General features: G+C 56.7%; 42 protein-coding genes and 3 pseudogenes (2 of these 45 cut by a window edge). 32 read left to right on the forward strand and 13 right to left on the reverse strand.

The window, feature by feature from the left end:
* From CLU90_RS28395 to CLU90_RS28425, 7 genes are all read left to right on the forward strand, one after another.
* Window positions 1-3094, forward strand: partial view of a CusA/CzcA family heavy metal efflux RND transporter gene (locus CLU90_RS28395; protein WP_100429658.1) — the 3' portion only. 167 nt of this gene lie to the left of the window's left edge; only the last 3094 of its 3261 coding nucleotides appear in the window; its start codon lies off the left edge, out of view; it ends in the stop codon at window positions 3092-3094.
* A 288-nt stretch (window positions 3095-3382) separates the two neighbouring features.
* Window positions 3383-4714, forward strand: coding sequence for an MFS transporter (locus tag CLU90_RS28400; RefSeq protein ID WP_100429659.1), 1332 nt, complete (start codon window positions 3383-3385; stop codon window positions 4712-4714).
* A 147-nt stretch (window positions 4715-4861) separates the two neighbouring features.
* Window positions 4862-5827, forward strand: coding sequence for an SAM-dependent methyltransferase (locus CLU90_RS28405; protein WP_157808919.1), 966 nt, complete (start codon window positions 4862-4864; stop codon window positions 5825-5827).
* A gap of 330 nt (window positions 5828-6157) precedes the next feature.
* A protein-coding gene (locus tag CLU90_RS28410) for an IS3 family transposase (RefSeq protein WP_100429255.1) occupies window positions 6158-7326 on the forward strand; the annotation gives its coding sequence in 2 pieces (ribosomal slippage) (window positions 6158-6422 and window positions 6422-7326; 1170 coding nt in all).
* A 286-nt stretch (window positions 7327-7612) separates the two neighbouring features.
* The gene (locus CLU90_RS28415) at window positions 7613-8353 is read left to right on the forward strand and encodes a HupE/UreJ family protein (protein ID WP_100429661.1); all 741 of its coding nucleotides are present in this window, start codon (window positions 7613-7615) and stop codon (window positions 8351-8353) included.
* A 12-nt stretch (window positions 8354-8365) separates the two neighbouring features.
* A complete protein-coding gene (locus CLU90_RS28420; protein WP_100429662.1) occupies window positions 8366-9028 on the forward strand; it encodes a transmembrane anchor protein in 663 nt (220 codons plus the stop codon).
* 35 nt (window positions 9029-9063) lie between these two features.
* Window positions 9064-9561: a hypothetical protein gene (locus CLU90_RS28425; protein WP_157808920.1), complete on the forward strand. Its 498-nt coding sequence runs from the start codon at window positions 9064-9066 to the stop codon at window positions 9559-9561.
* A gap of 355 nt (window positions 9562-9916) precedes the next feature.
* On the opposite strand, the gene CLU90_RS29565 is transcribed toward CLU90_RS28425, so the two are convergent.
* A complete protein-coding gene (locus tag CLU90_RS29565) occupies window positions 9917-10072 on the reverse strand; it encodes a hypothetical protein (RefSeq protein ID WP_157808921.1) in 156 nt (51 codons plus the stop codon).
* Between the two features lie 341 nt (window positions 10073-10413).
* Here CLU90_RS29565 and CLU90_RS28430 point away from each other — a divergent pair, with 341 nt between their 5' ends.
* The 9 genes from CLU90_RS28430 to CLU90_RS28470 all read left to right on the forward strand — a co-directional run bounded on the left by CLU90_RS28430 (window position 10414) and on the right by CLU90_RS28470 (window position 18390).
* Entirely contained in the window at window positions 10414-11322 is a 909-nt protein-coding gene (locus tag CLU90_RS28430) for an NAD(P)/FAD-dependent oxidoreductase (RefSeq protein ID WP_070221977.1), read from the forward strand.
* A 400-nt stretch (window positions 11323-11722) separates the two neighbouring features.
* Window positions 11723-13372 carry an alkaline phosphatase D family protein gene (locus CLU90_RS28435; protein ID WP_227742197.1) on the forward strand — a complete coding sequence of 550 codons (1650 nt, stop codon included), beginning with the start codon at window positions 11723-11725 and terminating at the stop codon, window positions 13370-13372.
* Window positions 13373-14160: 788 nt separating this feature from the next.
* Window positions 14161-14565: a flagellar basal body rod protein FlgB gene (flgB, locus tag CLU90_RS28440; RefSeq protein WP_100429664.1), complete on the forward strand. Its 405-nt coding sequence runs from the start codon at window positions 14161-14163 to the stop codon at window positions 14563-14565.
* A gap of 191 nt (window positions 14566-14756) precedes the next feature.
* Entirely contained in the window at window positions 14757-14993 is a 237-nt protein-coding gene (locus tag CLU90_RS28445; RefSeq protein WP_070308611.1) for a hypothetical protein, read from the forward strand.
* Entirely contained in the window at window positions 14945-15076 is a 132-nt protein-coding gene (locus CLU90_RS30035; RefSeq protein ID WP_232731431.1) for a double zinc ribbon domain-containing protein, read from the forward strand. The genes CLU90_RS28445 and CLU90_RS30035 overlap by 49 nt, the downstream gene beginning before the upstream one ends.
* A gap of 332 nt (window positions 15077-15408) precedes the next feature.
* Window positions 15409-15861 (forward strand): hypothetical protein, encoded by a 453-nt coding sequence (locus CLU90_RS30040; protein WP_232731421.1) that lies wholly within the window; start codon window positions 15409-15411, stop codon window positions 15859-15861.
* 221 nt (window positions 15862-16082) lie between these two features.
* Window positions 16083-16808 (forward strand): ZIP family metal transporter, encoded by a 726-nt coding sequence (locus CLU90_RS28460; RefSeq protein ID WP_070221474.1) that lies wholly within the window; start codon window positions 16083-16085, stop codon window positions 16806-16808.
* Between the two features lie 348 nt (window positions 16809-17156).
* Window positions 17157-17717, forward strand: a complete 561-nt coding sequence (gene phaP, locus CLU90_RS28465) for a TIGR01841 family phasin (protein WP_071650202.1) — start codon at window positions 17157-17159, stop codon at window positions 17715-17717.
* 106 nt (window positions 17718-17823) lie between these two features.
* On the forward strand, window positions 17824-18390 hold the full coding sequence (locus CLU90_RS28470) for a carboxymuconolactone decarboxylase family protein (protein ID WP_070221486.1): 567 nt from the start codon (window positions 17824-17826) through the stop codon (window positions 18388-18390).
* Between the two features lie 130 nt (window positions 18391-18520).
* Here CLU90_RS28470 and CLU90_RS28475 read toward each other — a convergent pair whose 3' ends face one another.
* Together CLU90_RS28475 and CLU90_RS28480 are read right to left on the reverse strand one after the other, a co-directional pair.
* Entirely contained in the window at window positions 18521-19531 is a 1011-nt protein-coding gene (locus CLU90_RS28475; protein ID WP_100429665.1) for a DUF3734 domain-containing protein, read from the reverse strand.
* A 61-nt stretch (window positions 19532-19592) separates the two neighbouring features.
* A complete protein-coding gene (locus CLU90_RS28480; RefSeq protein ID WP_100429666.1) occupies window positions 19593-22565 on the reverse strand; it encodes a Tn3 family transposase in 2973 nt (990 codons plus the stop codon).
* A gap of 740 nt (window positions 22566-23305) precedes the next feature.
* Here CLU90_RS28480 and CLU90_RS28485 point away from each other — a divergent pair.
* From CLU90_RS28485 to CLU90_RS28530, 10 genes and pseudogenes are all read left to right on the forward strand, one after another.
* Complete coding sequence (locus CLU90_RS28485; protein ID WP_232731422.1) at window positions 23306-24655, forward strand: TolC family protein; 1350 nt, start codon at window positions 23306-23308, stop codon at window positions 24653-24655.
* Window positions 24652-26223, forward strand: coding sequence for an efflux RND transporter periplasmic adaptor subunit (locus CLU90_RS28490; protein WP_100429667.1), 1572 nt, complete (start codon window positions 24652-24654; stop codon window positions 26221-26223). The genes CLU90_RS28485 and CLU90_RS28490 overlap by 4 nt, the downstream gene beginning before the upstream one ends.
* Entirely contained in the window at window positions 26220-29375 is a 3156-nt protein-coding gene (locus CLU90_RS28495) for an efflux RND transporter permease subunit (RefSeq protein ID WP_100429668.1), read from the forward strand. Before CLU90_RS28490 ends, CLU90_RS28495 begins: the two co-directional genes overlap by 4 nt.
* Window positions 29376-29380: 5 nt before the next feature.
* On the forward strand, window positions 29381-29740 hold the full coding sequence (locus CLU90_RS29570; protein ID WP_157808922.1) for a hypothetical protein: 360 nt from the start codon (window positions 29381-29383) through the stop codon (window positions 29738-29740).
* A gap of 58 nt (window positions 29741-29798) precedes the next feature.
* On the forward strand, window positions 29799-30059 hold the full coding sequence (locus tag CLU90_RS28500) for a hypothetical protein (RefSeq protein WP_100429669.1): 261 nt from the start codon (window positions 29799-29801) through the stop codon (window positions 30057-30059).
* Window positions 30060-30187: 128 nt separating this feature from the next.
* Window positions 30188-30562 carry a copper-binding protein gene (locus tag CLU90_RS28505; protein ID WP_100429670.1) on the forward strand — a complete coding sequence of 125 codons (375 nt, stop codon included), beginning with the start codon at window positions 30188-30190 and terminating at the stop codon, window positions 30560-30562.
* 578 nt (window positions 30563-31140) lie between these two features.
* The gene (gene tnpA, locus CLU90_RS28515) at window positions 31141-31527 is read left to right on the forward strand and encodes an IS66-like element accessory protein TnpA (protein WP_100427870.1); all 387 of its coding nucleotides are present in this window, start codon (window positions 31141-31143) and stop codon (window positions 31525-31527) included.
* The gene (gene tnpB, locus CLU90_RS28520; protein ID WP_100427869.1) at window positions 31524-31871 is read left to right on the forward strand and encodes an IS66 family insertion sequence element accessory protein TnpB; all 348 of its coding nucleotides are present in this window, start codon (window positions 31524-31526) and stop codon (window positions 31869-31871) included. Before tnpA ends, tnpB begins: the two co-directional genes overlap by 4 nt.
* A 29-nt stretch (window positions 31872-31900) precedes the next feature.
* Window positions 31901-33487, forward strand: coding sequence for an IS66 family transposase (gene tnpC / locus CLU90_RS28525; RefSeq protein WP_100427868.1), 1587 nt, complete (start codon window positions 31901-31903; stop codon window positions 33485-33487).
* 83 nt (window positions 33488-33570) lie between these two features.
* Window positions 33571-34014 (forward strand): annotated as a pseudogene (locus tag CLU90_RS28530) (integrase core domain-containing protein); the annotation flags it as partial.
* 53 nt (window positions 34015-34067) lie between these two features.
* Here the strand turns inward: CLU90_RS28530 and CLU90_RS28535 are convergent.
* The 7 genes and pseudogenes from CLU90_RS28535 to CLU90_RS28560 all read right to left on the reverse strand — a co-directional run.
* Window positions 34068-36782, reverse strand: coding sequence for a heavy metal translocating P-type ATPase (locus CLU90_RS28535; RefSeq protein WP_100429717.1), 2715 nt, complete (start codon window positions 36780-36782; stop codon window positions 34068-34070).
* Window positions 36783-37256: 474 nt separating this feature from the next.
* A complete protein-coding gene (locus CLU90_RS28540; RefSeq protein WP_232731423.1) occupies window positions 37257-37988 on the reverse strand; it encodes a ZIP family metal transporter in 732 nt (243 codons plus the stop codon).
* Window positions 37981-38361 (reverse strand): hypothetical protein, encoded by a 381-nt coding sequence (locus CLU90_RS29575; RefSeq protein WP_157808923.1) that lies wholly within the window; start codon window positions 38359-38361, stop codon window positions 37981-37983. Before CLU90_RS29575 ends, CLU90_RS28540 begins: the two co-directional genes overlap by 8 nt.
* A 376-nt stretch (window positions 38362-38737) precedes the next feature.
* On the reverse strand, window positions 38738-41923 hold the full coding sequence (locus CLU90_RS28545; protein WP_071080225.1) for a CusA/CzcA family heavy metal efflux RND transporter: 3186 nt from the start codon (window positions 41921-41923) through the stop codon (window positions 38738-38740).
* A 14-nt stretch (window positions 41924-41937) separates the two neighbouring features.
* Window positions 41938-43458 carry an efflux RND transporter periplasmic adaptor subunit gene (locus CLU90_RS28550; protein WP_071080224.1) on the reverse strand — a complete coding sequence of 507 codons (1521 nt, stop codon included), beginning with the start codon at window positions 43456-43458 and terminating at the stop codon, window positions 41938-41940.
* Complete coding sequence (locus CLU90_RS28555; RefSeq protein WP_100429672.1) at window positions 43455-44780, reverse strand: TolC family protein; 1326 nt, start codon at window positions 44778-44780, stop codon at window positions 43455-43457. Before CLU90_RS28555 ends, CLU90_RS28550 begins: the two co-directional genes overlap by 4 nt.
* A gap of 748 nt (window positions 44781-45528) precedes the next feature.
* Window positions 45529-45756 (reverse strand): annotated as a pseudogene (locus tag CLU90_RS28560) (iron permease); the annotation flags it as partial.
* 175 nt (window positions 45757-45931) lie between these two features.
* On the opposite strand from CLU90_RS28560, the pseudogene CLU90_RS28565 reads away from it, so the two are divergent.
* Window positions 45932-47019 (forward strand): annotated as a pseudogene (locus tag CLU90_RS28565) (DMT family transporter).
* On the opposite strand, the gene CLU90_RS28570 reads toward CLU90_RS28565, so the two are convergent.
* Window positions 47010-47573, reverse strand: coding sequence for a hypothetical protein (locus CLU90_RS28570; protein ID WP_198511365.1), 564 nt, complete (start codon window positions 47571-47573; stop codon window positions 47010-47012). The pseudogene CLU90_RS28565 and the gene CLU90_RS28570 sit on opposite strands and share 10 nt — an antisense overlap.
* 338 nt (window positions 47574-47911) lie before the next feature.
* Window positions 47912-48349, reverse strand: a complete 438-nt coding sequence (cadR, locus tag CLU90_RS28575) for a Cd(II)/Pb(II)-responsive transcriptional regulator (protein ID WP_100429673.1) — start codon at window positions 48347-48349, stop codon at window positions 47912-47914.
* 94 nt (window positions 48350-48443) lie between these two features.
* On the opposite strand from cadR, the gene CLU90_RS28580 reads away from it, so the two are divergent.
* The 5 genes from CLU90_RS28580 (at window position 48444) to CLU90_RS28600 (ending at window position 57603) form a co-directional block, all read left to right on the forward strand.
* Complete coding sequence (locus CLU90_RS28580; RefSeq protein WP_100429674.1) at window positions 48444-50849, forward strand: heavy metal translocating P-type ATPase; 2406 nt, start codon at window positions 48444-48446, stop codon at window positions 50847-50849.
* Window positions 50846-51937, forward strand: coding sequence for a signal peptidase II (gene lspA / locus CLU90_RS28585; RefSeq protein ID WP_100429675.1), 1092 nt, complete (start codon window positions 50846-50848; stop codon window positions 51935-51937). The genes CLU90_RS28580 and lspA overlap by 4 nt, the downstream gene beginning before the upstream one ends.
* 19 nt (window positions 51938-51956) lie before the next feature.
* Window positions 51957-53903, forward strand: coding sequence for an FTR1 family protein (locus tag CLU90_RS28590; protein WP_442906757.1), 1947 nt, complete (start codon window positions 51957-51959; stop codon window positions 53901-53903).
* Window positions 53904-54070: 167 nt separating this feature from the next.
* Complete coding sequence (locus CLU90_RS28595) at window positions 54071-54631, forward strand: recombinase family protein (protein ID WP_100429676.1); 561 nt, start codon at window positions 54071-54073, stop codon at window positions 54629-54631.
* 2 nt (window positions 54632-54633) lie between these two features.
* Complete coding sequence (locus CLU90_RS28600; RefSeq protein WP_100429677.1) at window positions 54634-57603, forward strand: Tn3 family transposase; 2970 nt, start codon at window positions 54634-54636, stop codon at window positions 57601-57603.
* 32 nt (window positions 57604-57635) lie between these two features.
* On the opposite strand, the gene CLU90_RS28605 is transcribed toward CLU90_RS28600, so the two are convergent.
* A protein-coding gene (locus CLU90_RS28605) for a cupredoxin domain-containing protein (protein WP_232731424.1) crosses the window boundary here: on the reverse strand, window positions 57636-57671 show its 3' portion. Its footprint extends 477 nt past the window's final position; only the last 36 of its 513 coding nucleotides appear in the window; the start codon falls outside the window, past its right edge; its stop codon occupies window positions 57636-57638.

Below are 57671 nucleotides of genomic sequence, written 5' to 3' on the forward strand. Positions count from 1 at the left end.
AAGTCCGGTCGAAATCGAAAAGCGCGTGACCTATCCGATCGAGACTGCGCTTTCCGGCTTGGCCGGCGTCGAGACTGTGCGCTCGTTCTCGCGTAACGGTTTTAGCCAGGTCACCGCCATCTTCAAGGAAAATACCGATCTCTATTTCATGCGTCAGCAAGTTTCTGAACGCTTGGCGCGGGCACGGGCAGATCTGCCTGAGGAGGCCCAACCGCAGATGGGTCCGGTGTCTACCGGGCTTGGTGAAGTGTTTCACTATAGTGTGGAGTTCACCCATCCTGAAGGCAAGGGAGCACCGCGTAACGATGGCAAGGCCGGCTGGCAAAGTGATGGCAGCTTTTTGACCGATCAGGGCGAGAGCCTGTCCGACGAAGTGTCAAAACTGGCGTACCTGCGTACAGTCCAGGACTGGATCGTGCGTCCGCAATTGCGTACGACACCGGGTGTGGCCGATGTCGATTCCTTGGGTGGTTACGTCAAGGAATACGTGGTCGAACCTGATTCCGCCAAATTGGTTGCGCTAGGCATTTCGTACGCCGAACTCGCCACCGCACTCGAAGCATCCAACGTGTCGGTGGGTGCCAATTACATTCGTCGCTCCGGCGAAGCTTATCTGGTGCGCGCGGACGGCCGCGCCCGCAGTGCCGACGAGATAGCGCGCGCAGTAATTGCTACCCGTAACGGTGTACCGATTATGGTCAGTCAGGTTGCCAAGGTTACCATCGGTGGCGAGTTGCGCCGTGGCGCGGCAAGTCGCGATGGCTACGAAACGGTGATCGGTAGCGCGCTGATGCTGGTTGGTGCAAACAGCCGCACAGTCGCCAGCGCCGTCGGCGAAAAGCTGAAGGTGGTGACTAAAACGCTTCCTGCCGGCATCACTATCGTGCCAACGCTGGATCGCTCACAACTGGTGGTTGCCACCATTACCACTGTCGCGAAAAATCTGGCTGAGGGCGCGCTGCTGGTGATCGTCATTCTGTTTGCATTGTTGGGCAACTGGCGCGCAGCGATCATCGCCGCATTGGTCATCCCACTATCGCTGCTGATGAGCGCCATCGGCATGAATTCGATGGGGATCTCCGGCAACCTGATGAGCCTTGGTGCGCTCGACTTTGGTCTGATCATCGATGGCGCCGTGATCATCGTTGAAAATACCTTGCGCCGCTTGGCCCAACGCCAGCATCAAGAAGGGCGACTCCTGTTGCTGAAGGAACGTCTGGAAGAAGTGGTGGCGTCATCACGCGAAATGCTTCGTCCCACCATTTACGGCCAATTGGTGATCTTCCTGGTGTTTCTGCCTTGTCTGAGCTTCCAAGGCGTGGAAGGAAAGATGTTCTCGCCGATGGTGATCACTCTGATGCTCGCCCTGGGCTCAGCTTTCGTCCTGTCGCTGACGTTCGTGCCGGCGCTGATCGCGGTAATGATGAACGGGAAAGTGGCCGAGCATGAGGTCAAAGCTATCGTCATGACGAAAAACCGCTATGAGCCGCTGCTGCGCCGTGCTGTAGCGCGACCGCTGCCGTTTATCGGCGCCGGTGTCGCCGTACTGATACTTGCAGGTGTGGCCTTCAGCTTTGTTGGTCGCGAGTTCATGCCTACCCTCGATGAGCATAATCTGAATCTGTCTTCGGTACGTATCCCGTCGACGCCGATCGAAGCATCGGCAGCACTTGACCTGCCGATCGAGCGCGCCATTCTGTCACTTCCGGAAGTCAAAACCGTGTATTCGAAAGCTGGTACCGCCAGCTTGGCGGCCGACCCGATGCCACCGAACGCGTCGGATAACTACGTGATTCTGAAACCGAAGGAGGAATGGCCTGCAGGCATCACCACCAAAGAACAGGTCATCGAACGTATCCGCGCCAAGACTGCGCCTATCATCGGTAACAACTATGACGTCACTCAGCCGATTGAAATGCGCTTCAATGAGCTGATCGGCGGCGTGCGCAGTGATGTCGCCGTCAAGGTCTTTGGTGATGATCTGGACAAGCTCGCCCAAAATGCCAAGGAAATTGCAGCAGTGCTGCGCAAGGTGCCAGGTGCGGCCGACGTGCGAGTGGCGCAAACGGAAGGGTTTCCGACATTCGACATTTCGTTTGACCGTGCCGCTATCGCTCGATATGGCCTGACAGTCAAAGAAGTTGCCGACACTGTGGCCACTGCGCTGGCGGGCCGTTCGGCCGGTCAGATCTTTGAAGGCGACCGGCGTTTCGATATTGTCGTGCGCTTGCCGCCGGCACTGCGCGACAACCTTGATGAGCTGGGTGCTTTGCCCATCATGCTGCCAGCCACCGGTGAACAAGTGCGCCAGTCAGTGCCACTGCGTCAGCTTGTGGAATTCCGCTTTACCCAAGGCTTGAACGAAGTCAGCCGCGACAATGGCAAGCGCCGTATCTATGTCGAGGCCAATGTCGTCGGCCGCGATATGGGCAGCTATGTCGACGAAGCGCAGCAGCGCCTGCAGAAAGAGGTCAAATTGGCGCCAGGTTCATGGATTGAATGGGGTGGCCAATTCCAAAACCTGCGTGCGGCGACCGAACGTCTGATGATCATTGTGCCTATCTGCTTCGTGCTGATCTCTGTCGCGTTGTACATGGCAATCGGAAATGCGATGTTGACGGCAACCGTGCTGACGGCTGTGCCGCTGGCGTTGGCAGGAGGCGTGTTTGCATTGGTACTGCGCGGCATTCCGTTCTCGATTTCAGCAGCAGTGGGCTTCATTGCCGTATCTGGCGTGGCCGTGCTCAACGGCCTGGTGCTCATCTCTGCTGTCAATAAACGGATAGCTGATGGCATGGAAGCTTCCAAGGCGGTAATCGACGGTGCAATGGAGCGTCTGCGGCCTGTCCTGATGACCGCATTGGTGGCCTCCCTGGGCTTCGTGCCGATGGCAATTGCCACCGGCACAGGCGCCGAAGTGCAAAAACCACTTGCGACTGTGGTCATCGGGGGCCTTGTGACGGCCACCATCCTGACGCTGTTCGTACTCCCGGCTATAGCAGGTATCGTTTTGCGTCGTCGCCGTACCGTCAAGGACGATGGGGATACCAGCGGCACCGTGCCTGTACTTGTGGCTGAGCCTAAGCCGGTGTAATGCAATCGCCTGCGACGCCCGCCAATACAAGCGGACGTCGCACTCGAACAGCGAGGAATATGCATGTCGTTTTTTTGATCGTAGCACTGCGTTGGCCGCGTGGTTTACGGCCTTGCTTGCCGGAACAACTGCCGTTGAGGTCGTGACGGTCGGAGTATCGGTGACGCTGGTTGACAGCGCCGTCGCGTTGGCATAACTCATCACCAAGCGACTTCACTCGGAGCATAAGCTGGCGGCCATGTCGCCAGCTTGAATCCCTTGTTCGTGCTTAAAAGGAGCTGAATTAACATGTTAAATATATTGGCCAATCGTACATACAGGCACCTGTTCTTGGCACAAATTATTGCCTTGGTGGGCACCGGTTTGCTGACCGTAGCGTTGGGTTTGCTTGCATATAAGCTTGCTGGCACCAATGCCGGCAGCGTGTTGGGAACCGCTCTGGCGATCAAGATGCTCGCTTACGTGCTGATCGCCCCCGTGGTCGGTGCCTTTGCCAACATGCTCCCGCGCCGCGCCTTCTTGGTCGCAATGGATCTGGTACGCGCCGGCGTCGCGTTATCACTTCCGTTCGTGACACAGATATGGCAGATTTATCTGCTGATCTTTTTTCTCCAATCGGCCTCAGCCGCCTTTACCCCTACCTTCCAGGCAACGATTCCCGATGTTTTGCCAGAGGAAAGCGATTACACGCGAGCATTGTCCCTCTCGCGTATGGCCTACGATATGGAAACCCTGGTGAGCCCGATATTAGCGGCCGCTTTGCTATCGATAATCAGTTACCACTGGCTTTTTGGTGGCACGGTGATCGGTTTCATCTGCTCGGCGGCGCTGGTCGTTTCAGTGTCGCTGCCGCAATCACCAGCGGTGCCAGCGACCGGCAGCATCTATGCCAAGACCTTTCGCGGCATCGCCATTTACCTGCGCACGCCACGCCTACGTGGACTGTTGGGCCTGAACCTGGCCGCAGCGGCGGGCAGTTCCATGGTCATCGTCAATACGGTGGTGTATGTGCAAAGTAAGCTTCTCCGCCCCAGCTCCGATGTGCCATTCGCGCTGGCTGCATTTGGCTGTGGCTCGATGCTGATCGCGTTGTTCTTGCCCAAGTTACTCGATCAGCGGCCGGATCGTCCGGCCATGCTGGCAGGTGCTGCACTGATGGGCGGCGGCCTGATTGCGGGCGCTTTTGTAGCCACCATGGGCGGGGCCTACGAATGGCCCGCCCTCCTTATGACCTGGTTTGTAATCGGCGTCGGTTACTCCACCACTCTCACGCCCAGTGGCCGACTTTTACGCCGATCGGCTAGCTCCGATAGCCGGCCAGCGGTATTCGCCGCGCAATTTTCGCTCTCGCACGTATGCTGGTTGATCACGTATCCAATCGCCGGCTTCATGGGCGCCAAGTTTGGCATGCCAGCCACTTTCGTGGTGCTGGCAGCGATTACGATAGTGGGCGTGGCGGTTGCCGCGATCGCCTGGCCAGCCAACGATCCGGATGTCATTGAGCATCGCCATACCGGCCTGGCTGACCAGGAACACCTGCACCAGGGCGGGCAAAACGATACTGATACGCATGAACATGTATTTGTCATCGATGAGCATCACCGGCGCTGGCCGGACTGAGACCATGACGATGCGCCTTTTTCAAACTCCGATTGTGTTGCCACATTGCGGACCCGTCTTGCTGGAGAACGAGCATGTGGACGTCAAGGACTGCGGAGCAATGCCGTCGTATGTGAAGCCGGGTGCTACGCGTGCCGAGGGTATGCCATGACCATCAACGCTGCCGTGCCAACATTGGACAAGCCACGCGAGGTCGCCGCTTGGCTGCAGCAACGCCCGACTGCTCAGGCGTTGCGCACAGCATTTCCAGATGAATGGATAACGATGGAACAGGAACTGCAAGCGGCATTGTCACAACGTGATTCAGCCCGCCTTCACCATTTGCTCCATCCTGCCATGCCGCCTGGTGGGAACCCCAGGCATGCACGACGTGAGCTCGTGCGCGTAGCGGTACGCCAGCGTATGGCCGCGCTGACAATTGAGCACTATGGAATGGCGGCGGTCACAGGGAAAGCATCGGGCACGATGCGTTTCAACCTGTTCAACGGCTGGCTGGCACAGCGCCTGCTGTTCCGACGTGACCTCGAACGCAAAGCTGTGCCATTGCTATGGTTTCGTTTGTTGTGGCCTCTGGTCTGGCAAAAGCGCCTGCTGATGCCACTGGTAACGCGCAAGGGCATCTACTGTTTTTATTCAGATGCCTTCGTTAGGCGGGTAGCAGAAATCATCGGCGAGCGGTCTTGCCTGGAAATTGCCGCAGGCGACGGGACGTTGAGCCGTTTCTTGCGTCAGGAAGGAATCCAGGTACGGGCAACTGATAACTATAGCTGGCATGACCGGATCAGCTTTCCGGCTGACGTGGAGCGGCTTGAGGCCATTGCGGCAATACGAAAATATGCCCCCGAGGTTGTGTTGTGCTCCTGGCCGCCATCGCAAAACAATTTCGAGCGCGAAGTCTTCCAAACAGCAAGCGTACGGATCTACTTGGTGGTGGTGAGCATTCACCATTTTGCTAGTGGGAACTGGAGTGATTATGCATCCCAACAGTCATTTGCAATGGAACACAGACCGGATCTGGCGCGTCTGCTGCTGCCGCCTGAACTGGGTTGTGATGTTCTCCTGTTCCGGCGCAATGGATCAAGGGCGGAAAGTAGCCGTGGCGAGCATGATTAACCGTACTGAATCAGGCCGCTGGACATTCCTTTCGGACGAGCTGTCTTTTTCAACCGCCGGCCTTCGGTGCGAATACATAAGACATTTAAGTGGACTGAATTTATCTCTTTTGGAATTGCCATGAACCTGTGTCGTGCTACCGTCCGCCTTATTCTGGCGCTAATGATGATTTCGATGCTTGGCCTCAGTTTATGGGGAGCCAAGTCGGGTTCGCACGTCCTATTGCCGCACACGCATCAGCTGGATGCCAGCACGGATGACGCTGACGCTTGAGGTACCCTGACTTTTTCGGACACTCTAGTTTGGTAAACTTCACCAACTGGAGAACTTATGACACGCTCAACAACATACACACCGGAGCTTCGGGAAGAAGCGGTAAAACTGGTCCTGACACAAGGCCTGACGCTGGAAGACGCCGCGTTGCGTCTCACCATTCCCAAGGGCACGCTAGCGAACTGGGTCAGTGCGGCAAGGCGCGGCACGTCGCCCAAAGTAGCCCCTGGTAGCCGCTCCGTGCCGGAGCTTGAGGCTGAGGTAACCAAGCTGCGCAAAGAGCTTGCCGAGGCACGCATGGAGCGCGATATCGTAAAAAAAGCGGCAGCGTACTTTGCGCGGGAGTCGCTGCCAAGTACGCGGTCATGAAGACCTTGCGACTCGAATTTCCTGTCACCATCATGTGCCGCGTCTTTAGCGTCTCGCGCAGCGGTTTCTACGCTTGGGCGAACGGCAAACCGTCGCAGCGGGCGCAGGACGACGCACGCCTGAAGGTCGCCATCGAGGCCGTGCACGCGCAGAGCCGGCAGACTTATGGCCCGTTGCGCATGCAGCCGGAACTGACGGCGCAAGGCTTTCCGGCCGGCCGTGATCGTATCGTCCGTCTGCGTCGCGAGCTCGCCCTGCGCTGCAAGCAAAAGCGCAAGTTCAAGGCCACCACGAACTCGAATCATGACCTGCCGGTGGCCGACAACCTGCTCAATCAGACTTTCGCGCCGACCCGGCCGAACGAAGCCTGGGTGACCGACATCACCTATGTGGCGACCGGCGAGGGCTGGCTTTACCTGGCCGGTATCAAGGACGTGTTCACCTGCGAGCTGGTGGGCTACGCGATGGACGAGCGCATGACGCAAACGCTGACGGCAACAGCACTGTGGAAGGCCGTGCGCAACAAACGCCCCGCGCCGGGCTTGATTCACCACTCCGACCGTGGCAGTCAGTATTGCGCCCACGACTATCAGAAACTGGTGACGCAGTTCGGCATGAAGCCGTCCATGTCGCGCCGAGGAAACTGCTATGACAACGCGCCCATGGAAAGCTTCTGGGGCAGCCTGAAAAACGAGCTGGTGCACCATCAACGTTACGCGACCCGGGCCGACGCGAAAGCCGCAATACAGGAATATATCGAAAGCTTTTACAACCGCCAGCGACGCCATTCGCGCCTTGGCAATGTTCCGCCCGCGTTGTTCGCTGAAAAATTCAGCAAACAGCCGCGGGTGGCTTGAAACAAGAGTGTCCGCTATTGACAGTACACCTCAGCTATTGAATCGTCCGAGCTGTCGGCAACACACTTACACAAACATAATCCAGGCGACCATACCCACGATATCCCACTATTGCCCGTTCCTTTCGGCGTCCCAAGTGTGACAGCCGACGACGGGTACCAACGGCAGACGGTGCGCTTTCCATCCGTCATTTTGCCGCTGCCCGATAAGCCGCCAAAAGCCTCCACGTCCGTCTAACCTTTTCTGGTGGCCTCAACATCCGCCATTCTTAGTAACTGGAGAATATATGTTTTTTCTGTCTCAAATCGACGGTGGGAGAACGCTTTTACGTCAGCGTCCCCTCCGTCACCTGCGGTGGGTCATCGGCACGCTGCTCTTGTACTTTCTCACGCTCTCCCTGGCCCATGCTCATGGCATCGCCCAGGGTGACAAGGGCTATATTTCCGAGATCACTGGCGTGCACTTTTTGTCCTTTATGTATCTGGGCGCCAAGCACATGTTCACTGGCTACGATCACATCCTCTTCCTGTTCGGCGTGATCTTTTTTCTGTACAAGCTCAAAGATATCGGACTGTATGTCAGCTTGTTCGCCATCGGCCATTCCAGCACGATGTTGCTCGGCGTGTTCATGGGTACGACGATCAATGGCTACCTGATTGACGCGATTATCGGTTTATCTGTGGTCTACAAGGCCCTGGACAACGTCGGCGCATTCCAGCGCTGGTTTGGGGTGCAGCCCAACACCAAGGTCGCAACACTCATCTTTGGCTTGTTCCACGGATTTGGCTTGGCCACCAAGATTCAGGAATATGAAATTTCTCCTGATGGGCTACTGGCGAACATGATCGGATTTAACGTCGGTGTAGAGATAGGTCAACTGCTCGCACTATCAGCCATTCTGATTGGTATGGGCTACTGGCGTCGTACCAGTAGTTTCCTCAAGCATGCCTATACCGCCAACACCGTGATGATGACCGCAGGCTTCATGCTGATTGGCTATCAGCTCACCGGTTATTTCACATCTTAATAAGGAATTCAAATGTACAACACAGATTTGCCAACACGGGCGGAATTGCCTAGCTCGGCCAAATTATTACGCTCCACGGCAATCGCATTGATAACCGCCGCAGCGCTGCTGGTCACGGTGGTGCTGCCATCGGAATACGGCATTGATCCAACCGGCATTGGGAAGGCACTCGGCTTGAAAGCGATGGGCGAGATCAAAACACAACTCGCCACCGAAGCTGCCGCTGATGCGCAAGCTGACGCCTTGGCAGCCGCGCGCCAAGCGCTTACGCCGGCGCCAGTCACTGCTGCAATTAATGCACCAGCCGTTGCACAGCCTGCACCTGTCCAAGATGATGCGGCCAAAGCCGGTATTACACAGGAGATCACGATAGTACTTCCTCCAGGTGCGGGCAAAGAAGTCAAGATGGACATGCTCAAAGGCCAGGAAGTAAGTTATGCCTGGCAAACCGATGGCGGTGTAGTGAACCACGACACGCACGGCGAGCCGGTCAGTGGGCCAGCCAATGCATTTCACAGTTATTTGAAGGAAGCGAATGTCGCTGGCAATCGCGGCCAGTTGACGGCCGAATTCGATGGCTCCCACGGCTGGTATTGGCGTAATCGCGGCGAAAGCAGCATTCGCATTTCATTGACCGTCAGCGGTCAATTCAAAAATCTGAAGCAAAAATCCTGATTCCCACCCCGCTTGATCACTTGAAGGAAATTGTAATGAAAAAATTTATGCAAAAACTCGCTGTCGCCGCTCTGTCCCTGTCAGTACTCAGCGCCTGCCAAGGTGAGGAAAAACATGGCCATGATCATGATGCGCCAACGTCTGCAAAAACCGCAGTGGCAGCACCAACATCAATGGCGATAGCCGCGCCGAACGTCAACACAGGCATCCGTAGCGATGAAGTGAAGGTGACGCTCGCTTCAAATCAGGGCACCGAAGTTAAAATGCTCATGGCCAAGGGTGCCAGGGTCGAGTACTCATGGACCACAGATGGCGGACTGGTCAATCATGATACGCATGGTGAATCGACCATCGTCGGGACAAAAGGCTCGCATCGCTACTCAAAGGGTGTGCAGGTTGGCTCCGACAAAGGTGAATTGATCGCTGCCTTTGATGGAGAGCATGGCTGGTTCTGGCGAAATCGCGGCGATAAGGCCGTGACCATCACAGTCAAAGTGAGCGGTCAGTACCAAGATATCAAACAGAAGAAGTAGTAGTATTTTCATGTTTTAGTAACCTCCGTCGGTGGCGTTTCATGTAGAAGCGCCACCGACTAAGGCCATTGACTGGCACATTTTCAACTTTGTCATTTCCCCATTGGCGGTCTCGCCGTTTTCAAAGATATGCCTGTGACTTTCCGAAATAGATGCGACGTTTTGGAAATTGCTGCGACTACCGGGGGTGAAGTAGCAAGGCCCCCCGCTCCTTGCCGAGTTAAACTAGCCGCGATGAACTTCCGCTTTCGGCCCAGGCTGTGTAAAAATGCAATTCTGTTTCCACAATGGCGGACTCGGGCCGCCAAGCTATGTTGAGGAGGGTCTAAAACGCGTTGCACTGTGCCATATCGTTTTATGGGAATTCTCCTTCGAAATGCCACGACATCGCTGGAAGCGCCGCTTTTAAGCCGCGGAAATGGATAAAAGCCTCGATGGCCTTCATCATATCCGTAATGCCGAGGATAGCGATCAGCAGCTTCAGGTTATAGGCGAGGACATGAAGGCTCATCTCGGTCCTTACGCGCTCCAACCCCTTGCTCAGGAAAGGCGTCGCCCCTACCTGTAATAACCTGCATTCGAAACGGGCCCGACCAGCATTCCAGCAGCTTCTCTGCCAGGAATAACTGCAACTGACGGTCCCCTCAAACCAGCATTAGCTGCAAATGAACCGGTATTTATCTGCGCCGACCTGCATTCCATCGCCACGAACCAGCACTATCTGCAACTAACCAGAATGTTCAGCACGGCCTTGGTGTAGGCCAAGATTTCGTCCAGCATGTCCAGCCAATGGGCGATCACGCGGTTGAGCAGGTGGCCGATTGTGCTGTGCATTGCTGTTACAATCAAGGGATGACTCCCCCCATCCTGGACACGCTAATCATTGGCGGCGGACCCGCTGGCCTAACAGCGGCGGTATACCTGCGCCGTTTCCGACGCGACATTGCTGTCATCGATAAAGGGCACAGCAGGCTTGACTTAATTCCGGTAACCCATAATTTTCCTGGTTTCCCGCACGGCATACGCGGTTCGCAGTTACTGGAGAATTTGCGACGCCAGTTGGGTAATTACGGCTGCGAAGTGACTCAAGGTGAAATTACTGGCTTGCGCCGGGAAGGCGATGTGTTTGTTGCCCACCACGATGGCGGCCAGATATATGCCCGAACTGTATTGCTGGCGACGGGCATTGCGGATGCCGGCTTGCCAATCGAGAACTGGCACGAAGCGGTCGCCAGCGGTGCGCTCAGGCTTTGTCCCGTCTGCGACGGCTTCGACGTGCTCGACAAGCGTATCGCGGTCGTGTCGTCCAACGTCAACCCGGTCGGTCATGCCCTCTTTATGCGCACGTTCAGTGCCAGCGTGACACTATTCGAACGTGATGAGGTACGGCTGAGTGCCGCTCAACGCGCCGAGCTTGATGCAGCCATGGTGACCTACGTGCTCTCGCCACTTCAAGGCATAACTATGAGTGAGAAAATGATGCCCATTCTGCACACAGCCGATGATGATAGTCACGAGTTTGATGTGGTCTACCCAATGCTGGGGGAAGTGGCCCGCTCCGATCTTGCCCAGTCGCTGGGCGCGAAAACTGGCAATTGCGGTGAGCTGACTGTGGATCAGCAACAGGCCACGACAGTGCCAGGCTTATACGCCGTGGGCGATGTCGTGGCTGGCCTGAACCAAATTAGCGTGGCAGCGGGTCAGGCCGCCGTGGCGGCAACCCATATCCATAACGAGCTGCCGCGCCTATTTCGCGGCTAGCAGTGGCGCCGTCAATGGATAAGCTTTACATGATCGGTTGGTATACTCGAACTGAAGTGCTATCGCTTGCCGGTGTAGTCGCATTCACTGTAGCGAGCTGCATTTGAAACGGATTCAACCTGCATTCCATCTCCCCAAACCGAAATTCTCTGCTACCGAAGGCGAGCGCATGAGAATTAGCTGTAACAAGGTGCTGCGATATCCAGTCGCCGGCCGAGGTCCGTCATGTACGGCGACGATGGCCAGTATGGAGTTAATGGCATTAACTCGTTGAACGCTAGCGTCTCGACCCGAAACCTTCGCCGATTGCATCAAAGCGGAAAAGGTATAATCAAGTTCGATTTCGCCAAGCCAAGTATGAGACATTGGGAGTTGAAAGCATAGATAGAGCACCACCCCGATGAAATTCGTTGACATTCGACGCAAGGCCTTTGCGCGCTTAACGGCAGGCGATACGGGAATCCCTTTGGTTACCTACGGCACTGAGACAAACGCCCTTCCAGCGGTAATACCCCAACCTGGAACATGGCAGCAGTTGGATGTGAGGGCCAGGGCGGCGCACCCCACCGCGGACCGCCTCTGCGGGCATCCGGAAATGACCAGGCAGCTAGAAACCATTGGCCCTGTACTGTTGGTGCGCGGCGCCAACGAGCGTCAGTGTCGACTTTCCGCCATCGTTATCACCTTAGACCACCTCAGCCCACCAGTCCTGGTCCCGGAGGAGGGGCAAATCATCACGCCGGTGCAGCTACATTCGCAATTTGGCCGGACGGTATGGCGATATGACTTCGATCTGCCGGCGCGCGAGAACGCTACCTACCGTTTGGGCGATGCCGTCTTTCCCGTGCATGCAGATTTTTCAGGCGATGTGCGGATCGCCTATGTGTCTTGCAACGGGCAGGAGCACGCCGACACGGATCGGCCAGCAGTAGAGCGCAACGCGATGTGGCGCCGCTTGGCAGAAGAGCACGCGCGTACGCCGTTTGGCCTTCTATTGCAGGGCGGCGATCAACTTTATGCCGACGAAGTCTTTCAGTCTCATCCGGCCCTCGCAAGGTGGGCAGCGAAGGCGAGGGTGGAGATGACAGAGCAGTCGTTCAGCGCCGACATGAGCACGGCGGCGGAAAGTCACTATTTCAACCGATACCTTACGCTTCTGGCTCAGCCGGATATCGCCCATCTGAATGCCCGCGTACCTTCGCTCATGATGTGGGATGACCATGATATTTTTGATGGCTGGGGTAGCATTCCGGAGAAGCTTCTCGATGACCAAGTCGGTCGCGGCCTCTTTAATGTGGCGCGGCGCATGTTCATGCTGTTCCAAGTCGGCGCTACCCTCGAAAAGCCCGCAATCAGCGAGGAGACGAGCGAACTCCGAAGTCTTACCCAGGTCGTCCGTTTCCCTCGGTTCTCAGTGGTTGCGCCTGACCTTCGCTCGGAGCGCCGGCCGACTCAGGTGATGGGGCCATTCGGCTGGGCCGCATTTGAGCGGGCACTCTTAGCGACCAACCGGGACGACCGGATTCTGCTCATGTCCAGCGTGCCGCTCCTGGGCCCGCGGTTAAGCTGGATTGAGAAATTTCTGCACGTGCTCCCTGGCGTCCAAAAATATGAGGATGACATGCTGGATCAATGGCAGAGCCGATCGCACCGTGCCGAGTGGCGGCGCATGCTGGAGGCTCTGCAACTACGTGCGATCGAAGGCCGCATCGCCGTCACGGTGCTCTCGGGCGAGATACATCTGGCCACGCGCGGCGAAATGGCGTTTACGGACGGAACGATAATGCATCAGCTTGTCGCGTCTGGAATCGCGCATCCGCCGCCGCCGAGGTTGTACGCCCGCGCGCTCGGATATCTTGCGATGATGGGTGAAAGCGTCTTACCGGGCCAGCCGGTCCGCCTGAAGCCCTTGCCTGGCCACAAGCACATCTACACAGCCGAGCGTAACTACGTGGTCTTGATGCGGCGTAGCGAAAAGTGGTCTGCCGAGTGGGATCTAGAAGTTTGCGGCCGTACACCTGCGATGCTTCTGGAGGGGCGCCATGACTGAGCGAGTCATCGGTTGCGCCACGTGCAATCATCAGAAAGGCAACCAACTCGCCGCATGCATCGCAACGTACGTCCTGACCCAAAACCTGTTCTGGTGAGTGAGGTTGCCGAACTTGGAGCAGCGCAGGGCTTCCCCCGCCCGCCCCCTGATTCAAAGTTAAGCATGGTTACGCATCAATTCCTTGCATGCGAGAAACAACCAATGCTGCGCGCAATTTGGGCCATACGGACTATTATCAATGCTGCCATATCAACTTGGCTTAACAGAAACTCTATGGGAGACCTCTATGCAAAGTCAAAGTACGAGCACGCACGACAAAAATCTTCAAGCCTGCATTGAAGCCTGCGAAGAAGCAATCCATGCATCCCAAGCTTGCGCGGCTGCGGATATCCGGGAAGGTGGTGGTGCGAATTGTGCACTGATCAATCTCGATTGCGCGGATATTTGCACTGCTACCATGAATGCGTTGGCAAGAGGATCAGAGCATCATGGCGATTTTTGCGCGCTCTGCGCCCACATTTGCACGATGTGTGCACAGGCATGCGCCGCTCACGCAGACAAACATGCGCACTGTGCGGCGTGTAAGACGGCGTGCGAGAACTGCGCTGCAGCCTGCGCAAAACATGCGCGCGAGCGGCACGTCTAATTTTTTGAGTACTCTGCAGGGGCGGTATCTGATACCGAATTGCTTTGAAATGAAAAAGTGAAAGGTAAACGCCCCTCTTTTCTTTCCTCTATGACAGTTGATATTACCGTAGCATTGGATCCTGGTAAATTGCGGATACACCATGGAAATCGTCAGGGCAAAAGAAGCGGACAGCGACGTGTTCTGGGAGAAGTCCCTGAGCATTTACGCGAAAAAGCTCGAGCTGATTGCGTCGAACATCGCCAATGCGGACACGCCACATTACAAGGCGCGTGATGTTGATTTCAAGGCTGCGTTGAGCCAAGCGATGAGACAACCGGAAGCTCAGTCAAAAGGGGATCAAAATTTTCGGTCAGTCCTTCCAAATGACCCTTTTCCCATCCTGTACCGCGTGCCATCTCAAGCGAGCGCAGACAATAACACCGTTGACATGGACGTGGAACGCGCCGCATTCGCAGAAACCGCCATTCGTTACGAGCTTGCAGTCCAAAAAGTTGCACACGAATACAAAGAGATGAGTGAACTTTTCAAGTCGCTACCATATTAAATTAATTTCATTGCCCGTCGATTCCTGCCTGCCATCCTTGCCGCATCAAATCGCGGGTGGCAATAGGTTTTCTTGGAGCATGTGGACCGCAAGATGACCGCCGGCGCTTAATTTCGATGACGATAAGCGAGGATTCATGGAGCAGGTTCAATCGCTACAAAGTAGAGTTGTTCAACGATTGTTAAGGAGTCATGAAATGGGCATTTTGGATCGAATATTGGGAGGGCATGGCGGTGGTCATGGTGGTGGGCATAGGGATAGCGGACATCATGGAGGTGGCCATCACGGTGGTGGTGGTCACGGCGTTCCGCCCGGTGGAGGTTATAGCAATACCCCTCCTCCGGTTAGCAATGGAGTTTCGTGCGCCACATGTCGGGCTATTAATGCACCAGGAGCGAAATTTTGTCACCAATGCGGCACCTCACTGACTCCTGTAGCATGCCTCCAGTGCGGCACTAGTTTGCAAGTAGGCACAAAATTCTGCGGTCAATGCGGTAAAGCTGTCGCATAGTTGCGGCGATGTCCATGTCATCCTTATGAACTGAACTACCTGTTCTCGGCTCCGCGGACCAAAATTTGTTGTTAGTGCAAACATAGTAACGTCGGCCAGTTTCCTGGCCGCCTTGAGCGCTCACACGGCTGGGTTTTCAAACAGGGGCTTAGCGCATGGGTCGGACAGGAGGGGGAGCGCAGCTGTCTGGCCCGCGAGGCGATGGCCGACGTCGATGCCCGCCGCGCCATCGATCACCAGGCGGTGCAGGCTTTGGCCGATAGCCTCGGTACGGACGACCCGCTGCCCGCGCCGGTGGTGCGCTGATGCGGTCGCAGTGGACCAGCAAGGTATTGTCCAACGTGGTGCGCCTGCATGAATTCAATGCCAGCGCAAACGGACCCGCTGCGGCGCGCCTTAAAGTCCTCGGCCAGCGGCTGGAGAAATTCGACCCGCGCGAGGTCGCATGCTACTTGTCGGCCGTTATGAGATCGCCGATTCCGTGGTTTATGTCATGCGGACTTGGCACATACGTGAGGACCAGTTATATGAGTTTTTCGTTACCTGCCGACGTCGTCGTGCAGCGAAAGCCGCTGTCCGCAACCTCGTTCGAATATATTTTCAGGCACCATAATCTCGGCGAATTGGGCCGGCTGATCTTGGTTTCTGCGCCTTGCGGCCTAGTCGTAACGCCGGTAATGTTCGCGCCCATAGGCGATGTAAGGAATGCGCAGCGCAAGTTGGTTTTCGAGCCACTGGCGCAGACTTTAACGGATGATTTGAAAAAAAGACGTCGCAAGGGGTAGCGCACCATGAAGGTTCGTTGGAGGGCAGTGCGACTCGGTGCGTCCCCGAAGTTTGATACCAAATTGGATATAAGCACCGTAGCCCTCGATTGGAGCGCCTTGAACCTGTAGTTTATATAATCTCATGGCATACTGATCGGGAGCGCTTAAGTGAATGTGCTCCAAATCAATGGATGCAAAAGGACATTTTCTTAGGAATTTATATCTGAGTGGAAATATTAATGACATCCTCCGTGGGCGGCATACTCAATTACGCACTTTATCCCGTACTCGCCCTTGCCGCTGGTGGGGGCGCGGCGCTTCTCCGCCCTCCCGGCGCGCCGCTTCGTAGTGCTATCCAGCACTTTACGGCCGGGGTAGTGTTTGCTGCACTTGCCACTGAGTTACTACCTGACTTAATGCATCGGCGTTTGCCTTGGGCAACACTAACGGGTTTCGCCCTCGGTGTTTTGGTTATGCTCGCGATAAAACATTTTACTGAGAAGGCCGGGCAAGATGCAGCTCCGAAGGGAAAAAATGTCGACAGCCTGTTATGGATCCTTGGCGTCGATTTCGTGCTCGACGGTGTGCTGATCGGGCTTGGTTTCGCAGCGGGTAAAAAACAAGGATTGATACTTACCGTAGCGCTCTCGCTCGAAGTACTTTTTCTCGGACTGTCCTCCGTTACTGCACTGGTTAGCGTCGGCGCCACACGTACTCGAATTGCTAGCTTTATCGGCTTTTATATGGCATGCCTACTTTTTGGCGCATTGGGCGGTGCGCTTGTGCTTGCCAACGCGTCAGCGATCGTGCTCGACGCAACTTTGGCATTCGGGGTCGCAGCGCTGCTATATCTTGTGACCGAAGAGTTGTTGGTCGAGGCGCACGAAGTAGCCGAAACGCCCTTGCAGACGGCTACATTTTTTATAGGTTTCATTGCGCTGCTGGTTGTCGAGATGATCATCTAATGTGGACTTGGCATGCGCGCGCTGCTAACAAATTCTGTGCGACCCATGATATACGTAAAGATCCCGATTTCGCAGTTCGACTTTATCTACACTACGCACTGGCATGAGGCATTCCGAGCATTCCCATAGCCAGCCACTCAAAGTGATGGCCCGCACGATTGAACAATCGCTTCAATAAAAGTGGCTTTTAAGCTAGCCTATTGATGTGCTACATTTGTTTTCCGCACGAAAACTTTGAGGCAATTTCGCTGAGTCATTAGTTCTTCTGGCTCAAAATCTGCATGGCGCTTGGTATTCACGGTCCTTTCGATACCATGCCCATTCCACAAAACATTTTAAGGTATTCCTATGTTCCCATATTCAAAAGCTGTCGCCCCGGCTCTTCAAAGCCACTTGGAATCACAAACTGCGTATTTTAATGATATCTCAAAATCTTTGTTTGAAACGATTCAAAATTTGAGTCAGGTGAACATGCAGCTTGTTCAAACGATGATTGAAGAGTGCAATCACTGTGCTCAGCATGTTCTGTCGACCGACCACCCGGCTCCGTTGATCGATGCCGTAGCATCTCGCGCATTGCCAGCATCGGAGAAGTTGCGTGCATATCATCAGCAGCTGTCGCGCCTTGCTGCAGACTCGCAGGTCGCTATAGCGCGTATTAGCGAAGAACACGCTCCAAAAACTTCGAGCACCGCACAGAAGCTCGCTGAGGATGTGACCCGCACTGCTGCCGAGGAGACACAACGCAGTATGGAAAAACAGCAAGAAACAATGCGGAGTTTCACTAACTCGTTTGCTCAACACAGCAACGACAAAGACAATGGGCGAGCAGGTGCGAGCTTGCAAGGTGCTCGTGAAGGCAATATACAAGGTGGCATCCCTGAAAATCCTCCCGCCAAACCCAAATAAACGATTATATGTATATTTCGGGTGCCTCTAGGCAGCACGGGGAAAATAACGCCACATACACACATTGTGCGATGAGGCTTTTAGACATGATTTCAAGGAGTTACTCGTGCGCCTTCCCCTAATCGCCCCGGCGGACCTTACGGTCGAACAGAAGGCCCTCTACGACCATATGCGCCAAGGAATTGCGAGCAACTTTAACGCCTTCAAAGTTGAGCGAGAAGACGGGGCACTAATGGGGCCATGGAATCCATGGTTGCACGAGCCGGCAATCGGCAAGGCGATCTGGGACCTGACCCTAGCGATGACAGCCAACGCCGTGCTGCCGGACAATATTCGACAGATTGCTATTCTCATCGTCGGTGCCCATTTTAACGCCACCTACGAAATTTATGCTCATGTCGCTGTCGCTGAGCGGGAAGGAATGTCCGCTGAGCGACTTGCCGCGTTGGTGGCAGATCTCAAGCCTACCGACCTGTCCAAAGACGAAAATGTCGCATTTGATTTCTCGTATGCGCTGTGTCGCGGCGGCGCACTTCCAGAGCCGCTATACCGGCTCGCTCTTGCAACCTTTGGGCAACGTGGGACCAATGAATTAATTTATCTCGTTGGTCTATATGCACTGGTATCAACAACACTGAACGGTTTTAATGTCCCCGTTCCCGAGCGGGAATAGGAGATAGGAGGCGCGCCCGTGTTGCATCAACCAAAAAGAAGGCGCCCGTCGAGGTAGCCAAGCTGTGTGTTGGTCCCTTCGAAAGCAGGTATCACAAAAATATTTGGGCGCGGGCGTTTAGCAGTATCGCTTACGCACTTCTTTCTGAATTGCGGACAATGTCGTGCACTATCACACTGTTATGTTCGGTGGTCTCTACAAGCCAACCCGCCTGATCAACTGCTTGCAGTGCGTCGCGATAGCCTTGCTCCCATCTCCATGATATCGAGCTGCTGGCGAAATTGATATCCTTCGCGGCCATCTGCCAGTCGCGCCCGGGATAGACCAGACGAACTATATGCAAGGTTGTCTCAGGAATCAGTTGGTCTAGCACTTCGTTGCCAACGTCAGCGCGTAGCTCGACCGGTAGCTTCGCATAGAGCCTTTGAAGCATGCATTGTAGATTGTGCGTACGCCGATATGCCTCGATATGACGATTCGACCTGGAAGCAAAAACAATGTCCTTTTGACGCGTCTGTACCTCGTTCAAGGTCGTTGGCTCCGGTCCCTCGGCGCGCCATAGATCAACCATGAAGCAAAGCGTGTCCACCGGAGGCGTGTCATCAAAAATGGTTTCTATCGGCGTATTCGAATACAACCCCCCATCCCAATACAAGTCCCCGTCAATTCGAACGGGTGGAAAGCCAGGCGGCAAGGCACCGCTTGCCATGATGTGTTCAATCCCGATAGCCTGTTTTTGACTGTCGAAGCTGACCAATTCGCCACTGCTGACTTTAAGCGCATTCACAGTCAAGCGCATGTTGCCTGACGTATTCAAGTAAGAAATATCGACGACGTCACGTAGCGTATCGGCTAGCTCGGCGGTATCGTAGAAGCTTGCTTCTTCCGGAGGTACTGATAGCCCCATACTGAACGGGCTCCAAAATCTCGGTTTGAAGAATCCAGAGATGCCTCCTACCGCCGCGACAAAGGTCGCCCACTGGGTAGATTTTTGCCGCATCGGATCTGTCATCAAATCGAGCCCGACAGATTCCTCCTGGGATACCGTTTGCCAAAAAGCCTTCAACTTGGCAAGTCTGGCGGCTGGCGGGTTACCAGCGATAATCGCCGCATTGATGCCACCAATGGACGTACCAAGCACCCAGTCCGAGGGCCGGCCGGGATTGCAGTTTTTTTCGCAAAAAACGACCTAACCAATTGATTTATTTGGTAAATTCGACTTTATAATTCATCGGGGCTACCTCGCGTTCAAGGTCCAGCATATATTCGCCGAATCGGTTGATGTGCCCTTTCCGATATGGCGCTAAGCCGCGAAGCACCTCCTCCGTTAGCACATATCCCTTTGCCTGTATTGTCTTGAGGAGCCGCGTCATCTCATGGACATTGTGCAGGATGACCATGTTCGCAACGAGCTGGTTGTACTTGATAACCTTGCGCTGTTCGTGCCGAACGTTTTCGGCAATGATGCCTTCGCCCCCAAAAAACAACCATTTGATGAAGCCGTTGAATTCCTCGCTCTTGTTGGTTGCTGCATGGATGGTACGACGCAATTCTGCGTCGTTGATGTACTTGAGCAGGAACATTGTCCGATGTACCCTACCGAGCTCGCGGAACGCGTAGTAGAGCTTGTTCTTGCGGCTAGCGGTCCCTAGGCGGCGCAGGATTGTCGATGGCGCAATCTTGCCCGCTTTGATGGAAATAACGACGCGCAGCATGTCCTTCATATGGCGCGCGATCAGTTCCCAGTCGATCGATCCACGGAACAGGCTGCCAATATTGTCATACTGGTCGGCCTTGTCCGCCTTGAAGAACACCAGATCTTTGATATTGCGGATGCGCGGCATCAGGTCGATACCCAGCAGCGAAGCCAGGCCAAAGACAGGCGTGCTTTGGGCCTGGGTATCGCCGTGCAGCGTATCTGGCTGGATGTCCGACTGGTTGCTGATTAGCCCATCGAGGATGTAAACCGCCTCATAGACGCCGCATGGAATAAAGTGACTGAACAACGCGATGTACTTGTCGGACACATGGTAGTAGCCAATGCCGCCGTATCCACCGTAGCGGATATGGTATTCGGAAAGCAGGTTAGCCTCGTAAATGTTCCATTTGGTACCGTCGGCCGACGCGCTCTTTCCCGATCCCCAATAACGTGGCAATGCGAAGCGGTTGTATGCATTGATCACCTTGACGATCGCCTTGTCCAGGCGCTGCTCGGTGACATGCTTGAGATTGAGCCAGGCCACCTGCTTGCGGCTCAGGCCCTTGATCGAGCGTGCGGTCTGCGTGGCGCCCAAGTTACAACCATAGCAAAACAACGTAGTGATAAAGCGCTTGCGCGGATCGTCTACTTTGGCCTCGAAGCCGGACAACGGACCGAAGAGTTTATGCAAGTCCAACCATTTTTCAGTCTCGGTCAACACATCAAGGATGCTCACCGGATCCATTTCATTGGTGACCATCTGCTCGATGGCGTCAAGTTCGGGCGGCGGCTTCGGACGCTCCATGCGACGGATCACAATGCCGCTCTCGTCGATATCGGCAAGGCTATTTTGCGGGAATCGGCTGTCAACGTCGCGCGCTAGACTGCCGAGTTTGTCGCGCAATTGCGCGACAAACGCCGGAGCTTCCACCGACAGCCCTACCAGTTCACCATAGGCTTTCACTTCACGCTCGTATTGCTCCCAGTCCACCAGGTGGTTGCGATAATCATCGTAGTCGCCGCTATGCTCGACGTACAGATCGCCCGACTTGAGTTCATCCATGACTTGCGTCATCACGGCAAGTTCGAAATACTTGCGATGCACGCTCGCTGGAGCATCGGCTGCGACTCGGCCAAAAACCAGCTTGCGCCACTTATCGGACATCCAGTCCAGTGCCAATTCAGGTAGCGCACCTTCTGCCGCTGGCAGTTGTTCCTTGTGGCTGGAGCGATGCTTTTGGATGATGGCGATCGCCGCCAGCAGGCTCTGATCCTGGGAGCTGGATTTCAGGCTGAGCGCTTCGAGGCACTTGAAGAGCAGGCTGCGCTTGCCAACATACCCGACCAGCATGAACGGATAATAGTTATTGCCAGCATACGCCATGTGCTCGTCGCATTCAGTGATCCATGCCCCCAGATCCCCGTCGAGGGATTGCTCGACCCTAGCGACGCGCTCCTCGTCGCTGCCCTCGTCGCTCAGGACGGTCAGCACTTCGCGGAACTGTCCGATCAAACGCTCAATCTGTTCGGCGTGCTGCAGGTGATATTGCCGCAACCGTTCCTCGGCACCGTTATGCAAGCTGCGGATGGTCTTGATGAAGATTTCGGCGATATCGTCCATTGCCTTTTGCAACTGGCTTTGAATCAGCAGCACGATGAGGGTGTGGCGCTTGAGTGGCTTGATCCGCCGCATTTCCGCCACATCCAGGGCACGCGCCTCCAAAACGAGTTGTTCACGCTTGGTTGCGGCGATGGCCTCGGTATTGGGCAGATCCTGCGCCAGCGCGATCATGGTGTCAATGTGCGCCAGGAAATCCGTCACCGCACGCACATTGGGCTGCTTCGGCTCGCGTTTGAGGCTATCCCATATGCGCAGGTTCTCACCCGCAGTGAGCATGTGTTCAAAACGCTCGACCACGCAAGTTGGCAATCGGCCAGCCACCGCCTTATAGATGCCGTCATTGACGCTGGTACGGGACTGGCGAGCCAGCCTGAACAAGTAGGTGAATCCAGGCAGTTCCAGGCGACGCTGGACCAACTCTTCAATCAGGACATTGATAATGTCGGGTAGCTCCTGCTTGGTATGGGCAGCCTGCAGGGCCTGATCTTCCAGCCAGTATTCATCGGACGAGTCCATCACCCGGATCCCCACGTACCCGCGCAGACGGCGCTGGTGTGTTGTCTTGCTACCGGACTGATCATATTGCGCCAGCGCCCGTTTTGCCGGAACGCGCAGACCGCTATGTTCGCAGATATGCCGCACCACGATAGACGGGACGCTCGACAAGGGGACGAAATAACCAAGCCTTTGCAACAGCATAAGTTGGATCAGCAAAAAAGTACGATGCGATGCTTGGCGATACAGAGTGAAGATATGGTCAATTTGTGCGCGCGAAGGCGTGTAGATCGCCCCGAGCTCCTGCTCAGTGAACTCTTGTTTCAGGCGTGGATAAGCCGTTTCATGGATATTCGTCATTGAAATCAGTCGACACCGGTCCAGCGAAGGAATTGCTGGAAATGGTGCATCGATTGCAAGTTTTTTGTCAAGCAATTAAACGTAAAGCATATGTCTTTGATTGACCTTCCCATTATGGTAATGCGTATAGTGATAATATCTGCCATTCGGATCCGTACTTGCTCACGGTCAAGTGACAGCATAGCAATAGCTTGACAGTTGGTTTGATACAACCTAGGCTACGAATATCATCCGTATAGATAGTTTATGAAGACCTCCCGCACAGTGCGATTGTTCACGGCTCTTGTCGCGATACTTAGCATGCTGTTCATGCAGCATGCGGTCGCTTCATACCTATGCCCTGGCGTACCGATGGGAGTCGGTAGTTCCGTTATATCCGCAGGCGTTGGGGTGTCTGCGATGCCCGCGATGACAGACTGCGCCGGCATGGACACTGACCAGTCGACGTTGTGTCAAATTTATGCTGTGGGGGATGCGTCCAGGCAGTCGCTGGACAAGACGCCTGTCGCCGACCACCCATCTTTCGTACCTGTTGTCCTGCTTCTGACGTTAGCTATTTATGACACTCCCGTAGTGTATACAGCCAAACCTCCTTTGCTCATTACCTTGGCGAGGCCAACGGCACCGCCTATCGCTATCCGCCATTGCTGTTTCCGTATTTAACACTCCAGACTGCCTAGATCGCCATCGCCTTGTCGGGTTCGACAAGGCGATGCTTCCCATCGCATTCTGGAGCTGCCATGTCAATCCCGTACACCGTGCATACGCATGCACGCGTCGTCCGCCTTCACCCATTCATGAAGACGGCGTTAACTCTCGCCCTTACTGTTCCGCTGCTGGCCTTCGTTCATGATGCGCGCGCGGCCCCCCAGCCAGTCACCTTCACCGAGGCGCTGCAGCAGGCTGTCGCCCGCTCGCGCCAACTTCATGCGCAGGACCAGGCAACTGTCGCCGCACACGAAATGGCGGTAGCTGTGGCGCAGCGCCCCGATCCCACTCTCAAGGTCGGCATCGATAATGTGCCCTTAAGTGGCACCGATCGCTTTAGTTTGAGCGGGGATTTTATGACGATGCGGCGCATCGGCATTTCGCAGGAATTGACACGCGCCGATAAATTGCGCTGGCGTTCAGCTCGCGTTGAGCGCGAAGCCGACAAGGCGCAGGCGCAAAAAAATGCCGTGCTCGCCACGATTCAACGTGATACGGCGATCTCCTGGCTCAACGTCTACTACACACGAAAAATGTCAGTTGTACTAACAGAGCAAGTGGCCTTTGCTCGCCAGGAAATAGACGCTGCTGCTGCCGCCTACCGGGGTGGGCGTGGTAGCCAGGCCGAGGTGCTGGCAGCGCGTTCCGCCTTGCTAACCATCGAGGACCGAGTCAGCCAGGTGGAACGTGACCTCAATACGGCAAAAAACATGCTGGCGCGTTGGACCGGCAGCAGCGGCGAGCTTGCCGAGGCTGGCATGCCCGACCTGGGCACCATCCCTCTGGACCCGGTTGTTCTCGACACAGAACTGGTGCACCGCCCGCAGGTCATGGTGTTGAATCGGCAGGAAGAAGTCGCCCAGGCGGACGTCAATCTGGCGCAAGCGAACCGACGCCCGGACTGGAGTATCGAGTTCGCCTTCCAGCAGCGCGGTGCGGCCTATTCAAACATGGTCTCCATCGGCCTGTCCCTGCCATTGCAGTGGGATCGCAAGAACCGGCAGGATCGCGAGCTAAGCTCCAAACTCGCCTTGGTCGAACAGGCCAGGAGCGAACGCGACGAACTGCTGCGAGAAGATGCCGCAAACATCCGAGCCTTGCTCATCGAATGGAGGAGTGGCCAAGAACGTAGCGAGCGCTACGCGCTCCAGCTATTGCCACTTGCCGACGAGCGAAGTCTGGCGGTCCTGGCCTCCTATCGTGGCGGTAAAGCCTCATTGGCCGAGGTGCTCGCTGCCAGGCGTAACAGTACTGACATGCACGTTCAGTTACTGCAGCTGCAGATGAATACAGCACAGTTTTGGGCACAGCTTCGCTTCCTCTTTCCCGACACCGCAATCGCGCAGATTTCCGCAGTACATAGCCAGCAGGAATTCAAATGAACAATAAGAAATTACTCGTCCTGGTACTTGTGGGATCCCTTGCAGCGGTCGGTTATGCCGGTTACCAGTTTGGTGTACGACAAGCACATGAGGCAGTATCTACAGGTGACGTCAAGGCGTCATCCGGCAACGCAGCAGTCGCCGGGAGTGCTGTCAACAAGAAACCATTATATTGGCATGACCCCATGGTACCGGGCCAGAAGTTTGACAAGCCTGGCAAGTCACCGTTCATGGATATGCCGCTGGTACCCGTCTATGCTGGGGGAGATGGTGAGGACAGTAATGTCACGATCAGCCCGCGGGTCCAGCAAAACCTGGGAGTGCGCACAGCGCTCGTCACCTCCGGAAGAATGTCGGCCGGCTTGGTTGCCGTCGGTAACGTCACCTATGACGAGCGCGACGTGGCACTGGTACAGGCGCGCAGCGGTGGATTTGTAGAGCGACTGTATGCGCGTGCCCTGCTCGATCCGGTGAAAAAGGGGCAACCCCTGGCTGACTTGTATGTGCCTGATTGGATCGCGGCACAAGAAGACTATCTGGCGAGTCGTCGTATGCAAGGCCATGAGACAGCATCTCTGGTCGACGCTGCCCGGCAGCGCATGCGACTAGTTGGCATGAGTGACGGGCAAATCCGACTCATCGAATCGAGTGGAAAGGTTCATCCACGCCTGACGGTTTCAGCGCCCATCAGCGGTGTGATCGCGGAGCTCGGCGCCCGCGAAGGAATGACCGTCTCCGCTGGTGCGCCCCTGTTTCGCATCAATGGACTTGCGACAGTATGGGTCAACGCGGAGGTTCCCGAAAGCGTGGCGGCCAAGGTTCGCCCTGGTGACGCCGTCGAAGCGCGGGTACAGGCGCTACCCGGAACTATTTTCAAGGGCAAGGTGGGTGCCATTTTGCCGGAAGTTAATGCCGCGACGCGAACCCTGAAAGCCCGTGTGGAGCTCTCTAACCCCAGCGCTCAGTTGTTGCCCGGTATGTTTGCTACGCTGACCTTCGCGTCAAACAGTGACACCGATGTTTTGCAGGTGCCATCGGAGGCAGTCATCCAGACGGGTACGCGCAACGTTGTCATGCTTGCCCAGGAGGGCGGCAAGTTTATGCCCGTCGATGTGGAGGTCGGCAGCGAAGGCAGTGGTCTCACCGAAATTCGCAAGGGCCTATCCGCTGGTCAGAAAGTGGTCGTCTCGGCGCAGTTCTTGATCGATTCCGAGGCCAGCCTGAAGGGAACCACGACACGCATGAGCGATACGCAGTCCCCTGACGCAGACAAGGCACCTCCGCGCCACCATGGGGTAGGCAAGGTCGAACAGATCGGCAAGGATGAAATCACCATCTCGCATGGCCCTATCACGTCACTGCAGTGGGGCGCGATGACGATGGGTTTCAAAGTGCCTTCCACGGGCTTGCCGCGCAATGTCGGCATAGGTGACCGAGTCGCCTTCGACGTCAGACAAGACGAAGATGGCAGCTTCGAGATCGTGGCTATTGCGCCAACCTCCGGTGTACCTAAAACCGAGAACAAACCCATGGCTGACATGAAGGCACACGCGGGAGCGGCGAAATGATAGCAAAACTGATCCGCTGGTCTATCAGCAACCGCTTTTTGGTCTTGTTGGCGACTGTTTTCATTACGGCCTGGGGCATATGGTCACTGGCGCGCACGCCGCTCGACGCCATTCCCGACCTGTCCGACGTGCAGGTTATTATCCGCACCAGCTATCCGGGGCAGGCGCCACAAATCGTTGAGAACCAGGTCACGTATTTACTGACCACCACTATGCTGTCGGTGCCGGGCGCCAAGACGGTGCGTGGATATTCGTTTTTCGGTGACTCCTTCGTCTACATTCTGTTTGAAGATGGTACCGATCCATACTGGGCGCGATCACGGGTGCTGGAATATCTGAACCAGGTGCAGTCACGCCTGCCACCGCAGGCAAAAACCGCGCTGGGACCAGATGCGACTGGCGTCGGCTGGGTCTATGAATATGCGCTGGTTGACCGTAGCGGCAAGACCGATTTGTCGCAATTACGCGCCTTGCAGGACTGGTTTCTCAAGTATGAGTTAAAGGCAGTGCCTAACGTCTCGGAAGTGGCCAGCATTGGCGGCATGGTGCGTCAGTACCAGATCGTGCTCGATCCAGACAAGATGCGCGCCTATAACATTCCGCATGGCAAAATCATTGATGCCGTGCAGAAGGCCAATCAGGAAACGGGGGGCTCCGTGCTGGAATTGGGCGAGGCCGAATACATGGTACGGGCCTCTGGTTATCTAAAGTCGCTTGATGACTTCCGGAAGATTCCGTTGATGACGTCTGATGCCGGCGTATCTGTGCGGCTGGGCGACGTCGCACGCATCCAGATCGGGCCGGAAATGCGGCGCGGGATTGCTGAATTGAATGGCGAGGGCGAAGTTGCTGGTGGCGTGATCATCATGCGTTCCGGGAAAAATGCGCTGGAAACCATCGATGCCGTCAAAGTCAAACTGGAAAAGCTAAAAGCGAGCTTGCCGCCCGGCGTCGAGATTGTCCCAACCTACGATAGGTCGAGCCTGATCAAGCGCGCCGTGAGCAACCTGAAAGAAAAGCTGATCGAGGAATTCATTGTCGTCGCTGTGGTCTGTGCGCTGTTCCTGTTTCACTTGCGCTCGGCGCTGGTGGCCATCATCACGCTGCCGATCGGCATCCTGATCGCTTTTATCATCATGTATTACCAGGGAGTCAACGCCAATATCATGTCGCTGGGCGGTATCGCCATTGCCGTCGGCGCGATGGTCGATGCCGCCGTGGTGATGATCGAGAATGCCCATAAGCATATTGAAGCCTGGAATCATGCCCATCCGGGTAAACAGCTGAAGGGCAATGCGCACTGGCGTGTCATTGGCGACGCTGCGGCTGAGGTCGGGCCTGCACTGTTCTTTTCGCTATTGATCATCGTTCTCTCGTTCATTCCCGTGTTCACCTTGGAAGCACAAGAGGGCCGTCTGTTTTCACCGCTGGCCTTTACCAAGACGTATGCGATGGCGGCGGCGGCTGGCCTGGCGGTGACGCTGATTCCCATTTTGATGGGCTATCTGATCCGCGGCCGCATTCCTGATGAGCAAAAGAATCCCCTCAATCGCTTCCTGATCGCGCTATATCGCCCCTTGCTTGATATCGTGCTGCGTTTCCCGAAGCTGACTTTGTTGGCGGCCGCACTGGTTGCGGCCATCACGATCTGGCCCATGAGTCGACTCGGCGGCGAATTTATGCCGCCACTCGATGAAGGCGATGTGCTGTACATGCCGTCGGCGTTGCCCGGTTTGTCAGCCGGCAAGGTCGCACAGTTGTTGCAGCAGACTGACCGGCTGATCAAGACGGTACCCGAGGTACAAAGCGTCTTCGGCAAAGCCGGTCGTGCCGAGAGTGCCACTGATCCGGCTCCGCTGGAAATGTTTGAAACCATGATCCAGTTCAAGCCGCGCGATCAGTGGCGTGCTGGCATGACGCCGGACAAGCTGGTGCAGGAGCTGGACCGCATCGTCAAGGTGCCGGGGCTGTCCAACATCTGGGTGCCGCCGATCCGCAACCGGATCGACATGCTGGCCACCGGTATAAAAAGCCCGGTCGGGGTAAAGGTCGCAGGCGTTAGCTTGCAGGAAATCGACCGCATTACAGGTGAAATAGAACGCGCAGTGAAGAAGGTGCCTGGTGTCTCCTCGGCGCTGGCCGAGCGCCTGAATGGCGGACGGTACATCGACGTCAACATCGATCGCGACGCGGCCGCCCGCTATGGCTTGAATATTGCGGACGTGCAAAGCGTGGTGTCGGCGGCGATCGGCGGTGACAATATCGGTGAAACTGTCGAAGGATTGCAGCGTTTCCCGATCAATGTACGTTATCCACGCGAGGTGCGCGACTCAGTCGAGAAGCTGCGTCAGTTGCCGGTGCTGACAGAGCGCGGTGCGCAAATCCGGCTGGGTGATGTCGCTGCGATCCGCATTGACGACGGACCACCGATGCTCAAGAGTGAAAATGCCCGACTGTCAGGCTGGGTGTATGTCGACATTCGCGATCGTGACTTGAGTTCGACTGTGTATGACATGAAGCAAGTCGTCGCCCGAGAAGTCAAATTGCCAGCGGGTTACTCCATTACATGGTCGGGGCAGTTCGAATATTTAGAGCGTGCCACCGAAAAACTCAAAATCGTCGTGCCAGCGACTTTGCTCATTATTTTCGTGCTGCTTTATCTGACCTTCAAGCGCTTCGATGAAGCGGCCTTGATCATGGCAACGCTGCCGTTTGCACTAGCCGGTGGTATCTGGTTGTTGTGGCTGCTTGACTATCACCTGTCGGTCGCCGGCGGCGTTGGCTTCATTGCGTTGGCGGGCGTCTCGGCCGAATTCGGCGTCATCATGCTGCTCTATTTGAAACATGCCTGGGACGAACGTTTGGCGAACGGTAACGCTAGTGAATCCGATCTGCTCGATGCAATTCGTGAAGGGGCGGTCTTGCGCGTACGCCCCAAGGCGATGACGGTAGCGGTCATTATCGCCGGCCTGGTGCCGATCATGCTGGGCACCGGTACCGGGTCGGAGGTCATGCAGCGCATCGCCGCGCCGATGGTGGGCGGCATGATCACCGCGCCGCTGTTGTCCATGTTTGTGGTCCCTGCGGTCTATCTGCTGCTACGTCGGTGTCAGATTCGCGCAGCTGGCCCCGCAATGGCAGAGGAGGCTTAGGCGTCATGAGACTGTTTGGCACATACCGTTCGACTAAGCATTTCGTGTATTTCGTGAGGTGTGCGGCTGTGTTGCTCGGTTTAATCTGGCTCAGCCATGTGCAGGCGCTTCCACTAAAAATTGACCTGCGCGCATCTGCGGCGATTGCGCAGCCGATGGCCATGACGAATTGCCAACCATGTGCCCTCTGCTTTATCGGACCACCTTTTGCCGTACATAAAGCAGGCAGCGATTATCCAGATATCGCCTCTACCGCAGCGATGGTGCGTTTTGGTTTACAAACGGATAGCGGTGAATTTATTTCTGATATTTCAGAAATTCCCTTAGTTGCGCTGCGGCTTTTGTATTGTCGATGGTTGAAATAGCCCCGTGGCAATGGAGACGAAGACGCATACATCAAATTAGTTTATCGAGGAGCATATCATGAAAAAATTACTACTTACGCTGCTCTGTATCAGCACCCTTATCGCTGCATTTCCCGCCTTCGCCGGTCCCGACTGGCAACTGATTGAACAAGGGCGCAAGGCCAAACAGGCGCAAATGATGCGAGAGGCCAATAAAGCCCCGCAAGCTGGAATGGATCACCAGATGGCCCCAAAAACGGATCATCAAATGGATCCGAAAATGCACGAAAAAATGGATCAAATGATGAAGGATTGTCAGGAAATGATGAAGAAGAAGTAAAGCGATTTTGAAGGCTGGATGCGATCGCTCCTGATGGTTTATATCGTCAGGAGTGGTCGCCACCATCCAGGTTGTGATCAATCGTTTTTTGTTGTACCAACGCACCCTAACCAATGAAGGAAATTGCTATGAAACTTACCGCAACCGCATTTCTTATTCTTACTTTGTCCGCATACAGTCTGGCCATGGCTCAGTCTGATGGCGTAAGCAATATGGATGTGAAAGACATGAATGTGAAGAACATGCCGATGGAAAAAATGAGTTCTGATTCCTCTGCCAAAACCATCACTCACAAGGCGACAGGTACGGTGAAGGCAGTCGATGCGATGAAGGGCACGGTGACGCTGGCACATGGCCCAGTCAAAACCTTGAATTGGCCGGCAATGACGATGACTTTTTTTGTGAAGGACAAGATGCTCTTCGATAAACTCGCCGTTGACAAGAAAGTGTCCATCGATTTTACCAAGCAGGATAAGGATTATGTCGTTACCTCCGTGAAGTAACTGGCGCAATGGGCGGGTTGCCGAGCTAGCACACGCCAAACAGGCGCTTTACGAGCAACATGCGCTCGGCCGTCGGCAAGATCAAAAGATCGAGCAGCTTCATGCGGGGCAGCTGCATGCCGGAGACCTGGAACGACAACTTGCCGCCAAAGTGACTGAAAATGAGGTATTGCTGGGGCAGGTGGCAGAATTGGAAAAGGAGGTGGGGGGACAGAAAACCTGATTCCGTGAACTTGAATTGTCCTTGGTCGAAGCTAACGCTAGAGCAGAAGCGAGCCAATGCATCAGTGAGGAGTTGCGGGGTTATCTACAGTCACTGGACCGACCACCTGCCTAAGAGAAGAGCTAGGGACTGGTCTGGACAGCCGGCCGCCAGTCAAAATGAAGAGACATCGCCACAAAAATCAGAATTTAAATTCCTTAAAAACAGAGACTTAGATCAAGTTTTGCGGATTTTTAGTGGAATCCGGGCCGACCCTCAACTGTAAGCGTAAAGCCAGCGCCGTCTTTACCTTGACTACTCCTGCCAGCATGATTTGAGGTTGAGACACAAATCGATTGTGTCCACAAACTCGATTATGGACACAATAATTCAACCAGTCGCAAGACCCTCAAAACGTGGCAGCTACCGGCGCCACTCCGATGAATTCAAGCGGGCCGTCGTCGCCCAGTCGCTGCTGCCTGACGCATCCGTTTCGCGCATCGCCCGCCAGCACAACCTCAACGCCAATCAGGTATTCGCTTGGCGTAAACTGTTCGGAGAAGGCCAGCAGGAATCTGGCAATAATGTCTGCACACTGCTGCCGGTGACGGTGGTGGCGTCGGTCATGGCACAGCCCGTGGCCGAGCAGGCACCAGCGTGCGGCGGCATCATCGAACTGACCGTTGGCAAAGCGCGGCTGCGGCTGGAAGGCGCCGTTGACACTGCCGTGCTGCACCTGGTGTTGCAGCGGCTGCTGCCATGATCGGCCTGCCGGCCCACACCCGGATCTGGATCGTCGCTGGCATCACCGACATGCGCTGCGGCTTCAACGGCCTGGCGGCCAAGATAGAGACGACGCTGCAGGCCGATCCATTCAACGGCCATGTGTTTGTATTTCGTGGCCGGCGCGGCGACATCATCAAACTGCTGTGGTGGACTGGCGACGGCCTGTGCCTGCTGGCCAAGCGGCTTGAGCGGGGCCGTTTCATCTGGCCGCAGGCCAGCAGCGGCACGGTCACGCTGACGCAGGCCCAACTGTCGATGCTGCTCGAAGGCATCGACTGGCGCCAGCCAGTACGCACCTGGCAACCATCGTCGGGCTTGTAAACGTCGGCGCCCTCGCGTAAACTTGGCCCATGCTCAATTCAGCCGATCTGCCCAACGACATCGATGCCCTCAAGGCATTGCTGCTGGCGGCCGAGCAGACGCTGCGTGAGCGCGACACCGTCATCGCCGCGCACGACGAGCTGGTGTCAGGACTGCGCGCGCAACTGACGACGACCGAGGTCGAGATCGAGCATCTGAAGCTGATGATTGCCAAGCTGCGTCGCATGCAGTTCGGTCGCAAATCCGAGAAGCTGGACCACCAGATCGAACAGCTGGAACTACAACTGGAAGACCTGCAAGCGACCGAGGGTGAGGCCGAGCGTGAGCGGCCGCCGGCAGACAAGGCACCGCGCACCAAGTCGGCGCGCAAACCGCTGCCGGAGCACCTGGCGCGCGACGAGCGCGTGTATCAACCGCAGGCCGAGGCTTGCCCGGCCTGCGGTGGCGGGCTGCGCAAGTTGGGTGAGGACGTCGCCGAGCAACTGGAGTTCGTGCCGGCCAGCTTCCGCGTGATCCGTCATGTACGTCCGAAGCTGGCGTGCAAGTGCTGCGACACCATCGTGCAGGCACCGGCGCCAAGCCGGCCGATCGCGCGCGGCATTGCCGGACCGGGGCTGCTGGCCCATATCCTGGTGGCCAAGTTCGCTGACCATCTGCCGCTATACCGGCAGTCGGTGATCTATGCCCGCGAAGGCGTCGAACTGGAACGTGCGCTGCTGGCGAACTGGGTCGGGGCGGCCAGCGCGCTGCTGCGCCCGCTGGTCGAGGCGATCCGGCGCCATGTGCTCGCTGGCGCCAAGCTGCACGCCGACGACACCCCGATTCCGGTCCTGGCGCCCGGCAATGGCAAGACGAAAACAGCGCGGCTGTGGACCTACGTGCGTGACGATAGCGCGTCGGGCGACACCACGCCAGCAGCGGTCTGGTTCGCCTACACGCCGGACCGCAAGGGTATCCATCCGCAAACCCACCTGGCCAGCTTCAGCGGCGTGCTGCAGGCTGACGCCTATGCCGGCTTCAATGCGCTGTACGTCGACGGCACCATCCAGGAGGCGGCATGCTGGGCGCACGCACGGCGAAAATTCTACGACCTGCACGCGGCCAGGTCATCTGCCATCACGACCGAGGCTCTACGACGCATCGCCGAACTGTATGTGATCGAAGCCGAGATACGCGGCAAGCCGCCGCACGAACGACAACTGGCGCGCCAGCAACGATCACGACCATTGCTCGACGAGCTTAATGGCTGGCTACGCGCCACGCTTGAAAAGCTGTCGCGCAAGTCGGACACGGCGGCGGCAATCCAGTACGCGCTGAACCTATGGCCGGCGTTACTGCGTTACTGCGACGACGGCATCATTGAGATCGACAACTCGGCCGCCGAGCGGGCGTTGCGCGGTGTCGCCATCGGCCGCCGCAATTACCTGTTCGCAGGTGCCGACAGCGGCGGCGAGCGTGCTGCCGCGATCTACTCGCTGATCGGCACGGCCAAGCTCAACGGTGTTGACCCCGAGGCCTGGCTGCGCCATGTGCTGACCAACATCGCCGATCATCCGGTCAATCAGGTCGACGACTTCCTGCCTTGGAACTGCGCCGCGCAGCTCCCTTCGGCTTAAACAACACGCCGCTTCCCAGCGGTGTGATGCCATCATCTAGCAAATCAACGCCAGGCTCAAGACGGCGCAGGCTTTACGCTTACCCTCAACTGGCCGACGGCAGAAGCATCCGATTGTTCAATGTAATCGACGACTACAACCGTGAGGGACTCGGCATCGAGGTCGATTTCTCCTTGCCATCCGAACGCGTCATCCGCTCCCTCGACAGGATCATCGAATGGCGTGGCAAACCCCAGGTCATTCGCTGCGATAACGGCCCCGAGTACATCAGCGCCGTGACGCTGGCCTGGGCCACCAAACGCGGCATTCGCATCGACTTCATCCAGCCTGAACAGCCGCAGCAGAATGCTAATGTCGAGCGCTATAACCGCACGGTGCGCTACGACTGGTTGGCCCATCACATGTTTGAAACGCTCGATGAGATCCAGGATTTTGTAACCCGCTGGCTGTGGACTTACAATCACGACCGGCCCAACATGGCACTTGGCGGCATTACACCAAAACAGAAGCTTGCCATGGCCGCTTAACCTCTATTTTTTGAGCGCTCTAAAAACAGGGCTAGCGTGCAAGGCGCGCGCGATCACGTCGGCGCAGCGACTGCCGCGTCAGGCTGTTTGCCCTTCGTCTTTACATCGCCATAGGCCAACAGGCGCAGCGCATTGATGACGACAAGCAAAGTCGACCCTTCGTGAAACAACACCGCCGTACCAATGTTCAAGCCGAAGATCGTCGCGGGGATCAGAACGGCCACCACTCCAAGACTAACCCACAGATTCTGTTTGATGATCCGGCTCGTGCTGCGCGACAGGCCTACTGCGAATGGCAGTTGGGCCAGGTCATCAGCCATTAAGGCTACATCGGCCGTCTCCAGGGCCACATCCGAGCCCGCGGCGCCCATTGCGATACCGACGGTGGCGTTCGCCATAGCCGGCGCATCGTTGACGCCATCTCCGACCATTGCAACCTTCCCATGTTTGGCCCGCAGATATTTGATAGCCTCGACTTTTTGCTCAGGCATCAGGTCGCCCCTGGCCTCGGTCAGTCCGACTGTCATAGCGACGGCGTCAGCCACCTGTTGGTTGTCGCCAGAAATCATGATCAGACGTTCGATACCAAGCTCGCGCAGTTCCGCCATCACTTGCGCGGCGACAGGACGTGGCGTATCCATGACGCCAACCACGCCGAGGAATCGAGCCCCCTTTCGCACAATCATGGTCGTGCGGCCACCTGCTACCAGCTTGTTGTTCTCCTGGTCGATGCCGGCCGGCATCGCCGAGTTGACCATCTCAGAAAACCAAACTGGTTTGCCAATATGGACGAGCTCCCCATCGACGCTCGCCTGAACACCGCGCCCGGTAATGCTTTTGACGTCTGCGACGTTCAAGGTGGGAGCGTTCGCGCCGAGGCGCTCCCGAGCGCCGGCCACGACAGCCGACGCCAGCGGATGGTCGCTGTGTTCTTCGACCGCAAGTGTTACAGCCAACAGTTCCTCTTCGGTCACCCCTTCGGCAGGGATCGCATCGGTCAGCTTGGGCTTGCCCTCAGTGAGCGTACCGGTCTTGTCGAAAGCAATCGAGGTCAGCGTTCCCAAGTTTTCCAACGGGCCGCCGCCTTTGATCAGCACCCCTCCCCGTGCAGCGCGTGCGATCCCACTCAGCACCGCACTGGGTACTGAAATCGCCAACGCGCACGGGCTGGCGGCGACGAGAACCGCCATCGCCCTGTAAAAACTGTCGGCGAAGGTTTCATCGACTACCACCCATGCAAACAGCAGCAGTGCGACTAGTCCCAACACTGTCGGCACGAAAATGCGCTCGAAACGTTCGGTGAAATGCTGGGTTGGCGAGCGCTGCGCCTCGGCTTCCGTTACCATTTTCACCACGCGCGCCATAGTCGATTGGTCGGCACGGCGCGCGACCATCACTTCAATCGCACCGCTGCCGTTGATGGTTCCAGCAAATACGCGATTTTCCGGCCGTACTTTGTCAAAAGCGGCCACCACCTCGCTTGGATTTGCTGCAGGTTGTTTATCGACCGGTACACTTTCCCCCGTCACAGGCGCCTGGTTGACGCTCGTGGTGCCGACCGCGACGACGCCGTCGGCGGGAAGGCGCTCGTTCGGGCGCACGAGCACGATGTCGCCCAACCGCAGTTCACCGACAGGCACCTGCACAACGTTACCATTTTTGCGCACATTGGCCGTCTCCGGCGCCAGCTGCGCGAGCGCCTCGATGGCGCGGCGCGCGCGTCCCATCGCGTAGTGCTCAAGTGAGTGCCCCAAACTGAACAGGAACAACAGCAGCGAGCCTTCGGCCCATTTGCCCAGCGCTGCGGCGCCCACTGCCGCCACCAGCATCAGCGTGTCGATTTCAAAGCGGCGTGCACGTAAATTTTCGATCGCTTCCCTGATGGTGAAATAGCCTCCGAAGCAATAGGCGACAAGATAACAGGCGGTTGCCAGCCAGTCCGGGCCAAATTCCATGCGTGCGACGAGCCACCCTGCCGCCAACATGAAGCCCGCCAGGATGGCGAAGATAAGCTCGGATCTCTCACCGAACGGTCCCCCCTGGCCGTGGTCGTGCCCGGCGTGGCTATCTGCCGCCTCGCCGTGCGGATGCTTGTAATGCGCATGCTCTTCGTGGGCGTGCTCCTCATGCGCGCGTTCGTCGCCAGCATGTTTTTCATGGATGGGCGCCTGCTCGGCCTTCTGCTCAGGCGTGTCCGGTGGCGTCGGCACTGAAGCTGGTGCCGACTCCGCAATGCCCCGCTCCGGTAGCTTTGCCCCCGCAGCACTGGTGGCAATTCGCTCGAGCGCATGCGTATCGCTGGCGCCGACCGAAATTAAGGGCGGCGCGGCAGCTCCCAGTCTGGACACCTTTTCGATCAACGTATTTTCAGCCACTACTGTGCGATCAAATTCAATCCGGATCGCGCCGAACGGCGAAACATCCGCCTCGAGGACTCCCGGAATACGCCGTAGGGTGTCGGCAAAGGTTTGAGCGGAACGCGCATGCAACGGCACGCTTGCCCGCATAAACAGATGGGCATATTTCGACGTAATCTGTGCCCCGGTCGAATCGACCAGGTCGCGTACCCTCGACAGTGTGATAACAGCTGGGTCGAAATGGATACACAACATTGGAGCTGGCGAATCCGTGTAGACCAAGTGCGCGTCGTCAATGCCCGGTCGTCCCGCCAGTATCGTCATTAACCGGGCAACGCATCGATCGCTTGCGTCTAGCACATCCGGTAGTATCAGCGGAAGGTCGATGCGGGTTTTCGAATGGTTCGTCATCATGGTTGTGCATTCTTTAAAGTGTGGTCAGTTATCCGCATTTGCGAAAATTGATAATCAAAAAACAATGTTCTTAAAAGCGCTCGACGTGTTGTATTAGGTTGTCATCAATCCGATGTGCTCACCGTGCACCTGCGAACAGACATTTCCCGGCTTACAGTGCAATCTCGATTCTCCGAATTCCTTCCTGGGGAAAAATCACATGGCAAAAAAAAAATGCAAATGTTCCTAGTCCTACCTCCGACGACGCCGCACGTGCAGAGAGCGAAATCGATGTAGAGACAACGGGCAGCATGAATGTCGATTCCGATGTAGAGCATGTTGACAGCAATGCAGCGCCGGCGATTGGCAGTGTTAAAGGCCCTGACCCTGCCACATACCGCGTCGATATAGAACACGGTGGCGAAGCCAACGCAGGCGATGTGGAACGAGGACCCGCGTGATCAACCTTGCCCAGCCAGTGTTTCTTTTTTCTCAAATCAGCATATCGACTGTGAACAGGACGATAAATCCGACGAAAAACATCGCCGTCTGAAAAGGGGTCTCTGGCACTTCATGAGCCTCAACCAACAATTCCTCCGTTACTAAATACAGCAAGGCGGCCACGCCGAAAGCGAGCAATGCATCAAGCGCCGCCGGCGCGAGCTGCGTGAGCGCAATCGCGCCCGCGCTTGCGCCAACCAGCAGCAAGCCGCCAAGTATCAAAACTGTCCACACAATCCTCCCGCGCGAGGCTGCATTTGCGGTAAGCGAGGTAGCGCACGCTAAACCCAGGAAGAAAACCTCCATGACCATCGCAATCGTCAACAGCAAACCTTGCTTCTGGCCGGCGGCGAAGCCGAGGCCAATAAGGAGGCCATCGAGCGCGATGTCGATCCCCATCGCAATGACCAGACTCGATGATGTTTTGTCGGCGGTAGCGCCTTCTGCCGATTCGCCATCGGCAAAGTGCTTCACTAGCATCATGGTGGCGACACCCAGCGAAAAACCCACGATAGTCCATATCGGCATGCGTCGGTGAATCAGGTCAGGTAGCAACTCGGTCGCCAAGACACAGAAAATCACGCCAGCCGCAAAATGCTGAACCCCACTACGAATCGCAGCAGTGGGGGTCCTAATAAACGCAATCAATCCACCGAAAACTACGGAAATTGCTGGAAAGACGGCGAAGGACAATACCGCGAATACGGTGCCTATATTAGACAAAATGACTCCGCACATTAATTTTCTGACACTTTATTCTTTTCCATAATTCTTTGGCGTTCGTGAGGCGATCATTTTGATGTCCGAACCGCCGATATCCCGCCCCCCGCGAGCAAACGGAGGCAAGCGCCCGGCTAATGACGGGAGCGCTTTCGCTTTCGGGGTTGTGCCTCCGCATGCCTTTTTTTTTCTGATCGGATTTCTTGGTCCTGCTTGACCAATGCAGCCATAAAACGAATCCCGCAACGAGTAAAAACGTCAGCACCGAGGTGCCGATCACGGTCCACGTGACCTCATCATGAATGTCCTTCGCCTGTACAACGGCGATACTTTCACTATTTTTTTTCGGAGATGCCGTGCGGCTGTCATCCATCATTTGAAACCCTCATTCACTGAAATAAAGATGTTAATGGTTGGGATTCGATGAAAATTTGATGTTTTTTTTAAATTTTTCTGTCTTTTAGTTTGATCTGCTCAGCAACCACCGTATGTCCGGGGTCCAATAGGAGACAGAGTCATAGACAAAAAATACAAGTAAAATTAATAGAATGGCTTTCATGGAACAATCTCTCAAAAAGATTATTATTATTTTTAAGTAACTCATTTAATTTCCTCGTACTTTCCTGTTGAAAATTTCATCAACAGCAATAATTTGCTCGCGTATTGCAAGCCGACGCTCTGAAATTCGATCCACCTGGGCGTTGAAACATCCAGGTGGAAAACCGAATAAACAAAAGCTCGGTAGCAAAAAATCAAGCTGGAATGGGATCCTTTTTGTGGATGCCGACCGGTTCTGCATCGTCGTCCTTGCCATGCGCCAAGCGATACAGCAGCGGCAACACCAGTAAAGTGAGCAGTGTCGAGGAAATAATCCCTCCGATAACGACTGTCGCCAGTGGCTGCTGCACCTCGGCGCCGGTGCCGGTTGCGATCGCCATTGGAATGAATCCCAGCGAGGCCACCAGCGCGGTCATCAACACCGGCCGCAGGCGTGTCAGTGCCCCCGTCGTGATCGCCTGATCAAGGGACATACCCTCCTCGCGCAGCGTACGGATGAAGGAAATCATCACCAAGCCGTTGAGTACCGCGACTCCCGACAAGGCGATGAAGCCCACCGCAGCGGAAATCGACAGCGGGATATCGCGCAGCCAGAGCGCCAGGATGCCACCCGTCAAGGCAAATGGAATTCCAGTAAACACGATCAATCCATCCTTTGCGTTGTTAAACATCACAAATAGCAAGGTAAAGACCAGGAACAGTGCAAGCGGCACTACCAGCTGCAGTCGCTGGGTGGCCGATTGTAATTGTTCGAAGGTACCGCCCCACGTCATCCAATAGCCTGGCGGGATTTTGACTTCTCTCTGTATCAGCTGTTCGGCTTCAGGAACAAAGGTGCCGATGTCTCGTCCGCGCACGTTGGCACTGACGACGATGCGCCGCTTGCCGTTTTCCCGGCTGATCTGGTTGGGTCCGGGTGCAAAATCGAGTGTTGCCACTTCGGCCAAAGGAATAAAGCTTACTTCCCCTGGAACGCCATCCTTGCCTGCGGCGCGGGCAAGTGGGATGGGCAAGCGCTTGAGTGCTTCCAGATCGGTGCGCAGGTTTTCCGGCAGGCGCACGATGATATCGAAACGGCGATCGCCCTCGAATACGGTTCCGGCGTTGCGTCCCCCTGTGGCGATGGCCAGGGCCTCTTGTACCGCGCCGACATTGAGGCCATAACGCGCCGTCTTTTCTCTGTCGATATTTACTGTCAGCATCGGTAATCCCGACGTTTGCTCGGTCTTGACCTCCGCCGCGCCGGGAATGCGGCCGATCACCGCGGCGATTTGTGCTGCGGTGGCGTTTAGCACGTCCATGTCGTCGCCGTAAATTTTCACTGCGACGTCACTGCGCACGCCGGAAATGAGTTCATTGAAGCGCAGTTGGATTGGCTGTGAAAACTCATAGCTGTTACCGGCGTACGTTGCTGCCTCGGCCTGCACTGCGGCCAGCACCTCGGCCCGTGTTTTCTTCGGGGCAGGCCAGTCTTTTTCAGGCTTGAGCATCACATAACCATCCGAAATATTCGGCGGCATGGGATCGGAGGCGATTTCCGCAGTACCAGTACGAGCAAACACGCGATCGATCTCTGGAAACTTGGCTTTCAAGCCGGCTTCGAGCTTTTTCTGCATGTCGAGCGATTGTGTCAGGCTGGTGCCTGGAATACGCAGCGATTGGATGGCAAAATCGCCCTCATTGAGATTCGGTACAAACTCGCTGCCCATTCGGCTTGCGAGAGCGCCCGAAAGGATAATGAGTACGACAGAGGCCGTTACCACGACTGCCTTGTTAAGCATGACCTTCGCCAACAGCGGGGTATAGATTCGCTTGGCGTACTCCATCAGACGGTTTTCTTTTTCAGCCACATGCTTGCCGATGAACAGGGCAACAGCAGCCGGAATGAATGTCAGGGACAGGATCATCGCACCCAGCAGAGCGGCAACTACCGTAAACGCCATCGGATGAAACATTTTCCCTTCCACGCCAGTGAGCGCAAAGATGGGGATGTAGACGATCATGATGATGAGTTGGCCGAACAACAAAGGACGGCGCGCTTCTTTCGCCGCCGCGAATACCTCATGAAAGCGCTCCGAGCGGGTCAGTGCACGCTGGTGGTGTGCTTGGGCATGCGCAAGCCGGCGTACGCAGTTTTCGACGATCACAACGGCGCCATCGATAATGATGCCGAAATCCAGGGCGCCAAGGCTCATCAGATTTGCGCTGACCTTATAGGTAACCATCCCGGTAAAGGTGAAAAGCATGGCCAGCGGAATGACCATCGCGGTGATCAGTGCGGCCCGAATATTGCCGAGGAAAAGGAACAGCACGGCAATTACCAGTACCGCGCCTTCGAGCAAGTTTTTCTTGACGGTATTGATTGCTTTATCCACCAAGACAGTACGGTCGTAGACCGTCACCGCCTTGACGCCAGCGGGCAAGGTACGATTAATTTCCTCCATTTTTTTATCGACCGCCTGCGACACAATGCGGCTATTCTGGCCTATGAGCATGAATACGGTACCGAGTACGACTTCGCGGCCGTTGTCGGTTGCCGCGCCGGTGCGCAGCTCACGACCCACTTCAACTTCAGCGACGTCGCGGATGCGGATCGGCACGCCCTGTACTGTGTTGAGAATGACATTGCGCATATCGTCGAGCGACTTGACTTGGCCCGGCGCGCGTATCAGGAATTGCTCGCCGCGTTTTTCGATATAGCCGGCGCCGACGTTATTGTTGTTGCTGTCGAGCGCGGTGACGATGTCCTGGAAAGTCAGACCATAAGAGGACAATTTTGTTGGATTCGGGGTGACGTGGTATTCCTTCGCGTAACCGCCGATCGAGTTAATTTCCGTAACACCTGTCACATTGCGCAATTGCGGCTTGATGATCCAATCCTGGATCTCGCGCAAATCGGTCGGCGTGTAGGGCTGGCCATCCGTTTTTTTTGCATTTGGCTCGCTTTCCACCGTCCACAGGTAGATTTCGCCCAGGCCTGTAGAAATAGGACCGAGCACTGGCGATACGCCTTGAGGCAGGCGCTCGCGCGCTTCCTGCAGCCGCTGGTTAACCAGTTGCCGCGCGAAGTAAATATCCGTGCCGTCCTTGAAGATCACGGTGATTTGCGACAGGCCGTAACGTGACAGGGAGCGTGTCTGGTCGAGGTCGGGTAAGCCGGCCATCACTGTTTCAATAGGAAACGTCACGCGTTGTTCGACTTCGAGCGGTGAGTAGCCCGCTGCCGACGTATTGATTTGCACCTGGACGTTGGTGATATCCGGCACCGCGTCGATGGGCAGTTTTTGGTAGCTGAATATACCAACGCCCATCATTGCAATAACGGCAAGCATCACCAACCATCGGTGTTCAATGGAAAAACGGATTATGCGTTCAAACATGAGTTCTCTCCGGCTTAATGTGCATGTTCGGCGCTGTCTTTGCCCTGCTCCGCCTTGAGGACGAAGCTACCTTTTGCCGCATAGACCGTACCGGCGACAAGGCCTTTGACGATCTCGGTATATTTACCGTCGCTGCGGCCGGTTTCCACTGGCTGGGCAAAGAAGCCACCCTCGATACCGATGTACACAGCAGGACTTTCGCCCACCGTCTGGATCGCCTCGCTCGACACTGCCACTGCAACATCGCGCTCATCGGACGTGAGTTCGACGTTCACGAACAGGCCCGGGCGCCATGCCAGCTTCGGATTGGCCAGGGTAACGCGTGCTTTGGCGGTGCGGGTTTGTTCGCCCAGCAGCGATCCAACGTATGACACGACGCCGCTTGCCTCGGAATCCATGGAGGTCGCTTTCACGATGGCTTTCGTGCCGACTCGCACAGCGCCAATATCCTTGGCCGGGACAATGATCTCGGCCCAGACGGTGGACAGGTCGGCGATGGTAAACACCATCGCTTCCGCCGTGACGGACTCGCCCAGGGTAATGTGCTTTTCCACAATAGCGCCGTCGAACGGGGCGCGCAGTTCAAAACGGCTCAATGCGCCCGAAGTTCCGGTGGAGGCACCGATGGCGGCGATTTTTTGCGTCGCATTTTGTGAAGCGATTTCGGCCTCGCGCAGGCTCTGCTGAGCTTGCAGATAATCTTGCTCGGCAGAGATCTTGTCTTCCCAGAGCTTCTTCTCGCGCTCATACGTCAGTTTCGCCAAGGCCAGGCGCTTCTGGGCGCCAAGTGACTCGCTACGCATTTCCGACAGTACCGTGCTGGCGATGACCGCCAAAACTTGTCCCTTTTTGACCTGCTGTCCCAACTCGACCGCGACACTTTCGACGACCCCTTGCAGCCGCGGCACGACGTGCGCGGTACGGTCTTCATTAAACCGTATTTCGCCGGCCAGTTGAAACACACTGTTGATCTTGGCCCCGCCGGCGGTCGCCATGACCACACCGGCGGTTTTGATTTGGGCCGCGCTCAGCTCGATTTTGCCTTCCTCGCTCTGGATCTTGATCTGAATCGCCGCGCCACCCTTGCGCACGGTAATGAACGCGTCGAAGATATGTGGCTCGGCGATGCTGCCTTTGGCGAGCAGGCTGTCCTTGTCGACGGCAAAGTCGAAGTTCAGCGTTTGTCCGTCGGCGCGTTTGATTTGTTCGGTCGCAGTGGCCGAAGCCGGGGCGATTTGTTTGCCGTTCTCGTACAGCCAGAGGCGATGGCGGGCCTCGCCGTTTTCTTCGGCAAGGACCACTTCAACCGACGTGGCTCCCTGAACAAATAACTTGCCACCGTGTGCTCCTTTTTTTGTCGAGCCGGATCCGGAACCGCCTTTGGCGTCGGCACTCTCGGACGTTTCGGCCTCCTTGGATTCTTCCTTGTTGTCGGATTTCCCGGTAAATAAAATAGCGATCAGCAAGGCTATGCCGACGACCAGAACGCCGATAATCGCGCCTATTGTTTTCTTTTCAATGTTCGGTGTTTTCATTTTGCTTCCTGATAGGAGATCGCAGGTGCGATCAATGCGCCGTTCGATTCAACGCGGCCGAGAATGCGGTCAATGTCTGAAGCGGCCCGATGCGATTCGGCGAGCGCTCGTACATATTGGGTTTTGGCCTGGAACAGCGTGCGTTGGGCATCGAGTACGTCGAGAAATCCGAACTTGCCCAACTCAAACCCCTTGGATGCCGCTTCATACGCGCTGAGCGCGCCCGGCAAAATTTCGGTACGTAAAATCCCCAATTCGGACTGGGCGGCTTCGAGGCGTGCCGATGCTTCGCCAACTTCCATTGTCAACCTGTTCTCCACCACTTTCAGTTCGTCCTTTGCCTTGTCGGCACGGCGCAATGCGGCAAGGACATTGCCTTGATTGCGGTCAAAGAACGGGAGGGGGATCGACAGACCCAGGATGGTGCGGCGTGGCCCTGCTTGACCGAGTTGTTCATCGCGCTGCGTGCCGACAATCACATTCAAGTCGGGTACCCGGCGGCTGCGTTCGACTTTGGCCAGTGCGATCTGGCGATCGATTTCGAGCCGTGCCCGCAGCGTTTGGGGTGCGCCTGGCAGGCGTGTCAGCAATTCGTTCGATGTCGGAATGGCAGTAGATGACATATCAAGCGCCACCACAGAATAGAACTGCGGTGTTTGGATGCCCCAGGTTGCCGCAAGGCGCCGCTTGGAAAGCGTTAACTCGTTAGTTGCCTGATTGAGTTCAATTTTACTGCTTGCTCCCGCGACGCGCGCCCGCGTTTCTTCTACCGGAGACACTTTCCCGGCGATGACACGTCTTGCGGCGGCATCGCTGACGCGCTGGGCGAGTTGTTGCGATTCTTGTGCAAGTTGGTAGCGCTCTTGCGCCGCCACGACATCGAAAAATGCCGTCACGACGTCTGCACGCAGCGACGTGCGGTAGCCAGCCAGATCAGCGGCAGCGATTTCGCTTCCGACATCGGCAGCGACGATGCGTGCAGCACGTTTGCCGCCCAGTTCCAAGGGCTGGCTAAACTGTACGGTTCTTGTCCGCTGTTCTTTCTGCAGACCCTCGGACAGGATAGAAAGTTCAGGATTGCGTCGTGCGCCGGCCTGGATACGCTCACCAGCGGCGATATCAATATCGCGCGCGGCGGCCCGTAATCCCGGGTTTCCCTCAAAGGCGAGCCTGATTGCCTCAGACAGAGTGAGAGGCGTAGAACCGACCTGAGCGGCTTCTGTAATAATAGTTGCAGATGGCGGATATACCGTTTGTGCAGTCGTCTGCAAGGGATATGCCAATGCCAGCGCAAGCCCCAGCGGCATTAAAAATGGTCGCATAAAATTCTCCAAAAAATGAATAGGAAGAATCCGGCGACGACACGCCTACGCGTATGCGTAACGATCTACAAGGTACTACAAAATGTGCAGATGTATAAGAACGAGTGTCGCCGGACTAGGCGGCGACATGCCACTGAGGGCGTTCGGGTAATTCGAGATAGGGAGGGGGAAGTACTGGTACCGACAAGGGCGCCGGATGATCTATTATCATGGGTTCGAGGAAGCTGGCAGTCCATGCCAACACGCCAACAGATCCATGAGTGCATGATGGGCAATCGAGGTGGACCGAAGTTTTTTTCGGCGTAGACGCATTTCCACAACAAACATCCTTCGATTTGCTGTGTTCATGCTGGTGATGTCCGAAATGCTGGCTGGCTTTACCGGTCTCATGCATGCAATAGGCGCTCGCAACTCCCCAGCTCATCTGGAGAGTAAAAGCGACAGCTATCATGTAAAGGAACCGTTTGACCATGCGAAGTATTATAGCGCATGAAATTACTTTGGAATGTTGCGCGTGTTTCCTTGATAAGTTCAGAGCGTCGCGCTGAGCAAAATTTCACAAACTGAAGTATCTCCATCGCTCCGTCGTCACCACCTTGTTGTCAGTTCCCTTGAGCTGGCCCGAGTAGCCGCCTTTATCTAGTTGCGTAGCGTCTGGTCGCTAAGTCCAAGCTCCTTGTCCATCGCCGAAATCGCTTGGCCTTCTGCCTCCACCGCGCTTGACGGCGAGCTCTTTGAACTCGAAGGTGTAGACACCCAGGACATCAATCCGAGGCATGGTGATTGGCGTTATTTCCAGATAGCCAATTTTTTGCAATGCAGCGACGCCTTTACACATGAGCACAACTGCCAGCACTGCAACCAGAGCCGAGCTGAACGCGAAAAACTGGCTAATCGGCAAACGCGCCGAAGAGCGCAATAGAATCACACCGATGGCAGCGAGGATTGCCGTGCCGGTCGCAAGGCCGGCGAGCACCCGTGCCCAAGCCAGCATCACCTTTGCGGACAAGAACACGGTCAAGGCCGACCTGGTCGCCAAGTAAGCCACCATGCGGCCCCTCACCGGGCAGCATGCGAGGGCCGCGAAGCCAGCGAGTGCCAGATCGTGCATACTTGTAGACAAGGCAAAAAATACTCTACGAAAGCATAGCATGACTTCATCATCGTCTTCTTCCAGTCACGGCACGCATCAGGGGGTCGTGTACGCCTTGCTGGCAGCGGCCCTCTTCGGCGCCAGTACGCCCTTTGCCAAAACGCTGGTGGGTCAGGTCGCCCCGTCATTTTGGCCGGGGTGCTGTATCTGGGCAGCGGACTGGGCCTGCTGGCCTGCTTCATGGTACGCGCGGTGCTCACCCGCAAAAATCAGGACAAGCCTGCCACGCTCACGGGAGCGGATCTACCCTGGCTCGCGGGGGCGATCGCCTTCGGCGGGATTGCGGGGCCGGTATTGCTGATGTTTGGCCTGACGCTCACGCCTGCCTCGTCGGCATCGCTACTGCTCAATATCGAGGGCGTGCTTACGGCGATGCTTGCCTGGTTCGTCTTCAAGGAAAACTTCGACCGCCGCATTTTCATCGGCATGCTGCTGATCGTCGCCGCCGGCATCCTGCTGTCTTGGGAGCAAGTGCCCAAGCTTGGCGTGCCTTGGGGCGCGATCGCCATTGTCGGCGCCTGCCTGTGCTGGGGCATCGACAATAACCTGACGCGCAAGGTGTCGGCCAGCGATGCTTTGCAGATTGCCGCCTTGAAGGGCCTGGTGGCCGGTTCCGTCAACCTGGCTATTGCCCTGGCCCTCGGTTATTCCTTGCCCAGCGTCAGCATTTCCCTGAGTGCCGGACTGGTTGGTTTTTGCGGCTATGGCTTGAGCCTGGTGATGTTCGTGCTGGCGTTGCGCCACCTGGGAACGGCCCGTACCGGCGCTTATTTCTCGGCAGCACCGTTTGTCGGGGCGGTCATCTCGCTGTTCATGCTGGGCGAGATACCAGGACTGCTTTTCTGGCTAGCCGCAGCACTGATGGCCGCGGGTATCTGGCTGCATTTGACGGAAAAGCACGATCACGATCACGAGCATGAACCGTTGTTCCACACGCATGCACACACCCATGACGCCCATCACCAGCATACGCATGACGACAGTTGGGATGGCAAGGAGCCGCATGTGCATGCGCATCAACATGTGCCGCTGCGCCATGCGCATCTCCATTACCCCGACATTCATCATCGGCACGATCATTCATGACTCTGGTCAAGGAGAAGGTTGCATGGGCTGAAATCGCGGATTCGCACAATCTCGTCGAGCTTACGGGTGTCGAGGGTGAATTCGTACTCTCCCAAATAGATGGAATGCTTGGAAGGACCAGCGATGATTGACGAGGCTGGAGCTAACGTCTGAAGGATTACGCCGCCTTTGCCGACGGCGTTCAAGCCGCCAGCGAACGTGCTGGCCATCCCCTCCCTGCTGGTCCATGCGGTTCCGACCATACCATTTTCAAGCCGATCAATGTTCTCACCTCGATATAGTTCCACTGACGGGCCGTTGTAGCGCGGGAGCCAAACCCATAACATATCCATTAGCAAAGCATCGTCATCTATAAGCTGCCGAATGTAGTGATGAGATACATGCCATTGTGTGTGGAAGTTATCGGCAATGGTGCGATCCTTCGGCGGGCAAATGATCAGTCTTTTGAACAGGGAGCGCCATTCGGTTCGGTGCAGCGCAACATCGGGGCTCTTCAAAATCGGCCCATACTCTTTTCCTTCCAGAATATGCCTCAAAAGCGGTGAGTGACTCATCTTGATTCCGGAAATTAATACAGTCCATTGTATCGGATAGGCGTCTCCCTGCGAGACACTGCAGTCGCAACGCGTCTCGTTTTTACATGTTTTGACCCAGTAGCAACGATCAAACCCGAGCAGTTGACTATCAGGTGCTCAGTGGATAGATCCGGCAATTAGGGGTCAGCTCACGAAACGGAAAAAATCGTACGCTAAGATTTTCCAGGCGCCAGATGTAATCTCCGATCAGGTTGATGTGCTCCCAGGAATAGGTACAAAACTCTGAAAAGCGCTTAAGGGGGAGTCTCAGAAAACGGAAAATAAAGCACGTTTAGCTCGGTCATGTGGTTTGCAGGTCAAGCGACAGACAAATTTGAGGTGGAAACGGAATGGCAAGAATGATCGGTCAGCCCTTGAAGGATGCCGCACGCGTCTACCAGTTGAGCACCGGGGCACTTCTCGCGCAAAGTAACCAAGTGCTGCTTTAACTGCAACAACGCTTCCACGCGCATTTCCACCTGCTGGATATGGGCATCCAGTAGCGCATTGACTTCGCCGCAATCCTGAGTCGGGTTGTCTCGCAGGCCCAGCAGTGCTCGGATTTCGCTCAACTTCATGTCGAGCGAACGGCAATGGCGGATGAACTTCAAGCGCTCGACGTGCTCCTCAACATACAGCCTGAAGTTGCCCTCACTGCGCGCGGGTGGCGGCAATAGTCCTTCAGTTTCGTAGTAACGGATGGTCACAATCTCGCACCCTGTCCGTTTGGCGAGTTCGCCAATCCTGATTTTCATGTTTCGTCCTCATTTTTCATTTAATGCTTGACTCTATAGTAGCTATAGAGATTTTAATAGGCAATAACAAACGATCTATATAAAAGGAATTGCCATGAGCGAATGCGGTTCAAAGGGGTGCGGCTGCTCGACCATGCCTGTCATCCAGCCCACGGTGCAAGCCCAATCCAAGGCCGAATCGCCCCAAGCGGTCTACCGGATCGAGAACATGGACTGTCCCACGGAAGAGGCGCTGATCCGTAGCAAGCTGGCAAGGTTGCCGGGTGTGGTCGGACTCGACTTCAACCTGATGCAGCGCACCTTGGCCGTGCGGCACGAACTGCCGTCGCTATCCCCAGTTGAGCAAGCCTTGATGGCCATCGGCATGCACGCCGTGCGCATGGACGAAGCATCGGCCGGGCAAACCACCAAACTGGCCATTGCAAAGATGGATTGCCCGACCGAAGAGGCTCTGATCCGCAACAAGCTCGCCACGGTGGCCGGGGTTGCCGATCTTGATTTCAATCTGATCCAGCGCACGCTGGCCGTGCGCCATGCACCTCACACACTGCCGGATGTCTTGGCCGCATTGAAATCGCTCGAATTCGATGTGCAAGTGCTCGATGCAAAGGACGACACCCCCTCATCTGCGGCATTGACGCCCGCCTCTACCAACTGGTGGCCGCTCGGCATTTCCTTGGTCGCGGCATCGGCTGCGGAAGGTGTCTATTGGCTCTACAACGGCAACCACTGGTCGGTCATGGTTTTGGCATTGGTCGCCATCTTCACGGGCGGCTTGTCCACCTACAAGAAGGGTTGGATCGCGCTCAAGAACCGCAATCTCAACATGAACGCGCTGATGTCGATTGCTGTCACGGGCGCGATGTTGATCGGCCACTGGCCGGAAGCGGCGATGGTGATGGTGCTTTTCGCATTGGCCGAGGTGATCGAAGCCAAGTCGCTGGATCGCGCCCGCAACGCCATCCGTGGCTTGCTCGATCTTGCCCCGGAACGAGCCACGGTGCAGCAGCCGGATGGCACATGGCGCGAAGTGGGGGTTAAACAGGTTGCCATCGGCAGCCGGGTTCGCATCAAGCCGGGCGAACGCATCGCGCTGGATGGGGAGATATTGGAAGGGCACTCCACCGTCAACCAAGCACCGATCACCGGCGAAAGCCTGCCGGTCGAGAAAGCGCCGGGCGATCCGGTGTTCGCCGCCACCATCAACGAATCCGGCTCGTTCGAGTATCGCGTCACGGCCATGGCCAGCAATTCCACGCTGGCCCGCATCATCCACGCGGTGGAAGCCGCTCAAGGCAGCCGCGCGCCGACTCAGCGCTTTGTCGATCAGTTCGCCCGCTGGTACACGCCCGTCATGTTCGGCATCGCAATCACCGTTGCGCTGGTGCCCCCGCTGTTCATGGGAGCGGCGTGGCTGGACTGGATTTACCGCGCGCTGGTTTTGCTGGTCGTCGCCTGCCCGTGCGCGCTGGTGATCTCCACGCCAGTCAGCATCGTCAGCGGCTTGGCCGCCGCTGCGCGCCACGGCATTCTCATCAAAGGTGGCGTGTATCTGGAAGCAGGCCACAAGCTGCGCTGGCTGGCACTGGATAAGACCGGCACGATCACGCACGGCAAGCCCGCGCAGACCGATTTCATCGCATGGGCAAACGCATCTCCCACCAGTAGCCGTAGCATCGCCGCCAGTCTGGCGGCCCGCTCTGACCATCCGGTATCCAAAGCCGTAGCGCAGGCCGCGAACGCCGAAGGTGTTGCCCTGCACGAAGTTATCGAGTTCGCCGCGCTGCCCGGCCGGGGCGTGCGAGGTAGCATTGATGGTGCAACCTATCACCTTGGCAACCATCGGTTGCTCGAAGAGCTGGGGCGCTGCACGCCGGAACTGGAACAGCGCATTGCAGCGATCGAGACCGAAGGCAAGACCGTGGTGATACTGGTGGGCGCAAGTGGCACACAAGCCCTCATCGCGGTGGCGGATACCATCAAGGACAGCAGCAGGAACGCCATCGCCGAGCTGCATGCGATGGGCATCAACACCATGATGTTGACCGGCGACAATCCGCATACCGCGCTGGCGATTGCCGCTCAGGCAGGGATCGACCGTGCGCAGGGTAATTTGCTGCCACAGGACAAGCTGCGCGAGGTCGAGCAACTGGCGCAGATCGGCAAGGTCGGCATGGTAGGCGACGGCATCAACGATGCCCCGGCCTTGGCGCGTGCTGACATTGGCTTTGCAATGGGGGCCGCAGGCACCGACACCGCCATCGAGACGGCCGACGTGGCTCTGATGGACGATGACCTGCGCAAGATTCCAACTTTCGTGCGCCTGTCGCGTGCGACAGCTCAAGTGCTGACGCAAAACATCGTGTTGGCGCTCGGCATCAAGGTGGTGTTTCTGGTTCTGACCTTCACCGGCCATGCGACCATGTGGATGGCCGTATTTGCTGACATGGGAGCCAGCTTGCTCGTCGTGGGCAACGGCTTGAGGTTGTTGCGCCGATGAGCTGGAAATTCATTCTCTATGACTGGGGTACTCTGAACCTCACATTGTTTCAAGCCATCAATGCGGGGACGCCAGCGACACTCGATCCGTTTGCGTGGTTCTTCAGCCTCGTTGGCAGCTACTGGACAGCGCCACTGATGCTGCTGAGTCTGTGGTGGTGGTCGAAGTCGGCCACCGATCCAGCGCGCGGCCATGCTGTGCGGCTGCGGCTCGCTGGCTTTGGCATGGCCTTCATGCTGGCTTTGCTCGCCGCCGCCGTCTTAAAGCTGTGGCTCGACTTCCCACGCCCACCCGCCGTCCTCGGCGACCTGGTGCGCGTCATCGGTGAGATTGAGCGGCACTACAGCCTGCCCAGCGGGCATGCCACCTATTCGGCGCTGGTTGTCGGCGCGCTCTGGCCCTTGGTGGGACGACGTGGCCGCATCGGTTTGATGCTGTATGCCGGGTTGGTCGGCTGGTCGCGCATCGCAGCTGGGATGCACTTCCCGGCCGACGTGCTGGCGGGTTGGATCCTCGGATTGAGTTCTACCGTTCTCGCCGGGTGGCTGATTCCACTTGCTGCCCCTGCATGGCAAACGGCGCGCCGCACACCGGCCTTAATCTGGTATGGGGTGGCCGCCTGCGCCGTCATGACCGATCAGCTCTCAAAGCTCGCCATCAGCCGCATGCTTGCTTATGGTGAACAGGTTGAAGTCACAGCGTTTTTCAACTTTGTCCATGTATTGAATCCTGGGGCTGCATTCAGTTTCCTAGCGAGCGCGAGCGGTTGGCAACGCTACTTCTTTATTACCCTGGGCCTGACGGTCTCAGCCTGGCTGGTACACATGCTGCGGCAGCGCCTGAACCGCCTCGAAGCGGTGGGTTATAGCCTGATCCTCGGTGGCGCACTCGGGAACGTCGCGGATCGCGTCTTGCGCGGGCAAGTCGTGGATTTCCTCGACTTCCATTGGCTGCACGCACACTGGCCGGCCTTTAATCTCGCCGATGTGGCCATCACGTCTGGGGCGGTTCTGCTCATTGTGAAAGGGCTGAACCAAAGCAAGACAGTGGACGCAAAGCCAATTGAGAATTATAATCATTCGCAATAATATTATCCTGGAATTTCACATGTTTTATCGAAATCTTGATCGCTGGTTAATGGCAATGCTGCTGGCGACTTTTACATTGATCGGCGGGTCGGCACACGCCGCCGATACCACCGAATCCAAAGCCAAGCAAATTTGGCAGCTCCTGGACTACGTGGCCGTTGATTACGGCGGTGCGATAGCCAATGGCGCGGTACTGAAAACATCGGAATACACCGAAATGCAGGAGTTCGCTACCACGGCCGAGCGTCAGTTGCGCGAACTGCCGGGCCAGACTGGCAAGGACGTCTTGTTGCAACAGGCCGCCGAACTGCGCGGCGCGGTGGCGAATAAAGCCGATCCGGTCACCGTAGCGCGACTGGCACATGCTCTGTCCAGCGCCGTGCAAAAGGCATATCCGTTCCCGGTGGCTCCAGCCACCATGCCGGATTTGGCACGGGGCGCGCAGTTGTTTCAGGCGCATTGCGCGGCATGTCACGGCCCGCAAGGGCGAGGCGACGGGCCCTTGGCTGCGTCCCTGAATCCCAAACCGACCGTGCTGGCCGAGCACCTGCGGGCGCGTGAACGGAGTCTGTTCGCGCTGCATCAGGTCATCAGCAATGGTGTCCAGGGAACCGCGATGCAGGGCTTCGACTCACTGTCGGACGAGGATCGCTGGGCGTTGGCCTTCTTCGTCGGTACGCTGTCCTATGCAGAGAGCGACAAGGCGGAAGGGGCCAAGCTCTGGCAAACGAAAGCACAGGCTCGTCAGACGGTCGCCAATCTGAATGCACTGACGCAAACCTCTGAGCATGTCTTGGCGGACAGGCTGGATGAACCGTCAGCCAAAGCGCTGACCGCATACCTGCGCGCCAACCCGAGTGCGCTGAACGCAAACAAACCGAAAGGCACCTCGATTGCCAAGGCCAAGCTCGCCGAGAGCGTGGCAGCATTGCAAGGCGGGAATCGTGCGGCCGCAACCAAGCTGGCCTTGTCCGCCTACCTCGATGGCTTCGAACCGGTCGAACCGGCACTCGCCACCCGCAACCGTCCGCTGTTCGAGAAGATCGAAGCCGCGATGGTGTCCTACCGGGCATTGCTGGCCAACGGCACGCCTGCCGACGTGCAGGCCGCACAACAGCAGTTGCAAGGTTTTCTTGATGAGGCAGACAATGTGCTCGCACTCTCGGAAAACGATGCTGTGGCGGCCTTCGTTGGGGCGTTAACCATCTTGCTGCGTGAGGGCTTGGAAGCCCTGCTGGTGGTTGTGGCCATGCTGGCCTTTCTCAAGAAGGCCGAGCGCAAGGACGTGGTGGCTTATGTGCATGCTGGCTGGGTGGCCGCACTGGCGGCCGGCGGCGTCACTTGGGTCGTGGCGACCTACTTGGTCGGCGTCAGCGGAGCGAGCCGGGAATTAACGGAAGGCTTCTCGTCGCTCTTCGCTGCTGTGGTACTGCTCGGTGTCGGCATGTGGATGCACCAAAAGAGCGTTGCGGGTCGCTGGCAGGTTTACCTCAAGGAAAAACTGTCCACGGCACTCAATAAACGCACGGCGTGGTTCCTGTTCTCGCTGTCTTTCGTTGCGGTGTACCGCGAGGTGTTCGAGACGGTACTGTTCTATACCGCCCTCTGGACAGAGGGTAATGGCTGGCCACTGCTCGCTGGCTTGGGAACAGGCATGGCGCTTTTGGCGCTGCTTGCAGTCGTATTGCTGCGCACCAGTGCGCGACTGCCGATTGGGCAGTTTTTTGCGGCGAGTTCCTTGCTAGTGGCAGTGCTCGCGGTGATCTTGGCTGGCAAGGGTATTGCAGGGCTGCAAGAGGCCGGACTGTTGCATACCAGTCCGGTTGCAATTCCACGCATTGACCTGCTGGGCATCCATCCGTCATGGGAGACGCTCTTGGCGCAGGTCGCCGTACTGCTCATCGTTGTGGGAGCCTTTACCGTCAATTTGCGTGCGGCGAACCGGGTGACAACTCAGCGAAGCTGATTCAACGCGTTTGCTTAGCGCCGAATCAGTGTCAACTTGAACTACACCCTAACCTGATGTCAGGCGGCCCTGCCTCACCTCGTCAGGATAGAGTCGAAATTTCTATTTCTTGACATCTTCCGTGCAGGGTCATAGAGTTTTCCTGACACATTTTGTTTGGAGGCACTTTGCACGGTCAACGCATCGGCTATATCCGGGTCAGCAGTTTCGACCAAAACCCGGAGCGCCAACTTGAACAGGTCCAAGTGGACAAGCAGTTCACCGACAAGGCATCCGGCAAGGATACCCAGCGGCCGGAACTCGACGCGCTGATGTCCTTCGTCCGCGAGGGCGACACGGTGGTGGTGCACAGCATGGATCGCCTGGCGCGCAATCTGGACGACTTGCGCAGCCTGGTGCAAAAACTGACCAGGCGCGGCATTCGCATCGAATTCGTCAAGGAGTGTCTGACGTTCACCGGCGAGGACTCGCCAATGGCGAACCTGATGTTGTCGGTAATGGGCGCGTTCGCCGAATTCGAGAGAGCGCTGATCCGCGAACGGCAACGAGAAGGCATCGCGCTGGCCAAGCAGCGCGGGGCCTACCGGGGGCGCAAGAAGGCGCTGTCACCCGAGCAAGAGGTCAATTTGCGGCGCCGGGTTGATGCGGGTGAAAAGAAGGCAACGCTTGCTCGCGAGTTCGGCATCAGCCGCGAGACTCTGTACCAGTACCTGAAAACGGATGATTGAGCATGCCACGTCGCAGTGTATTGACACCTGCCGAGCGCACCGGCTTGCTTGCTTTTCCCGTCACTGACGATGAATTCGTCCGGCACTACACTTTTTCCGAGTCCGACCTGGCGGCGATCCGCCAGCGTCGTGGCAAGCACAATCGCCTCGGCTTTGCGGTGCAACTGTGTTATCTGCGCTATCCTGGTTTTGCCTTGCCAACCGATGAGGAGCCACCTGCGCCGCTGCTGTTGACGGTTGGGCGCCAATTGCGCATTGAGCCGGAGATTTGGCCTCAGTATGCGCAACGGCCGGAGACTCGGCGCGAGCATCTGGCCGAATTGCAGGCGTGGCTAAACCTGTCCCCCTTCACTGGCGCCGACTTTCGGCGTCTCATTCACCAACTCGCTGAGCTGGCTCAGCAAACCGACCGTGGCGTCGTGATCGCCGAAGCGTTGATAGAGACGTTGAGGCAGCAGCGCATCATCATGCCGGCGCTCGATGTCATCGAGCGGGTGTGCAGCGAAGCACTCACGCGCGGCACGCGCCAGGTGTATGAGGCGATGACATCGCCGCTGGCCGAGCGCCACCTTCGTTCTTTGGACGACTTGTTAACGGTGCGTGAGGGCACCAAGGGCAGCGTGCTGATATGGCTGCGCCAGCCTCCCGGCTCTCCCAGGCCCAAGCACATGCTGGCCCATCTGGATCGCCTGAAAGCCGTTCGAGAACTCTTGCTACCGGACGATCTGGAGCATGCCGTTCATCAAAACCGTCTGTTGAAGCTTGCCCGCGAAGGCGCACAAATGACGGCTCAGCATCTGCGCGACCTGGAGCCAATCCGTCGTTACGCCACCCTGGTGGCGGTCATACTCGATATGCGCGCGACGCTGATCGACGAAATCATCGACCTGCATGACCGATTCATGGCATCGTTGTTCAGCAAGGCCAAACGCAAGCACTCCGACCGATTCCAGCAATCCGGCAAGACAATCAACGACAAGGTGCGGCTGTACTGGCGTATCGGGCGTGCCCTCGTCGATGCAAAGCAATCCGGGAACGATCCCTTCGTCGCCATCGAGGCAATCATTCCGTGGGATGCATTCGCCGAGAGCGTCACCGAGGCGGAGGCGCTGGCCCAGCCGGAGAATTTCGATTTTCTGTCCTTGATCGGCGATGGATTTAGCCAGATGCGGCGCTACACGCCGATCTTCCTGGAAGCGCTGAAGATGAAGGCGGCGCCGACGGCGCGCGATCTGCTGGCGGCGATTGAGGTGTTGAAGGAAATGAATGAGCGGCAGTCGCGCAAGGTGCCCGACGACGCGCCCACCTCGTTTGTTCGCAAGCGCTGGGAGACGTTGGTGGGTACACCGGAAGGTCTGGACCGGCGCTTTTACGAGCTGTGCGTATTGTCGGAATTGAAAAATTCTCTGCGGTCGGGCGACATCTGGGTGCAAGGGTCGCGCCAGTTCAAGGATTTCGATGAATACCTCTTGCCGGCGCCTAAATTTACGTTGCAGCGCGATCAAAAGGAACTCGGGATCGCTGTCGAAACCGATTGCGATCTTTTTTTGAAGGCCAGGCTGGCCATGCTGGAATCCGAAGTGGCAACCGTGGAGCGCCTGGCCACCGCCAATGAATTGCCGGACGCCGTTGTCACCGATGCCGGCCGTCTTAAAATTACGCCATTGAATAACGCCGTACCTGACGAAGCCGATGTCTTGATACAGCAGGCAAACGGCTTGTTGCCGCATCTGAAAATCACGGAACTGTTACTGGAGGTCGATGGCTGGACCGACTTCACACGTCACTTCACGCACCTCAAAAGTGGCGACACGGCCGAAGATCGGCGCCTGTTGCTGACCACCATTCTGGCCGACGCCATCAACCTTGGTCTGACCAAAATGGCGGAATCCTGCCCCGGAACCACCTATGCCAAGCTGACGTGGCTGCAGGCCTGGCACATCCGGGACGAAACCTACTCGGCGGGGCTGGCCGAACTGGTCAACGCGCAACTCCACCAGCCCTTCGCTGCACATTGGGGCGATGGCACCACGTCGTCCTCGGACGGCCAGAACTTCAAGGCCGGTGGCCGGGGCCAGTTCGCCGGACAGGTGAACCTGAAATACGGTCAGGTACCTGGCGTGCAATTCTATACACACATCAACGACCAGTATGCCCCGTTCTATCCCAATGTCATCAATGCCACGGTGCGCGACTCGACCTATGTTCTGGACGGGCTGCTGTATCACGAATCCGACTTGCGGATTGAAGAACACTATACCGACACGGCCGGCTTCACCGACCATGTGTTCGGCCTCATGCACTTGCTGGGGTTTCGTTTCGCCCCGCGCATTCGCGACCTGGCAGACAAGCGCCTGTACATTCACGGCGATACAAAACAATATCCGACGCTCGCCGAGATGATTGGCGGCAACATCAATGTGAAGTATATCCGTGCGCATTGGGACGAAATCCTGCGGCTCGCCGCGTCGATCAAGCAGGGCACGGTAACGGCCTCGCTGATGCTGCGCAAGCTTGGCAGCTACCCGCGTCAAAACGGTCTGGCTGTGGCGCTGCGTGAACTGGGCCGCATCGAGCGCACGCTGTTTACGCTCGACTGGATGCAGAACGTCGAACTGCGCCGCCGTGTGCAGATCGGATTGAACAAGGGCGAGGCCAAGAACGCGTTGGCCCGCGCCGTGTTCCTGAACCGGTTGGGCGAAATGCGCGACCGGAGCTTTGAAAATCAGCGCTACCGCGCGAGCGGTCTCAACCTGGTGGTGGCGGCGATCGTGCTGTGGAATACGGTCTACCTGGAGCGGGCGGTGCAGGCGCTGAGAGATTCAGGGAAGAAGGTGGACGACACGCTACTGACTCACCTGTCGCCGCTGGGCTGGGAGCACATCAATCTGATCGGCGATTACATCTGGCGCCAGAGCAAGGAGGTCGAGCAGGGAAAATTTCGGCCGTTATGGGCACCCGGAAAGTCTTAGCGTACGATTTTTTCCGTTTCGTGAGCTGACCCCTATTTGGCAGAAACCACTACCTGCCCCTTCATGCC

Source organism: Janthinobacterium sp. 67, assembly GCF_002797895.1.
GTDB lineage: Bacteria > Pseudomonadota > Gammaproteobacteria > Burkholderiales > Burkholderiaceae_D > Janthinobacterium.

Excerpts from the sequence above, each read along its gene's own strand:
- cadR (WP_100429673.1), bottom strand. The coding sequence starts at position 48,349 with ATGAAAATCAGGATTGGCGAACTCGCCAAACGGACAGGGTGCGAGATT.
- CLU90_RS28590 (WP_442906757.1), top strand. The coding sequence starts at position 51,957 with ATGTTTTATCGAAATCTTGATCGCTGGTTAATGGCAATGCTGCTGGCG.
- CLU90_RS28555 (WP_100429672.1), bottom strand. The coding sequence starts at position 44,780 with ATGCGACCATTTTTAATGCCGCTGGGGCTTGCGCTGGCATTGGCATAT.
- CLU90_RS28430 (WP_070221977.1), top strand. The coding sequence starts at position 10,414 with ATGACTCCCCCCATCCTGGACACGCTAATCATTGGCGGCGGACCCGCT.
- CLU90_RS28580 (WP_100429674.1), top strand. The coding sequence starts at position 48,444 with ATGAGCGAATGCGGTTCAAAGGGGTGCGGCTGCTCGACCATGCCTGTC.
- CLU90_RS28400 (WP_100429659.1), top strand. The coding sequence starts at position 3,383 with ATGTTAAATATATTGGCCAATCGTACATACAGGCACCTGTTCTTGGCA.
- CLU90_RS29575 (WP_157808923.1), bottom strand. The coding sequence starts at position 38,361 with ATGATGGATGACAGCCGCACGGCATCTCCGAAAAAAAATAGTGAAAGT.
- CLU90_RS28405 (WP_157808919.1), top strand. The coding sequence starts at position 4,862 with ATGACCATCAACGCTGCCGTGCCAACATTGGACAAGCCACGCGAGGTC.
- CLU90_RS28495 (WP_100429668.1), top strand. The coding sequence starts at position 26,220 with ATGATAGCAAAACTGATCCGCTGGTCTATCAGCAACCGCTTTTTGGTC.
- CLU90_RS28600 (WP_100429677.1), top strand. The coding sequence starts at position 54,634 with ATGCCACGTCGCAGTGTATTGACACCTGCCGAGCGCACCGGCTTGCTT.
- CLU90_RS29570 (WP_157808922.1), top strand. The coding sequence starts at position 29,381 with ATGAGACTGTTTGGCACATACCGTTCGACTAAGCATTTCGTGTATTTC.
- CLU90_RS28545 (WP_071080225.1), bottom strand. The coding sequence starts at position 41,923 with ATGTTTGAACGCATAATCCGTTTTTCCATTGAACACCGATGGTTGGTG.
- tnpC (WP_100427868.1), top strand. The coding sequence starts at position 31,901 with ATGCTCAATTCAGCCGATCTGCCCAACGACATCGATGCCCTCAAGGCA.
- CLU90_RS28490 (WP_100429667.1), top strand. The coding sequence starts at position 24,652 with ATGAACAATAAGAAATTACTCGTCCTGGTACTTGTGGGATCCCTTGCA.
- phaP (WP_071650202.1), top strand. The coding sequence starts at position 17,157 with ATGTTCCCATATTCAAAAGCTGTCGCCCCGGCTCTTCAAAGCCACTTG.
- CLU90_RS28570 (WP_198511365.1), bottom strand. The coding sequence starts at position 47,573 with ATGAGTCACTCACCGCTTTTGAGGCATATTCTGGAAGGAAAAGAGTAT.
- CLU90_RS29565 (WP_157808921.1), bottom strand. The coding sequence starts at position 10,072 with ATGAGCCTTCATGTCCTCGCCTATAACCTGAAGCTGCTGATCGCTATC.
- tnpB (WP_100427869.1), top strand. The coding sequence starts at position 31,524 with ATGATCGGCCTGCCGGCCCACACCCGGATCTGGATCGTCGCTGGCATC.
- CLU90_RS28425 (WP_157808920.1), top strand. The coding sequence starts at position 9,064 with ATGAAAAAATTTATGCAAAAACTCGCTGTCGCCGCTCTGTCCCTGTCA.
- lspA (WP_100429675.1), top strand. The coding sequence starts at position 50,846 with ATGAGCTGGAAATTCATTCTCTATGACTGGGGTACTCTGAACCTCACA.
- CLU90_RS28445 (WP_070308611.1), top strand. The coding sequence starts at position 14,757 with ATGAAATGGGCATTTTGGATCGAATATTGGGAGGGCATGGCGGTGGTC.
- CLU90_RS28460 (WP_070221474.1), top strand. The coding sequence starts at position 16,083 with ATGACATCCTCCGTGGGCGGCATACTCAATTACGCACTTTATCCCGTA.
- CLU90_RS28435 (WP_227742197.1), top strand. The coding sequence starts at position 11,723 with ATGAAATTCGTTGACATTCGACGCAAGGCCTTTGCGCGCTTAACGGCA.
- CLU90_RS28500 (WP_100429669.1), top strand. The coding sequence starts at position 29,799 with ATGAAAAAATTACTACTTACGCTGCTCTGTATCAGCACCCTTATCGCT.
- CLU90_RS28535 (WP_100429717.1), bottom strand. The coding sequence starts at position 36,782 with ATGACGAACCATTCGAAAACCCGCATCGACCTTCCGCTGATACTACCG.
- CLU90_RS28505 (WP_100429670.1), top strand. The coding sequence starts at position 30,188 with ATGAAACTTACCGCAACCGCATTTCTTATTCTTACTTTGTCCGCATAC.
- CLU90_RS28415 (WP_100429661.1), top strand. The coding sequence starts at position 7,613 with ATGTTTTTTCTGTCTCAAATCGACGGTGGGAGAACGCTTTTACGTCAG.
- CLU90_RS28480 (WP_100429666.1), bottom strand. The coding sequence starts at position 22,565 with ATGACGAATATCCATGAAACGGCTTATCCACGCCTGAAACAAGAGTTC.
- CLU90_RS28550 (WP_071080224.1), bottom strand. The coding sequence starts at position 43,458 with ATGAAAACACCGAACATTGAAAAGAAAACAATAGGCGCGATTATCGGC.
- CLU90_RS28420 (WP_100429662.1), top strand. The coding sequence starts at position 8,366 with ATGTACAACACAGATTTGCCAACACGGGCGGAATTGCCTAGCTCGGCC.
- CLU90_RS28485 (WP_232731422.1), top strand. The coding sequence starts at position 23,306 with ATGTCAATCCCGTACACCGTGCATACGCATGCACGCGTCGTCCGCCTT.
- flgB (WP_100429664.1), top strand. The coding sequence starts at position 14,161 with ATGGAAATCGTCAGGGCAAAAGAAGCGGACAGCGACGTGTTCTGGGAG.
- tnpA (WP_100427870.1), top strand. The coding sequence starts at position 31,141 with ATGGACACAATAATTCAACCAGTCGCAAGACCCTCAAAACGTGGCAGC.